This is a genomic window from Nostoc sp. (genome assembly GCF_036918015.1).
GTDB lineage: Bacteria > Cyanobacteriota > Cyanobacteriia > Cyanobacteriales > Nostocaceae > Nostoc.
The window spans coordinates 1-57,671 of record NZ_JBALEO010000063.1; the positions used below are offsets into that span (position 1 = coordinate 1).

Sequence of the window (57,671 nt, forward strand, 5' to 3'; positions counted from 1 at the left end):
CAAGCTGAGAACATCGAGAGCCGTGTGCAGTGAAAGTTGCACGCACGGATCTAACTGAGAGGTGCGGGGAATAATATCCCCCATCGACTCAACCTCTACAGAATATGGGCACTCTTCTGGAAACACAGATACAAGTATTCCCGTTTGCTTGGCTGCTTGGCGACGTGCCCTTTGATAACTTTCCTCAAGTTGCTCTGTAGAATAGCTCTTAAGACTAGGACTATCTTCTATGGCTAACTTAATTTGGGTGCGAGAATCAGTGATGTAATCGAGCCAACTATCTGAGCGAGGCTGGGGTTGATATTGCCATTTGAGCAGATGTAACAGCAAACGAGTTAGTTGACTGGCAATAGCCCGCCGTTCACTTTTGCCCAAGCCTTCAACCTCTTCAATCAGATGTTCTATATCAACTTCATGCCAGCGATGCGATCGCAATAGTTGAGCTGTCTGTTCAATCCACAAGTTAAAATCTGCTTTATAAGTTGCGCTCATAACCTTTATCGATCAGCCGCATAGCTTAGGCAAGCCAAAATATCTTTATTTTCCAATGCGTTCAAGTTCTTCTCGCAATACTCGCCGTAATGTATCTTCTAACGGTTCACGGCGCTGCTGAATGTACTCACGCAAGGCATCGTTAATCAAAGTTTGGTAATTTCCTCCACCTGCTGCGTGAACTTGGTCACGAAACCATGCTAATACTTCATCATCTAGGCGAATTGTAATTCGAGTTTTGCCTGTTGATGTTGATTCAATCGCTCCCCGCTTGCCCTGGCTAAAATCATACTCAGCTTCCATAGTTTTTAAATCTAATACAGTGTCAAAACTCCCAAATTTGGATTTTTGTCAAAAGCTTTTGCATTGTCAACATTTGCCGTTCTCGATCAGCCGCATAGCTTAGGCAAGCCAAAATATCCTCTTGTGTCAAATAAGGAAAGTCATCAAGCAGTTCCTCGTAGGTCATCCCAGAGGCAAGATAAGATAAGACATCGTATACAGTAATTCGCATTCCTCGAATACAAGGCTTACCACTTCGTTTTCCTGGTTCGATTGTAATAATGTTTTGATACTGCACAGCTATTCAACCCTCAAAAGTCTTCATCATCAACAAAAAACTCTGCATCGTCTTCCAATCGAGAATTACGCTGCCCAATACCAGCAAGTCCCCACAGAGGTTGCAGCAGCGCCATACCAATTAACCCGATAACGGCACTAAAAGCTAGCACTAAACCCATTGGTATCTGAATCGATTGAAATGTTAAGAATTTTAACGATACGGGTGTGGCATTTTGGACTGAAATAATTGCGATCGCGATTACCCAAACCGCCACAACTAGAGATGTCAAAAAAGGAGCGAAAGTTTTCATATCTTAATAAAATTTATGAGTTAATAATTCTTAACTCATAACTCCTAACTTTGAATTATTAAACTGCAAGTGTTTTTAGTTTAGCAATGGCACTCTCCAACTCTTGGGCGATTTGGGTGAGTTTTTCGGGAGTGTTGGTTTCAAGGTAAACGCGCACCAGTGGTTCTGTACCGGAAGGACGTAGTAAAACCCAGCTACCTTCTTCTAAATACAGCTTAATACCGTCTTTACGCCCCACTTCCTTGACTTTTATTCCTGCTACCTCTGTAGGTGGATTTTTGGTAAAGGAGTCGATGACGGCGGTTTTATGCGTTTCTGTGAGGTGCAAGTCTAGACGGTTGTTGTAAAGTGGGCCATCGGCTTCGGCGATCGCTTCCTTAACGAGTAGACTTAAAGGCTTACCTTCATAAGCGATCGCTTCTGCCACCAGCATATCGGCTAATATCCCGTCTTTTTCGGGAATATGCCCAAGAATACTCAAACCACCTGATTCCTCTCCACCAATTAATACAGCAGTTTCCCGCATTTTTTCGCCAATGTATTTAAAACCAACTGCTGTTTCGTAAATTTGCAGCCCATTTTTAGCAGCAAAATTATCTAGCAGGTGAGTTGTAGCGACAGTGCGGACGATCGCGCCAGTTTTACCTTTATTTTTGATTAAATGACGTGCTAGGAGTAGCAGCACAGTATTCGGAGTGAGGACGGTTCCTTGTTCATCAACGATACCAAAGCGATCGCTATCTCCATCTGTCGCCAAACCCAAATCAGCGCGATCGCGAACTACTGCTTCTACTAACTCAACTAATTGTTCTCCTTTGGGTTCTGGCATTCCACCCCCAAATAAAACATCTCTCCAATCGTGGAAACTTTCTAATTGAACGCCACTATGTTGCAAAACTTCATCTAAATAGCCGCGAGAGGTAGAATACAAAGCATCGTACTTTACCTTTAAATTAGCGCTTCTGATCTTTTCTACATCAAGTAGAGTGTAGATAAATTGTAGGTAATCTGGTTTCGGATCGAAAATTGAAATTGAACCTGATGGGTTGCTCCCAGGTAACTCATCCGATGCACCTTCTATATTTGCCACAATGGTATCAGTAATCTCTGGAGTGGCAGGCCCAGCATAATCGGGTATATATTTAATTCCACAGTAAGGTGCTGGATTATGGCTAGCAGTAAACATTAACGCCCCAGCGGAATTTAGGTGACGGGCATTGTAGGCAATTACTGGTGTAGGGCAATCCCGATCGGTAATTTTTACAGTCCAACCCAAATCTGCTAATACTTGGGCCGCTGTTTGGGCAAACTGGTCAGCTAAAAAGCGAGTATCGTAGGCAATAAGTACTGGTCTATTTTTTGTGTAGGCTGTATCCAAGTAAGTGGCGATTGCCCTTGTTACTTTTCTCACATTGGGGAAAGTAAAGTCATCGGCAATAATCCCTCGCCAGCCATCGGTACCAAATTTTATCTTGCTAGACATTTTTGCCACTTGCTCCGGTACATTATCAGTACTATAAAAGCTTCCCGCAAAGCTTGTGTGGCAGCAAGTATTCTCCGAAGTTCTTTTCTAAGAAAGCCTTAGTTTAAACTTCTCCCCACCGTATTTTCTCTCACTGTTTCTGAGCAATGTCAACCCCCGATCGACCTTTTGCCAGTTATCACCTTTGGTCTCTAGTTGCCCCAGCGATCGGGCAAGAACGCTGGCATTGCCAGATGAGACGGGGGTTTATCAAAGCGCGGCAACACGAACCACAAGTCAAAGCCCTTTTAGGGCAAGCCACTGCACCCCAGCGGATTGGCATACTCGCCCAAAAAGGCATTTATGAGTTTCATCATCACACGCATCTGTTGAAGCAAGCAGATGGTGTAGAAAGAGTTGCCCAGCTACTTAAATTAGGCAACTCAAGCGTTCAAGTCCAGCAACGCGTGCTGCAAATTTTACAAAAATATCACGATGCGCCGTTGCTTTTGGATAAAGATATTATCCAATTAACTCCAGGTGATGAAGGCTTTCCCAAACCGATAGTAGTTGAACAAGAAGATTATTGCTTTCGCTTATATGCGGCTATGGACTGCGTTTTCATTGAGTCTGATAGCACTTTACATATTTTGGATTTCAAAACTGGTAAATCAGCTTTCGACAAACGACAGGCATTAGTTTACTTATTAGCTGCTCGTTATCTTTACCCTGGACGAGAAGCTGTTGCATCATTTTATAATTTAGAAATATGTAAAAAGTCTGAGTTAATTAGCATTAATAATAGTGAATTAGAATCCTTAAAATTTGAGTTAGCGAATATTGCTCATAAACATCAGCACGATTTGCAAAAATATCAGGAAGAAAATACTAATTTTAGTAAAATATTCCCTCCTAATCCTGGCTCCCACTGCCGCTTTTGCCCATTCAATTCTATCTGTGAGTTTGCCGATTTTAAGCAGCATCAATCATATCCACTGCCCAGTTTAAGAAGTTTAAGAGTTAATAGCTAATTAGTTTATTTATTTACCTTGGTTCGATTTTCAAAAAAATCTACTAAATACTCGTATTTTTACTGGACTGATTCTCTTCTCCTATCAGACAACCTATAGGATTACTATTTGATTTTTGAACAACACGTAGGGTGTGTTATCGCGAAGCGTAACGCACCATTTTCAAGGGTTTGGTGCGTTAGACTAAAGTCATAACGCACCCTACAAATACTTAATTTTTTCAGAAATCAAACCGGATTCCTATAGATGTCAGATACATCGATTTTTCTCTTTGGTTGTAAGGAGTTAAGATTAGTGCGATTAACCGCAAATAAATCTGTATTTAGATTAGTAGGAATTTCGACGTTTATTTTACTTCCAATATTTAAGGGGATTTTACCTCAAACTGTTTATGCATTGCTGTCGTCTCTAGACGCTTGTGCTATTCAACCTGAATGTGCCGCTGCTGGCTCGGAATTAGCTCCTACTGCGAAGGCTGCAATTAGCACAACTAAAGCTCAAAATGAGCAGGTTCCAAATAAAGCTCAAGAGAGATATTGTTCTTTTTATCCACTTAATTTAGTTTGTGGGCCACAAGGTCAATCTTCAGTTCTTTATAATTACAAATTCCACCAAACAGTACATTACAGAAAGTCTGGTTCTCCCGACAAATTTGTAACTCATCATTTTCGAAGTTGGCGACCTATTCCAGGGGCAATTAGAAGTTTAGTTAATCAATATGCAGACCGTGATTTTGGTGGTGGTTATCCTCCATCTGGTGATTATGTAACCTGGATTCGTTTAAATGATGGAGATGGTAATAATCAAACTCGTGGAGTCGTTTATGAATATTCAACTGGCGACACCATGACATGGGATGATTATGCAAATTATTCTAACAATAATGTTGAGGGAGAATGGATTAGCGATGTGGTTCGTGCTGATACAGTGCCAAATAATTCGTCCCCTCGTGATAGAAAAGATTGACCTTAATAAAAGCACGATGTAGTTGTTCAATTACTAAATCTTCACCAAATTAGAGGTTGCTAGCATGAAAGAGCTTTTTACGCTTCTCCAAAAGATTAAAGAAAATCCAGCTATCTACATAGACAAACCATCAATTACTTGTCTTCATTCATTCTTAACTGGGTACATAGATAGTCTAATTACACTCGGATTTACTGACATAAACTCTTGTGGAATGGAAGGGTTTCAAGAATGGATACAAGAAAGAGCAAAAACTAATTTGACTCAATCTTGGGCTGGGATAATTCTCTCTTGCTCTGGAAGTGAACAAGCTGCTTTTAATAGATTCTTTGAAGAATTTGAGCAGTTCTTAAAGCAGAAAAATGATTCAAAAGTTAAAAAAAGTGAAGACATTTCAATGCTTAGTGAGGAGATGAGTTTTCCTCGGTTTGATATTTACAACGAGATTCCAAGTAATATAAAGAAAAGACCAGGAATGTTTTTAGGCAGAAGTTCAATTACTAGACTTGATATGCTTCTGCGAGGATATAGTCTGGCTCGAAGAGAAGTTGGCGTACCTCCAACTGAGCCAGAAAGGGAATTTGAAGGTTTTCAATCATGGGTTGAAGAAAAATATAGAATTAACTCAGGTCAATCATGGTCTAAAATAATTCTTTTCTATTCTGTAGACGAGCATGAGGCACTACACAAATTTTTTGAATTGTTTGAAGAATACTTGAACAGGAATAAGAGTTTAGAAATAGACGAAAATAGTGGTTAAGCAGAAATTATTAAAGTGCATTAGCTTACAGCATAATACACTTTAGTCCTTAAATTAAATTGGAGTAATCAATATGATGAATCTTTCTACGCTTCTCCAAAAGATTAAAGAAAATCCCGTCATGTACATAGATAAGCCATCAATTACTTGCCTTCGTTCCTTTGCCTGGGGGTATTTAAGTCAACTAAGTAATTTAGGATTAACTCCTGAAGGCGACCCAATGGAAGGATTTAATGAATGGATGCAAGAAACAGAAAAAATTAATACAACTCAATCTTGGGTTGAGATAATTCTGTTTCTTTCTAGTAGTGAAAGAGATGCTTTTTATAGTTTTTTTGAATTGTTTGAAAAGTTCATAAAGCAGAAAACCAATTCAAAAATGCAAAAAAATGAAGACATTTTAAGGCTTCGTCAGGATTTGATGTTTCCTCGGTTTGATATTTACAAGGAGATTCTAGGCGCTATAAAGAAAAGACCAGGAATGTATTTAGGAGCTAGTCCAATCACTGAACTAGATATGCGTTTGCGAGGATATAGTCTGGCTCGAAGAGAAGTTGGTGTAGCTCCAACTGAGCCAGAAAGGGAATTTGAAGGTTTTCAATCATGGGTTGAAGATAAATATGGAATTAACTCAGGTCAGTCATGGTCTAAAATAATTCTTTTCTATTCTGTAGACGAACATGAGGCACTACAGAAATTTTTTGAATTGTTTGAAGAATACTTGAATAAGAATAAGAGTTTAGAAATAGAGGAAAATAGTGGTTAAGCAGAGAGTATTAAGGTGCGTTAGCCTACGGCATAGCACACTCTAGTCCCTAAATTAAATTGGAGTAATTAATATGATGAATCTTTCTACGCTTCTCCAAAAGATTAAAGAAAATCCCGTTATGTATTTAGAGAAGCCATCAATTACTTATCTGCATTCATTCCTAATTGGATATTTAAGTACTCGAACTGAGATGGGATTAGATAGAGAAGGTTCTGGAATTGAACGTTTTCAAGAGTGGATACAAAAAAGAGAAAAAACTAATGTTTCACAATCATGGGCTCAGATACTTATATTTTCCTGTGGTAGTGATAGAAATGCTTTCTATAGTTTTTTTGAACTGTTTGAAAGGTTTTTAAATGACGAGAGTTCAAAAAAAGATGAGAATGGAAGAAGTCTTAACTATTCTAAGAATGATTTGAAAATTTATGTACGCCCTCTCTATGAGCTTCTGGGTAGTATTAAGAAAAGACCTGGAATGTACTTAGGTAATAATTCCATTACTAAGCTAGATATGCTTCTACGAGGATATAGTCTAGCTCAAAGAGAGGTTGGTATACTCCCAACTGAGCAGGAAAGAGAATTTGAAGGTTTTCAGTTATGGGTTCAAGAAAAATATGGGATTAACTCAGGTCAGTCATGGTCTAAAATAATTCTTTTTTATTCTGTAGATGAGCATGAGGCACTACAGAAATTTTTTGAATTGTTTGAAGAATACTTGAATAAGAATAAGAGTTTAGAAATAGAGGAAAATAGTGGTTAAGCAGAGAGTATTAAAGTGCGTTAGCCTACGGCATAACACACCCTACTCACTTTCTCATGGTCTTTCCCAATTCCCAATGTCCTAATTTAAAAAGGTGGTAATTCTTTAAGAATTGTGAACCGGATATGATTTATCGCTAAATCACCAATGGGGATATCTTCTTTGGTTAGCCGCGCGCCTTTGCTTGTCACAGTTTCAAAGGTGATACCTTTGCCAATTTCAATGTGATACCAGCATAAGCCCATAAAAAAGCGCGTTGGATAAGGCCCACCTTCACCTATATCATCAGGATTTGATTCCATTGGCAACCAGCCAAAATTGGGGACGTAGAATTCTAGCCAAACATGATTAAAGTCGGGTTGTAGCGGTACACCTATGAAGTCACTATGGGGAGGACATTTGTACCTGCCTACGGTGCGGCAGGGGATGCCATTTAAACGGGATAGGGCAAGTAAGACGCCGACATATTCGCCACAGGAACCAACACCCCGCTCTAAAACCGTATCTGGAGTGTCAATGTAAGGTTTAATACCGTAGGATAATTCATCGTAAACGTAGTTGCGGATGCTGTGCATTTTCCGCAGCACATTGGTTTCAGAACCAATCGCTTCTCTGGCGGCACGGCGAACAATGGTGGTATCCATTGCTAAATCGTCGTCATCCACTAAGTAACGTGTTTGTAATTCTGGGGAAAGTTCAGGAACGTCTTCTACATCTCTGGGTGTAATCCGATATTTAATCCCTCGAACTTCCAAAAGTGCTTTCCAGCCAAATATATGCCGTTCTCCTGGTGCAAGAGAATCAAATTTAAAGACTGCTACACGTTGCCCCTGTACCACTTCTTCGGTAAAGGGTATGCCAATTGGTTCAACGTGTTTCACCTTTTGACGCTCAGTTTCCGATGGTAGGGCGATGCGCCATTCGACATCGGGTAAAGAAACCTCGTCTAAGGGTGCAATTTCTTCAGCATAAGACATTTCAATCAGATAGCCGTTAGAGAGGGCATAACGCTTATCTGGTTGGTAATGATAATACAGAGGATGAATAAAAGTGCGATCGCGGAATGTTAATTCATGACTCGGATCGGCATTGGGGTTATCCCGGATATAAGGCTCCTCTGAGGCGTAGGCGACGTAAATACTTTCTTTGCCTGTTTCGGCATTTTTATGGATTGCGATGCCTGTAGGACATTCAAAGGGTGTCAGGACGCTAAATTGCAGCTCTCCCGTGGCTCTGTCCATCGCGTAAACTGATTGTTCGATGCGATCGCAAATCCATAGCATTTCTTGGTTGACTGCCAAATTCTCTATCCCAACTCCAGGGGCATAGAATCTGGTAATTTCTTTTCGCGTTTCGCGGTCAAAAACCAGAATGTAGCCTAGTCTTTGGCAACTAACATAAACTGTTGTTTCCCAAACAGCAACGCCATCAGCGGCATAAGGCAATGTTACAAAATGTTCCAGATCCAAAGCATCGAGCTTGCACAAAAAAACACTATTTTCTCGGCTCACCCACAGGGTATCATCCCACGCAGCTAAACCAGTGACATCGGTAAATTCTTCAACTTGATGGGAATTGAGAATTTTGCTGTTGTCAGAGGTGGGATCGATCTCTAGTAGATGCCCTTTGATACTGTCAATAGCAATCAGTCTATCTTTGATGAAAGTAATGCCACACAGGGCAGCAGCAGTAAGCGGTCGAATTGTTTTTTGCCCAAACATCTGGCTAACGGTCAAAGTGGGGAGTGCAAAACTCATAAAACCTTGTGGTAAGTGTAAAAAACCCTCACCTTTAGGTAGGGGAGGAAACATGACTCAAGCGGTTTTACCGCCGTCACACCAATTGCTGGATATGGAAAATCCTAGTCGAGCAATGGCTCCCCTAATTGGGGTAGATGAAGAGTGGTGAGTTAAAAGACTGCCCACAATGGGCGTTGCTCTTACCAAGTACATCTAGTGGTTTTCGATCGCCACGTTTACAGCGGGCTACTAATAATTATCGGTACAATGTGTTCCGATAAACTCTTTCGTGAGAAATAATACTATGTCAAAACGGGAGGAATTTACAAATGTTAAGAATTACATATACACTCATACAACTGGGCGATCGCCTTAATGTAACTTTAGGAGATGCAATTCCTGGCATCACTAAATTATGATCGAATTTTGTAACCATTTGCTGTGACCTACACGATGTCTGCTAATTCTCTGCCTGAAGGTGCCGCCGTTTGGCATAGTTTAGAAGTTGATAAAGCGCTAGACCTGCTTGATAGTAATGCAGACAGCGGCTTAACACCCCAAGAAATTCAACAGAGATTACAAAAATACGGCCCCAACGAACTTGAAGAAATTGCTGGCCGTAGTGCTTGGGAAATTTTGCTGGATCAGTTCAAGAACATTATGTTATTGATGCTGATTGGCGTAGCTCTCATTTCTGGGTTTTTAGACCTGATGGCTTTGCGATCGGGCAGCTTGAAGCCCGGTGAAGTGCCATTTAAAGATACGATCGCGATTTTAGCAATTGTCATCCTCAATGGCATACTCGGCTACGTCCAAGAAAGCCGCGCCGAAAAAGCCTTGGCTGCTTTGAAAAAAATGACTTCTCCCTTAGTGCGGGTGATCCGCGACACCAGACTGGTGGAGATAGCAGCTAAAGAACTAGTTCCAGGGGATGTAATGCTGCTAGAAGCTGGGATGCAGATAGCCGCAGATGGACGCTTGATCGAACAGTCTAATTTACAAGTGCGTGAGTCGGCATTGACTGGTGAAGCCGAAGCGGTGAATAAACAGGCATCACTAAAATTGCCGGAGGACACATCATTAGGCGATCGCCTCAATGTTGTCTTTCAAGGAACTGAAGTAGTCCAAGGACGTGCCAAGGTTCTGGTGACGAACACCGGCATGACTACAGAACTGGGTAAAATTGCTGCGATGTTGCAGGCGGTAGAAAGTGAACCTACGCCTTTACAGCAGCGGATGACTCAACTGGGCAATGTCCTAGTTACAGGTTCTTTAATTCTTGTGGCGATCGTCGTCGTTGGCGGTGTCATCAAGGACGGAGGTTTTAAAAATATTCAAGAACTCTTGGAAGTTTCCTTGAGTATGGCGGTTGCTGTGGTTCCAGAAGGTTTACCAGCTGTAATTACCGTCACCTTGGCACTGGGAACCCAGCGAATGGTTCGCCAAAATGCCTTGATTCGCAAATTGCCAGCAGTGGAAACGTTGGGTTCTGTAACGACCATCTGTTCTGATAAAACTGGCACCCTGACTCAAAATAAAATGGTGGTGCAATCGATTTCCACCAACAATAAAACTTTTCGCGTCAGCGGCGAAGGTTATGCTCCCACAGGAGACTTTCAGTTAAATGGTCAAAAAATTTCCCTAGAGGAGTCTCCAGAAATCTCCGCGTTATCAGTAGCCTGTGCTGTTTGTAATGATTCAGTATTGCAAAAAGAACAAGGTGAATGGGCGATTTTGGGAGATCCGACGGAGGGGGCATTACTCACCCTGGCGGGAAAAGCCGGAATCGAAAAAGACCAGTGGAACAGTAAGTTACCTCGCGTTGCGGAGTTTCCCTTTTCCTCAGAAAGGAAGCGGATGAGCGTGATTGCTAAAGTGGAGGGAATCGCCACAGGTGAAGCATCTTCGAGAGGAATTGATCCGGCGATCGCAGGTTTTCTCCAATCGGAACCTTATTTAATGTTTACCAAAGGTTCTCCAGAGTTAACCTTGGCACGTTGCACTCAGATTCATTTGGGTAATGACACGGGTACTGTAACCGAAGCACAACGCCAGCAAATTTTGGCAGAAAATGACCTGATGGCGAGTAAAGGTCTACGGGTGCTAGGTTTTGCCTACAAACCTTTGTTAGAGATTCCACCGGAAGGTTCAGATGAGACATCCGAGCAAGGCTTAGTATGGCTGGGATTGGTGGGAATGCTAGATGCGCCACGCCCAGAAGTCAGGGCAGCGGTGCAAGAGTGCCGAGAAGCGGGTATCCGCCCAGTGATGATTACTGGCGACCACCAATTAACAGCACGAGCGATCGCCACCGATTTGGGAATTGCCCAAGAAGGCGATCGCGTTCTTACAGGTCAAGAATTGCAGCGGATGACTGACCAGGAATTAGAGCAAAACGTTGACTTGGTGAGCATCTACGCCAGAGTTTCCCCAGAACACAAACTGCGAATTGTTCAAGCACTGCAACGCCGGGGTCGATTTGTGGCGATGACAGGCGATGGTGTCAACGATGCTCCAGCCCTCAAACAAGCCGACATCGGGATTGCAATGGGTATTACTGGCACTGATGTCAGTAAAGAAGCCAGCGACATGGTGTTACTTGATGACAACTTCGCCACTATTGTCAGCGCCACCAAGGAAGGTAGAGTTGTTTATACCAACATCCGCCGCTTTATTAAATACATCCTGGGCAGTAACATTGGTGAAGTTCTGACAATTGCAGCCGCACCTTTAATCGGTTTGGGAGGCGTTCCCCTGACTCCCCTACAAATTTTGTGGATGAACTTGGTGACAGACGGTTTACCAGCCTTGGCATTAGCTGTGGAACCTCCAGAACCGGATGTCATGCAACGTCCGCCTTTTAGTCCCCGCGAAAGTATTTTCGCTAGGGGATTGGGTTCTTATATGATTCGCATTGGGATAATATTTGCCATTATCAGCATTGCCTTGATGTGGTGGGCTTATCAGCATACCCATGCTGCTGGGTATCAAGGCGATCCCGAAACTTGGAAAACAATGGTATTTACTACCTTGTGTATTGCCCAAATGGGTCATGCGATCGCCATTCGCTCCAACAACCGACTGACCATTGAGATGAATCCCTTCTCCAATATCTTTGTACTAGCGGCTGTTGTCGTCACCACGATTTTGCAGCTGATGCTAGTTTATGTCCCACCCCTGCGAGATTTCTTTGGTACTCACTACTTGAATATGCAAGAGTTGGGAGTTTGTATTGGTTTCAGTGCCTTAATGTTTGTCTGGATTGAAGCGGAGAAGATATTTTTGCGGATTATGGGCAAGAAGGCTGTGTAAATTGGTCATTGGGCATAAGAGGCAGAGGTGCGGAGGGGCAGAGGGGCAGAGGGGAAAAACTTACTGCAATTTCTCCCCTGCTCCTCTGCTCCCCTGCTCCCCTGCTCCCCCGCCTCCCTTGCTCCCCACTTTCCACCATGTACCTAAAAACTCTAAACCTCCGACAATTTCGCAATTATCAAGACCAGAAGGTTGAGTTTACTGCTGCCAAAACGATTTTGGTAGGTAATAACGCTCAGGGAAAGTCAAATTTGTTGGAGGCGGTGGAGTTACTGGCGACATTGCGATCGCACCGAATGACCCGCGATCGCGATTTAGTTCAAGAAGGGGAAGCCATAGCCCAAATTGATGCCACCCTTGAGCGACAAACAGGTGTTAGTGACTTGACCTTAACCCTGCGTCGCAATGGTCGCCGTAGCGTTGCTCTCAATGGTGAATCAATCCGCCGTCAAATGGATTTTCTCGGCGTTCTCAATGCAGTCCAATTTTCCAGCTTAGATTTAGAACTAGTACGCGGCGGCCCGGAAGGTCGCCGCAACTGGTTAGATACACTTTTAATTCAACTGGAACCAGTTTATGCTCACATTTTGCAGCAGTATAACCATGTGTTACGCCAGCGCAATGCCTTTCTAAAAAAAACTCAAGACTCAGCACTGGATACAGAGCAATCAGAACTAGCGGTGTGGGATGCACAGTTAGCGACCACAGGAACCAGAGTAATTAGACGACGCGATCGCGCTATCCAAAGATTAGCTCCTATTGCTACCACCTGGCACGGCAGTATTAGCGGCAGTACAGAAGTTCTACAAATCAAGTACGTGCCAAATATTCCTTTAGAGGATAACCAGCCAGAAGAAGTGCAGCAAGCTTTTTTAGCAAAAATTCAGCAGCGAGCGGTTGCTGAAATGCACCAAGGCACAACCCTTGTCGGCCCGCATCGAGACGAAATAGAATTAACTATTAACCAGACACCCGCTCGTCAATATGGTTCTCAAGGTCAACAACGAACCCTGGTTCTAGCCTTAAAATTAGCCGAATTACAATTAATTGAAGAAGTCGTCAAAGAGTCACCATTACTATTACTAGATGATGTTCTTGCCGAACTAGATTTATCCCGCCAAAATCAATTGCTTGATGCCATTCAAGACCGCTTTCAAACCCTGATTACTACCACTCACTTGGGTTCCTTTGATTCCCAATGGTTGAAGTCATCCCAAATTATTTTGGTGAAAGCAGGAGAGTTAACAATTAAAAATTAAAAATTGAAGAAGAATTCAGAAGTCAGAATTCAGGAATCAGAATTAATGAGTGGGGGATTCAGACCCACCACTCATTAAAGACCACTAAATCGGAGATTTAGTGGGGGAATTAAACCCGTTTATTCATCCGCCACTCGCACAGAATTCAATTCTGAATTCTGGCTCCTGACTCCTGAATTCTGTTCTTAAAAATTTATTTAAAGGCATTTTCATCCAGGGATTTATAACGTGCATCTGGATGCCTCTACTCTGATTTTTTGTGATGTTTTTCAAACCTTTTAAAAACATTGAGAACCAAAAAAGTCAGCATAGCACTGATTAATCCTAACTGCCATAAACCACAGCCAGCAGCAATTCCCAATGCAGACGAAACCCAAATAGCCGCTGCTGAGGTGAGTCCGTGAATTTCAAGTTGCTGTGACTCTTGGGAAGATTGGCGCACAATTTCTCCAGCACCGAGAAATCCTACACCAGATGCAATCCCTTGAATCACGCGGCTAAGTGCATCAGGACTAGCTTGCAGTCCTCCTGTTTGCATGATTATTAAGGTAAATAAGGCTGAACCTAAACTCACCAGCATATGAGTTCTTAAACCAGCTGGTTTGCGCCTAATTTGACGTTCTAAGCCGATAATTGCTCCAATCAGCAATGCAATACATAGCCGGAAGCTGATATTCAGCCAATCATTAGTTGCAAGGTAGTAAGTGTTTGCCAATGTTTAGTCTGATCTGGAGAATTCTATATATTAAGTTAAATCGTAATATTTTTATAAAAATAGTACAAAACTATTCTAATGTTTTATTAATGGAGTTTGATCCAATGGGTGTAGTGCAATAGCCTACCTCAATATTTGGAATCTATCAATTCAGGAATGGTTTTGAAACGGAGAATTAATATTTTCCATTATTAGGATTATTTTTCAACAAGATAATATTATTCTGGTTAATAAATGGAGATTTGCATTGTTAAATTGTGTCAGCGATCGCCATTTTGGCAAACTACATGAATTTTAAGTTTATCGAACAGAATTCAGGAGTCAGGAGTCAGAATTCAGCAATGAATTCTTTCCGAAAAAGCGGATGAATAATCGGCGTTTTTGCACCCCCACCAAATTGAAAATTTGGTGGTGCAACAAGACTTGCGCCGGTCTGAATCCCCGACTGATTTATTCTGACTCCTGAATTCTTCTTCAATAAATAGTTGTTTGACTATTTAAAATGACTGAGCCACAAAATTATACCTTAAATTGTTAGATTTAACCTATATACTCAATAATTAAATACGATCCGACCATGTATAAGTCGAGCAAATCAGCTATACAGCGTATTTCAAGTTACTGAAGTACACAACGATTCGTCTCAAAGCCAGGTATAAAGCCTGTTTTACTTCTGATTTCTGACTCCTGTTAGCGCAGCGGGGCGTAGCCCATTCTGAATTTTCCTCTATCCTGCTTCAAAACCCGTAACTTTGTAATTCATGCACAAGAAAACTGCTGTCAGCCCTGAGTACTTTTTATTCAGAAGTCAGTGGATTAACCTGATAACATACCAAAAAGAAATGGCTGTGGCTACAAATAGACAACTAACAAATTGAGTGAATAAACTCTACTGGCTAGACCAAATTAAAGTACAAGACCGTGTCAAAGTAGGTGACAAAGCCTTTTACTTGAGCAAAATTATCCAGCGTGGCTATCCGGTGATGCCTGGTTTTGTAGTTTCGGCAGAAATTTTGCGGCAATTTCTCGAAAATCTCAATAGTTCAGAATCATTAGTAGCTGACTTACCCCATTCTTCGCTACACCTGGATGTCACTAATTGGCGTCAACTCCAGCAGGTGGCAAGTCGCTTGCGCCAAGAAATTCTGACTGCAACTGTAACCCAGGAGTGGGTGAGTCCAATTTTCCAAGCCGCTAGAGAATGGCAAACTAGCTGTTTGATTCTTCGACCTTCTTTGGCAGTATCAACTGCTACTCCAGCTATAAACAACAATATATCGGGTCTACTGGAGTCGGTATTTTGCCAGTGCGAACCGGAAGCGATCGCACTGGCTCTAAAGCGCACCTGGAGTCAAATATTTCGGGCCCGGAGTCTATTATATTGGCAGCACTTAGGAATTAATCTGCAACAAATTAATCTCGCAGTTTTGGTGCAACCTGTTGAAAATGCGATCGCCAGTGGCTCGCTCACAACCAATGCCTCTGGGTGGGAAATTGAGGCTACTTGGGGATTAGGAATTGCGATCGCTCTTGGCGAAGTCCAGCCAGATGTTTACTACATTCAACCGGAAACTGGGGTTGTGCTTGAGCAACAACTGGGCAATAAAATGCTGGCTTATAGCGTTGATGATGCAGCGCCTAAAGTTTTTTCGCAACCCTTGCCGAACTCAGCGTTAACACCAGATCGCTCCTGTCTGATTACCTATCTACTTCCAGAAGCCCAACAAAAACAGTACTCTTTACAAGAAGAATACTTACAACAAATAATTGCTCTGGGAACTCAACTGGTAAGCGAACTAGGTAAAACCTTTACCATTAAATGGACTATCACTCAACAAACGACATCTGGCAAGCTCTACATCACACAAGTGAGTCCTTCAAAATTAATTTCCCACACACACTTCATTAAGGGACTAGGGGCAGCCGGGGGACGGGTTGCAGCCACTGCCCTGGTAATTATTAATCCGCAACAGAAACCCGAACAACTACCGAAGGGAGTCATTTTAGTAATATCAACGATTACACCTGATTGGTTGCCATTCTTACAACAAGTTGGTGGTATTATCACAGAGCAAGGGGGATTAACCAGTCACGCGGCAATTCTAGCTAGAGAATTAGGTATTACAGCAGTAGTAAACGCAACATCTGCCACAACTTTAATCCAAACTGGCGAACGATTGCTGCTTGATGGCGACAGAGGAGAAGTTTATCGCATCAAAGGAGACTCAAAGGAGGAGATGGAGAGAGGGAGAGAAGAAAATCTTCTTTCCTCACATTACCCCAACCCGAAAGCGCCTCATCCTGCTGTTACGTCTCATCTACCTATGATTGCTACCCAACTGCTGGTTAACTTGAGTCAATCCACTTTAATAGAACAAGTACAAAACCTGCCTGTGGATGGAGTGGGATTGTTGCGTTCCGAATTGATGGTACTAAATATATTAAACGGGCAACATCCCAATAGTTGGATTTTAAGCGGGCGTCAGGCAGAATTGTTAGAGCTATGGTCTGAGCAGATTATGCAATTTGCTCGTGCCTTTGCACCAAGACCAGTTTTTTATCGTTCTTTAGATTGGCGATCGCAAGATTTACCATCATTGCGTGATAGTTTAGAATCTTCGCCACAATCGATGTTAGGTGAACGCGGCACTTTTAGCTATTTACGAAATCCCGCAGTCTTTGAGTTGGAACTGAAAGCTTTGGCAAGTGTACAGGAAGCTGGCTACAGCAATGTCAACCTACTTTTGCCTTTTGTGCGGACTGTAGAAGAATTTGTCTTTTGCCGTCGCAAAGTTGAGCAAGCTTTTTTAACCGAAGTAGCGCAGTTTCAATTGTGGATGATGGCAGAAGTGCCAAGTGTACTGTTTTTATTACCAGAATATGTGAAAGCAGGTGTAGCCGGAATTTCCATTGGTACAAATGACCTGACCCAATTATTGCTAGGAGTGGATCGAGAACAAGGACAGCTAGCAAAAGTATTTAATGAACGTCATCCAGCAGTTATGAGTGCGATCGCTCAACTGATCCAAATGGCTAAAAGTGCCGGTATACCTTGTTCAATCTGCGGTCAAGCACCAGCCCTCTATCCAGAAATTATTGATAAATTAGTAGAATGGGGTATTACTTCTATTTCTGTTGAACCGGAAGCAGTCGAACGAACATATCAAGCGATCGCTCGTGCTGAACAACGTCTAATTTTAGCAGCAGCACGACGAAAACTTAATTAGTTAGAAGTAATTCAATTTTAGATTTTAGATTTTTCATGCAATCTAAAATTAAAACTACAAAGTCTAAAATTGCCAGAGTTACGTAAAATTTTAAAATGTCTTTGATGCTAAGTATTCATATCAGTAAATATGATATAGGATTACTATTTGATTTTTGAACAACACGTAGGGTGTGTTATCGCGAAGCGTAACGCACCATTTTCAAGGGTTTGGTGCGTTAGACTAAAGTCATAACGCACCCTACAAATACTTAATTTTTTTCAGAAATCAAACCGGATTCCTATAAATACTCCTGAGTGTTATGAAAGTATTAGTTACTGGCAATGAAGGAATGATTGGTTCGGTTGTTGAAAAAGTTTTGCGTGCTTACGGATGTGAAGTGATTGGCTTTGATATTGCCAATGGTCATAATATTCTAAATCCAAATGAAATTGGTTTAGCACTTCAAGGCTGCGATTCAGTGGTTCATCTTGCAGCGCTACTTGGAAACTCTGAGGATGTGCCAGATGAAATAATGGCAGTCAATCTGCTTGGAACTTGGCATATTCTTTCAGCAGCAGCAGAGGCAAAACTTAAACGTGTTGTTTTCTTCAGCAGTGTTGATGTATTGGGAATCTTTAAAGGTGAGAGAAAACCTGACTATCTTCCTTTGGATGACAATCATCCTTGTTATCCAACTACGCCTTATGCTGTTTCTAAGCACCTTGGTGAAAAAATGTGTCAATACTTTACTAATAGCACAGGTATCCCAACTATTTGTCTGCGACCACCAGGTGTTTTTGATGAAGACACTTACAATTTTATTATTTCCAATCGGCAAGCTAATCCCGATTTTGAGTGGAATCCATTTTGGGAATACGGCGCTTTTCTAGATGTGAGGGACGCGGCAGAAGCAGCGCGATACGCTTTATACTGCCCTAATCCTGGTCATGTTACCTTGCTACTATGCGCTGATGATATTTCTTCGGCGCATCGAACTAGTCAAGAAATGGCTCAATCTCTACTTCCTGAAGTGGATTGGCGCGGAGGTGATGAATATGAACATGAACCTTACAAAGCGTTGATTAACACCCAACTTGCTAAAGAAGTTCTTCAGTGGGTTCCGCGTTACAAATGGCGACCATAAAACAAGGCTTCAGCAGTACAATGCAGACCATCTAGATTCAACGATCTGATAGGACGTTATTCTCAGGTAATGGCGGTTGAAGTTCAACGTTTGCTTCTGAGTTTATTTCACCTCAACGAGGGTTGAGTTGCATCTTTCTTTTGATAGGCAATATTCATCAAGGGAATTGCTAATTAAAAGCCCAAATTTAAAAGCCTAAATCGCCACGTTTATCAAATGTTCGGCGTGTTAGAGTTTGTGCGTTCTGAATTGACGCCGATTCTACTATCTCGTTGGCTAAGACCTAAAGTTACTCGCTTCATAATCCAGTACAAACCTGCAAGTACCACAAAAGTGATAGCAATAATCACCAAGGGCTGTTTTCCCAGAATTTCTTCTACCCCTTTGGTTATTACGGCATCGGGTTGAGTAATAAAATCCCAACTGTTGAAACGCAAAAATCGCCCCCAATAAACACCAACAGCACAGAGAAAATGTGTAATCGTCTCAACGCGCCAAATCCATTGGCTCTTACCGATGCGATGTAAATAGTGACCCCAATTAATTAACGATATTACATAAGCTTCAAATCCACCGAGAATTACTAGCAAATACACAGGAATAAGTACTAAAGTAATCATCCACACCGATTGAATCGTGCGGATATCATCTATCAAGTGAATTACATCGGTTAACAAATATGGTGCATTTGGTAAGAAAGCATAGAAAACTAAGAATCCTAGCCACCAAAGCCAAGTGCCGCCGCGCCTCATGCGAAATAGCCAGACACTCAAAGCCAAAGGTATAAAAGCCAGAAACAAATTCCAAGTCATCCAACTCATATTAATTCGCAAGACTTGCACGACTCTGGCTATCAATTCTTCTTTCATAGGTGCTTTCTCGGAAGATGTTTGATTGATATAGACTCACTTTGTAGTGTTAGTGTTAACTTTAGTGATTGATCGAGTTTTTGTAGCCTCCAAGAAAATTAATTTACTCCAACATCAGACAATATTTTTGTGTCAGTTAGAAGTAAATGCATACTGATATATGCCCAAAATTTAGAGTTTTTGTGTATTTTATGCTGGAGGATGAAATTTATCAATCAATCGGCTTAAGTCACTAGTATAGCCAGAAAATCATCAGGGCAAAAGATACCACCGAAAGGTAGTCTGAGCAACAAAAACACTGCGAATAACTGATGGTGGACTTTTTTAATTGCAATGTTGCCCCTGTGCTAACTATTATATTGATTTCATTTTGCCCTGCTATGCTTCCAGAAGCACCTAAAGTTTTTGTCAAGTCAGCCTTTGCTTAAGGGCGGGCGAGACGCCATTGGTGTCAATTTAACGTGAAAACCGCTTGGTGAGAACGTTTTGCCCTCACCCCCGGCCCCTCTCCCCAAGGGAGCTACGGTGTACACACAAGTCGAATTACCCCCCTTAATCCCTTATAAAGGCAGGGCTGTTTCATTCCACAAGTGCAAGAAGTTTGTCAATATCATTAGAGAGAAATCTCTGAGCAATTGTGATGGAAGTATGACCATTTCGACGGAGTATATTAATGGCGATGCCTACGGCGGGCTACGCCTACGCTCTCAAGATGGAGAGATTTGCAGGGGCATGACCCAGATGTATTTTTGAGTCATCTTCCTTGAGAACCACGTCCTTAACCCAGTGAAGGCTATTTTCGATACTCCAATGACCGCGAATACCGTAAGCAAATTCTTTGGCTGTACAAATTAAGCTACTAATGTAACAGACGATCTGATGATATGGTTTATCGGCTCGTGTTCCAGTTCTTTGAACCCGAATTAAGGACTTAACGCCAACCCAGGATAGGTCAATTCCATTTAACTCATGAAAAACTTCTACAGTCCTTGTTGTCAGTCTATTGCGAGTTTTTTCAGTCTCAATATAACGGCTCGCAGGCTTTGTTTGTGCAGCAACGCGTTGAATATGACGATGTAGTTTTGGCTGATTGTCTTTAACGGCAATGACGTAATCGTTGCCACTGTCTATCACCTCATAGCAAGTTTTTTTTGGCAATGCAAGGAATCAAAGCTGAAGACAGCACCTTTTATATCCAAAGCGGCAATTAAATTTTGTACAACTTGGATTTCACTCTTGTCCTTGTTTTCAAATTTTTCTATTCCTAAAACCAGTCCTCGTTTACTAGCGAATACTGAGACTATGCTGACAAAATTTTGACTAGATGAATTGTAGTTTTGAACTGTTCCCTTAATACCTTTACCATCTGTGCTACACCACTCTGATTCATCTAAATCAACATAATCTAAAGCCCACTGATTAAATACTTTCACCAGTTTATCAAAGTCTACCCCCATCACCACACGTCGTATAGTTGAGTAAGAAGGAACACCATGTTTTTCTCGAAGGAATACCTTAATCAATACCCGACGATGCCGTTTGACAAAATCTCCCCATGCACGATACCCGACATACCCACTCATAGTGCCCATTATTACAAACAGTAATATTAACCATAGTGGGTGTCTTCGACCGTCAGTCGTTCTGAAATCTTCCACTTGCCGCAGTTGTTCAATCAGAGAAGCATCCATGATTTTTCTCCCCTCAACACTTGCAATTTTACCTGCTTTAGGGAATGAAACAGCCCTGCCTTTCTAAGGGGAGGGTTAGGGTGGGGTAAAACCTTGGTTAATCAGCTATTTCAGATTTGTGTGTACACCGTAGCCCCAAGGGAGAGGGGAGCTAGACATTCAATTCCCCTTCTCCCAAAGGAGAAGGGGTTAGGGGATGAGGGCGTGAGGGATTTGCAAAACGCCTGTCCGGTATAGTTTTCGGCTTAAGTTTACACCAATGGCGAGAGGCTCGTCCTACAAGAAGTAGTTGGATCTTTTTTATTGGAAAGTCCCTAACTAACGCAGTAGCACTCGACTACGAGGGCCGATCGCTTGTTTGGGTGAAGTTATTGTACAACTCTTGCCAGAATCCTGTGAACAAGCAGCTTGAGCAAGGGTTCTAGGGTTGATCTCCAGGGAATTACCGCTACTGAATTCCATATTAGGTGTAGTAGAGAGCGATGGAGAATTAGACCCAGACGTTGTAGGTGTCGAGGAAGCGCCACCATCAACTATTGGTGTAACAGTGAATGTGTTACCGCCATCAACTATTGGCGTAACAGTGAATGTGTTTCCACCATCAACTATCGTTGCAGGAGCGATCGCACTACCATCACTAACTACGGGTGCAGGAGCGATCGCACTACCATCAATTACTGATGGAGGAATGGGTGTACTACCACCGCTAATTACTGGCGGGGGAGTGGGTGTACTACCACCACTACTTACTGGTGGGGGAGTGGTTGTACTACCACTACCAGTAGTTGGTGTAGGAGTTATGAGAGTTGCTGTTGCAGGTACTTTGATTTGTATTCTTGCTAGGGGTGAGTTAGTCATTTCCAAAGATGTCACCTTTGGCGAACCTGGAAGATCCGATTTGAAATCAAAGACTGTGGGGGTGGCGCTACCATTGCGATCGCTATATCGGACTCCATATCCACTCACTTCAAAAGTGCCCTGATACTGGTTTCCAGTGTTTGGATCGGTGACAATACCAGTGTATAAGGCTTTTGTGAGATTAAATTCATCCTGAACTACTCCTTGAAATGTGGTTCCTGCCAATTGCCCTTGGTATTTATAGGGTGTCAACTCACCGCCAGAGAGAATCGGCGAAGTGAGAACGCCATTAAAGGAGACAATCGGAATGCCTTTAAAGTCAACAAAATAATGCAGACTACCATCAGCACGCGTTTTTACCTGCACATAGTCTGACTTGTATATAGGAACGTAATTAGGATTATTATTAGTACCTAAGTTCCGCGAGTAAGTCCCCGTATCGTCTGTATCAATGCGAGTAGTGCTTTGATTGAAATTGGGATTATTTCTGGGAAGTTGGATAGTACCCGATAATGTACCAGTGCTTTGAATTGTGATTTGAGCAGAAGCACTCGTTCCACTTAAACCGATGAAGACTGCGGCTAAACTGCTGCTGCTAACAAGAACACAACCCAACTGAATTGATGAATTTAATTTCATGAAAAATTTGCTCCTTTAATCACATCCAAAAAAAATACGCGTATGTTTACGCATGACTTTTCCTTGCTCCTAATGGATCGTGAAAGCATCTAATACTGAACTAATCAGTATTTAAATAGCGTATTTTCTTACATTTACATCAGTACAAAATTAAAACCGGAAACTTGCTCTTAATGTCCCAACGATTAATGCATCGTTAGCGGCATTGTGATCGGGATTGAAAATCACGAATAAGCCTGGAGTCAAGGCGATATTGTCGCTCAGTTGGGCGCGGTAAAAAACTTCTACGTGAATTGATGTGTCACTACGTCCACCTGCTGTCCCCCCATCAGAAAAGTTGGGAAAATTGAAGCCGTCAGGTAAAGTACTGGAAGTAATTTTGGGCGGTTGTCCAACGAGAACGCCCCCTAAATTCCCAGAATGCAACAAATTAGGAAAAGCCGCGAATACCATCCAGTTAGTAGTTTCTACACTTCCAGAAAGGTTAGATGGCTTGGAGGAAGTAAAGCCACCCCAACCGCCCAAATGCAAGTTAGGGTTAATTCGCCAAGCAACGGTAGCGCCAATGGCTTGGGTATCGAAAGCTGTAGGATCTGCAAAAGGTGAAATCAGTTGAGAATCGCCAATACCACCTCCCAGTAAGCCATCTGGGGAGTGGGAATAGAGATAATGTACGCCGATATCGATGTTATTTGTGGGTGCTAAACTTAACTGAGCGCCAGCAGTATATCTACCGCCAAATAGTCCGCCCTGCTTGGTGTCGCCAGGAAAATTGGGTATTTCGGCACTATAAACCCCTTGCAAACTGATGCGATCGCTAATCTGCCAGTCAAAGCCTATACCACCACTGCCGTTACCAATACTTAAAATCGGGTTCCGCTGACCAAATAGAGAAATTGCACCATCGCTAGAACCTTCTAAAGGGCTAATCCCGCGAAAGGTGTTAATCGGGTTGACTCCCGCTGTACCGACGACAATTCCCAAGTTATTCGAGGCCAGAAATCGATAAGATAAGTCACTAACAACTAGATTGTTGTCTGTATTTGACTCGAAACCCAACCGCCCCATATTGGTAGATAACAACGATGCATTAGAACCCAAATTACCAGCAGACAGTCCTGTTAACAGTAAATCTCGTCCTGTAAATGAAGTTGCTAAGGTTAGTTGGGCGCTACTTGTGAAAGTCAGATTGGTTTTTCCCTGACGTTCAGGTACGCCATCTCTCGGAAACAAATCGACATCAGGGCTATTGGTTCCCTGAACGCTAAAAATTGCTTGACCAAATAATCTGGTTGTTGTAGAAAACCGATTTCCTTGTAATTCACTAGTCTGCTTTTCCACAACTTCGACGCGCTGCTGTAATTGCTGCAACTCTGCTTTGAACTCGCCTTGCAACCTTTGCAGCGAGATTAAATCTTCATTATTAACAGTATTAATTTTATTGTTAGCGTAGGCGTAGCCCGCACTTCGGCTGCGCCCTTCGGCTACGCTCAGGACAGGCTCAGTGACCACCGCAGGCATCGCATCGTTAATCTTCTCTAAGCAAGCATTTAAACCAGCCGCAAATTCATAACGGCTGATGCTATGATTCCCCAGATAAGTCCCATCAGCGTATCCAGCAATGCAGCCATAGCGTTCTACTAAAGACTGCAAAGCACCAAAAGCCCAGTCGGAGGGTTGCACGTCCTGGAGTTGCGATACTGAGGTGACTTGAGACATTGGGTTGTCTGAGTCTGGAGGATGAGGAGATTGGGAAAATTCTTCTGTACTTTCCTGGTTCTGTACAATTTCTGTTACAGGTTGAGTATCTTTTAATTTAGGTAAGTTAGGTGAACTGATAAATTGAATTTTGTCTCTACTTTTTCTCAGTATATTCTCGTACTTGTTTTTTATAGCTGACGAGTTAGTTATATCTGGTTGCACGAATTCAGGTGGTGTAATTTCAGCAGGTGAGACAACTTGAGACAAATCATCCTGTGTTGACTGCTGCACCGGATTGTCTGGCAGAATTACGGACTTTTCTGGTAAATTGACCGCAGATATTGGCACTGTTGCCAGCACACTCGCCATCAGTAGACTCATATCACTCCTGGTATTTCATTTGACTTGCACCAATACTTCTTTTGACAGATAAAGTTGGTGTATATCAGGAAAATTTTTGAAAAAGAAGTGATAAAAGTTACCGCTGATCAAAGTGTCAAGGAAAAGCAGAGGGGCAGGGGGGCAGGGAGATGAGGGGGCAAGAAGATAAACAAAACTCCTAACTATTAACTCTTAACTCCTAACTCCTAACTCAGCACTCAGCACTCCTAACGCCCCAGATAGATTATTCTGGCTCGCTACAATACTTATTCATCTGATTCACTAATGTATCTGACTGTTTGCCAAGAGTTGTAGCTGTTGTCAGTGCTGAATCAATTTCGGTTCTAGCCTTTTGGATTTTTGCTCTCCCAGATTCTGAGGCTTGTGCTGTCTTAGTTGCACCAAGCGCCCTACCTGCCTTGGCGATCGCTTGACTAAGATTTTGAAAAATCTTCACAAAACCGCTTTGAAATTCTTTCAGCTTCGGATCTGTTAGCTTAAGTTCTCCAATGGATTTGGTCACAAAGTCTAAATCTTTAGATAACTGTATGCTAGTTATCACTTGCGTTCCTTTATTTTTATCAATTAGAGAAGTTCCAGCATTCACAACTCGAATCAATCGCTGGCACTGGGAAACTTTATTGTCGGTGCAACTAGTAACTAACAAAGCAATGCTTAGGCTCACAGGAGCAAGAACAGTATATTTATGTAAAACAGACATTAACACCCCAACGGCAATTCAACCCACAATATAGTATCCAATATTACGGGTAAATGAGGGGATTGGGCAGAGGGGCAGAGGGGCAGGGGGCAGGGAGGAAAAACTTACTGCAACTTCTCCAGGACTTACGCAAAATAATGAAAAACGAACCGCAAAGTACGCAAAGTACACAAAGGAATAAGGGTTTCAGAGAGTTATTGCGTTAGTCCTATTCTCCTCTGCTCCCCTGCTCCTCTGCTCCATGCCCAAATCACCAATCTATCGGCAAGCCCAGCTGGTCTAAAGTAGCACCATCTTGCAATAGTGGTTGAATATCGCTGTCTATTTGAATACGACCACCAGACAGCACCAAAGCGCGTTGAGTAACTCTGCCTAACCAATGTAGGTCATGGGAGGCAATTAAGATCGCTTGCACGGGTAACTTTAATAATACTTGCGCCAAATGACGCCGCCATGCTGGATCGAGACCGTTAGTTGGCTCATCCAAAATTAGAATTGTTGGTTCTAGGGCTAAAATCGAGGCTAGGGCGGCTAGGCGTCTTTGTCCACCAGAAAGTTCGTGGGCGGAACGATTGGCGTAAGCTTCTAGACCAAAATCAGCTAATAACTGGCGGGCGCGATCGCTTGCTTCTGCTGGAGACATCCCATAGTTACGTGGCCCAAAGGTAATATCTTCCAAGATGGTGGGCATAAATAGTTGGTCGTTGGCATCTTGGAAGCTAAAGCCAATTTGACGACGCACTTGGGGTAAAGTTTGCAGTTCTACGGGAATACCATTAATGGTAATTTTCCCAGATTGCGGTTGTTTTAAGCCGATCAGGTTCTCCAATAAGGTGCTTTTTCCAGATCCAGTTGCTCCCATCAATGCGACGCGATCGCCTTTGTTTAAGGTAAAAGATATTTCCTGTAATACTGGCTCCTGGCGGGAATATGCATACACTAGGTTCTCAACCTCGACTACAGCGGCATGGGGATTATCGGTTGATAATTGGGGATTAGAAGTTAATGATTTCAAAATTTACAAACTCAATATGTAAGGGAATTGAGACGCGATTAGTCGCGTCTCTACTGGGGAGTGGGTTAAATAATTCGTAATTCGTAATTCGTAATTAAGTTTTGTGACGGGGATTTAGACCCCGAACCAAAACTTGCTGGTTATTGAACCGGGGGATTTAAACCCACGGTACTCTGTTAAATTTTGTAAGAGGTTAGGGTTACGCTAGCAGCGATCGCCCAAGCTATTAATAGGGCAAAACGTTCTTTTGGTCTGAGGGTAGAATCTATGGGTAATTGTCCGTTGTAACCACGAGCTACCATTGCCGCATAGACTCGCTCTGCTCGATCTAGACTGCGGAGATATAAAGCTCCAATCATAGCAGCACTAGCATAGCGCAACCATCCCGTAGTTCCATTCAGACCGCGTAGTTGGGCGCTGCGCTGCATCCGCGTTACTTCTGAGAGCAAAATTTCCATATATTGCCCAGCCAACAACAAGTTTTCCTTTAAAGGTGCTGGTACTGGTAATGTTTTCAGGGCAATCCCGAAACTGTGGGGCGGTAAGGTTAACAAAAAACTATTCATCGTCACCAGACAAACCAGCGAACGAACTAGCAAAAAACTGGCTCGTTCCCATCCCAAGGGCAATGCTAGCAATGACAAAAAAATCAATTCTGTGCCGAGTAATCCTCCCAATTGGCGAATTGGTACGCGCAAGAAGCAAGCCCAGAAAACTGCGATCGCGCCATATACACTTAGTCCATACCAGGCATGATGCTTTAATAAAGCTGCTCCCACCACAATCACTAGAGACAGTTGCAAGCGTAGCGGTAAGGAAAGTTTAAGCATTCTTCGGTTTCACTACCTTGGCAATTCCAAAGGCAACAGCAAAGCAAACCGCAGCTCCCACCAGTCCAGCGATACTAGTGCCAATTGGCCCCAAACCCTCAATTCCATAGTCAGCTAAAGGAGTTGGCACAATTATCCGTACTTTCTCGGCTAAGTTAATGAAGCCTGTGTTTTCGGCAACTTTCTCCAGACCATCGGGCCATGCTGAGGCAAAGAGTGACAGCACTCCCGCAATCAAGAAAATGGTGACAATGGGCACTGACCAGCCGCGAAACTCCTGCTGTTCGCCTGGTAACAAATCTGGTCTGGCTTTGGCCAGATAAGTCAGCACACCCCCGGTAATCAGCCCTTCGCCAATGCCAATCAAAATATGCACACCAGTCATGGCTGGTAAAACTATCCCTACCGGTGCAGTTCCTGAGAGGGCTAATTCAATGGCACAAGCGATCGCAGCTACCACTACACTTACACCCGCTGCGATCCCAGCAGCCAAAGGTAAGCGCCCTTTAGACCCGCCAAACAACCGTTGTAAGGTTTCGGTTAAAACCCAGCCTACCCAAACCCCAATCACTCCCATGTTAAAAATATTTGCTCCCAAGGCAGTAATACCACCATCAGCAAATAACACAGCTTGAATAATTAAAACTGTGGCGATACACAACGTTCCTGCCCAAGGACTGCCCAAAACGATCGCAGCTAAGGTTCCCCCTAACAAGTGACCACTAGTACCTCCTGCTACTGGAAAATTGATCATCTGGGCAGCAAAAATGAAGGCGGTGGTTAGTCCCAATATCGGGGCACGACGAATACCAAAAGCTTCTTGCGATCGCCCGAAGGCAACAAACAGCGCTGCCGCACTCGCTAAACCAGTAGCCCCTGCCACCGGAATAGAAACAAATCCATCAGGAATATGCATGATCTACCCTGTATTTTTAGTGGTTCATTTACTCAAAACAAGCAATAAAACTACGCCATCCATCTAATTTAATAACAAACAAAATTTTTCTCTTTTTTGCAATGCCCTATCGGGGGACTTTATAGTGTTACTTTTGACATATTTTCAATCCAGTGTCTACTAAATAGTATACTTATTTAGTAGCATATTAATTTTTGTTAAGCTTATTTTTGATATTGCTAAACGTTGACAAATCTTCCAAAACGAGACTGTACATATCTAATCTCATTTGGTTCATCAAATTACTCCTAAGAACAAGTAATAAAGAAACATTAACTGCCTCTTACCTTATGGAGTAGTTCGTTTTTTCAAAAATCAAATAGGAATTTATAACTGCTTTTATGGTTAAGAAATAGCTATAACTATTTATCAAAGAAATATTTGGATTTTTCTTTGTTTTGTAGGGTTTAATTAATTCAATACTTATTGCATCAACAAATAAGTTTTTACGGGTGTAACAAGCTTATGTAATCAGCATTTGCACTTTCTTACCTTGCTGTAAAAACAGTAATGTCTAAGCATATTACCAAAATTTCCGATACTCCATATTAAAATAATATTCGCCGTGTATCATTAAAAAATTATAAAGATATGCTGAATAAACTGTATATTTGCGGACTTAGTTTACTTAAAAGTACAGGATGGTTTGCTAAAAAATACGTAATTTTTCGTATAATATCATAAAAACAAGGGGTAAGATGTAAAATTTAGATGAATTTAGGAAAATAGTGGGAATCGAAGTGCGAGAATTACTAAACTTTCAGGGCAACTAACTGTAACAAAAGGATTCCTCAACTTTTGAGTAACTAGGTTTAGTCAATAAAGTCAGCAGATGTTTGATTCTATTTTCCACGGACTTTACACACCCTCGTTTTGCAATTTGGAATATGAAAATAAACTCATCCAACTCGCTCTTAACAGTATCAACTGGCCCACTAAAGATTTCAGAGTTGCCCCCAAACCCCGTGGGTACAGATGATAATTATATTCATCTTTCTCTAGTGATTCCTACTTATAAAGAGCGTGACAACATCAAGAATGTAGTTAGCATATTGAGTCAATTACTGGATGAATCTATTGCAGGAAACTATGAACTAATAGTAGTAGATGATGATAGCCCAGACCGAACCTGGGAGATAGCGCAATCTTTGACGACAGAATACCCGCAGTTGCGAGTGATGCGACGCCAACAAGAACGGGGGCTGTCCTCAGCGGTGATTCGTGGGTGGCAAGCAGCTACGGGGAGTGTGCTAGGGGTGATTGATGGAGATTTGCAGCATCCACCAGAGGTACTAATAAAACTGTTGGATAATATTGAGCAGGGAGCAGATTTGGCAGTAGCTAGCCGTCATGTAGAAGGAGGCGGTGTTAGTAGCTGGAGTGTTGTTAGGCGTTTCTTGTCTCGTGGCGCTCAGTTGTTAGGCTTGCTGATCTTACCGGGGGTATTGGGCAGAGTTTCTGACCCGATGAGTGGTTATTTTATGGTGCGCCGGAGTGCGATCGCAGGTGCGACACTCAATCCAGTTGGATATAAAATTCTCCTAGAAGTAATTGGCCGGGGAAAAGTAGACCAAGTTGCCGAGGTTGGGTATGTATTTTGCGAACGCAAAGAGGGCGAGAGTAAGGTGACATGGAAGCAATATATAGATTACATCCACCACTTAGTGCGATTGCGGCTTTCCACAGGGAAAGTAGGACGATTGAGTAGAAAAGTAAATTTTCCAGTTGGTAGATTTGTCCGTTTTGGGTTTGTTGGCTTTAGTGGTGTGTTTGTGGATTTAACGGTGTTTCACTTGCTGCGTACTGTAATTCATTTAGGTTTAACTCGCAGTACGATTCTTTCGGCCGGAGTGGCAATCATAAATAATTTTCTATGGAATGATGTATGGACTTTTAGTGATATTTCTCAAGGGCAACGTGCTTTGCATCAACGTTTCAAGCGATTCTTGAAGTTCAGCGCGGTCTGTTTGGCAGGAGTTATATTACAAGCTCTAATAATTAATTTTCTCTATAATATCTTGGAAATAAATCAGTATTTAGCTAAGTTGATCGCGATCGCAGTTGCTACAATTTGGAATTTCTGGGTTAATTTGAAACTTAGCTGGCGCGTCACAGACGTGAAATAATCACAACGGGGGATTTGAGCTTTAGATTTTCGTTTTTAGATTTTAGAACGAACTTAAATCTCAAACGTCAAATCTACAAATCCATGAATGTGAGGCCCAGCAATGAGAGTTTTTTTTCAAGGTGCATTTTATTTTTATAAACAAATTATCTCGTTGCTACCTGCATTTGCTACCCATTTCCTGCCTCTGGCCGATAAAAACTCTGGCTCACAACGCAAGCATTGGCATAATTGGCATCGCCTTCCTCCTTTTTGGGTTAATCCCTTGCTGATCTTAATCTGGTTGATCGTCGGCATCAGCTTGCGCCTAGTCAACTTGACTGCAAAGCCTCCTTGGACTGATGAGTTTGCCACCTTGGTGTTTAGCTTGGGGAATACTTTTTTATCAGTTCCCCTCGATCGAGCGATCGCACCTGATATTCTATTACAACCACTGCAACTAAACCCGGCTGCAACTATTGGTGATGTCATTCATAACTTAGCCACACAAGATAGTCATCCACCACTGTATTTTGTGCTGGCTTACCTGTGGATGAAATTATTTCCCAGTGATGGAGGATTAGTATCGCTATTTGGTGCGCGATTGCTACCAGCGATAATTGGCGCTGCCTCCATCCCGTGTGTTTACGTATTAGGTAGAGTAGCGTTTCGTTCGCGATTAGTGGGACACTTGAGTGCTGCGATGATGGCAGTATCCCCTTATGGCGTATTTTTAGCACAAGAAGCACGTCATTACACTTTGGCAATCTTATGGGTAATTGGTTCCCTCACCTGCTTAGTAATTGCCACACGTCATATTCAAAACCGCACACCTTTACCTATATGGGTAGCACTTTTCTGGATCGGAATTAATGCTTTAGGTATTGCTACTCATTATTTTTTCACCCTTACCCTTGGCGCAGAAGTCGTAGTTTTGATTTTTCTGGCTTGGCTTCAATTGCAAACTAGCAACAAATTTTCTCTCCTCTTTTCTCCTCCCTGGCGGCGCATCTATGCCGTTGCTATAGGTACTTGTGTAGCGGGTTTAATTTGGATACCAACCTTGTTAGAGAATGAAAATCGTGGTGCTTTGACCGAGTGGATTCGAGGTTCGCGCGTTGGACTAGATTGGTTAAGCCCCATTTTTCAAGCTTTAGGAACATTGATTGCAATGATTTCCCTATTACCAGTTGAATCTTCTCAAGCTTTGGTGGTGATTCCTTCTGGAGTGGTAATGCTGACTTTCTTTATTTGGGCAGTACCAATTTTGCTGCGTGGGATTAAAATTCAACTACAGCACCCAGAAAACCGGATGATGATTCAGGTAATTGCTGGAGTAGTTATCAGTGCGATCGCAATATTCTTTATCTTTACGTACTTTTTGGGTATTGACCTCACCAGAGGTGCTAGATATAACTTTGTTTACTTTCCCGCGATCGTGGTTTTACTAGGCGCAAGTCTCGCAGTTTGTTGGCATCCTCCCCAGGAATGGATGGAAACAGAACAAGGGAAAAATGGGATAACAAGTATAGGTAAATGGGGAATAAACGGGAAAAAAGCCGTAATGTTAATTTGGTTAATGGGATTTTTCAGCGCAGTTACAGTAATCTGCAATCTCGGCTATCAAAAATATTATCGTCCTGACCTATTTGTGCAACTAATTCAACAAACATCCCCAACACCAGTATTGATTGCCACCACCCACAAAACTTATGTACACACTGGGGAAATGATGGGAGTTGCGAGGGAGATTAAACGTGCCAATTCACTCCAAAATCCTCTGTTTCTCCTGGCTCATCAAGATCGAGATCCGAATGCTTCCACCATTGCTCTGGAAAATACTTTAAAACAATTACCACGACCTTTTGACTTGTGGCTGGTAAACTTTCACGCACCCGTAGCAGAAACCGCGAAAATATGCGCTATATCTGATACTCAATCTTTGCCACCCGTAGACGGCTACGAATATGAACTTTATCATTGCCAATAAGCAGGGGAGCAGGGGAGCAGGGGAGCAGCACTTCGGCTACGCTCAGTGACCGAGGAGCAGGGGAGAATAGGACTAACGCAATAAGTCTCTGAAACCCTTATTCCTTTGTGTACTTTGCGTACTTTGCGGTTCGTTTTTCATTATTTTGCGTAAGTCCTGGAGAAGTTGCAGTAAGTTTATTCCTCCCTGCCCCCCTGCCCCTCGGTCACTGAGCGTAGCCGAAGTGCTGCCCCTCTGCCCAATCCCCAATCCCCAATGTATATGCATCTTGTGGAAGTTCCTCAAATCTCAATATCCATAGGAGACTAGAGAAAGAATAACAAAATCTATCTGATACGTTTTCAAGCAGCAAAAGCTGTAACTAGTTAAGGAGGATTTATGCGTGCAGTACTGATGGCAGGGGGTTCGGGAACGCGGCTTCGTCCGTTAACTTGCGATCTGCCGAAACCGATGGTGCCGATTCTAAATCGACCAATTGCCGAACATATTATCAATCTCCTCAAACGACATCAAATTACAGAAGTTATTGCAACATTGCATTATTTACCTGATGTCTTGCGAGACTATTTTCAAGATGGCAGCGATTTTGGCGTGCAGATGACTTATGCTGTCGAAGAAGATCAGCCTTTAGGTACAGCAGGCTGTGTGAAAAACATTGCCGAACTTCTTGATGAAACTTTTTTAGTCATTAGCGGTGATAGCATAACAGATTTTGACCTCACAGCTGCGATCGCATTTCACAAACAAAATAAGTCAAAAGCTACTTTGATTTTAACCAGGGTTCCCAACCCGATTGAATTTGGAGTGGTGATTACCGATGAAGAAGCCCGGATTCGGCGATTTTTAGAAAAACCCTCTAGTAGTGAAATTTTTTCTGATACCGTGAACACTGGTACTTACATTCTCGAACCAGAAGTTTTGGAATATTTGCCAGCAAACGTTGAATGTGACTTTTCCAAAGACTTATTCCCCTTACTACTAGCAAAAGATGAGCCAATGTATGGTTACATTGCTCAAGGTTACTGGTGTGATGTCGGTCACTTAGATGCCTATCGTGAGGCTCAGTATGATGCCTTGGATCGGAAAGTGCAATTAGATTTTGCCTACAAAGAAGTTTCCCATGAATTATGGGTAGGTCAAAATACTTACATTGACCAGACGGCTGTGATTGAAACCCCAGCAGTGATTGGTGACAATTGCCGGATTGGGGCAAGAGTCCAAATTGAGGCAGGAACCGTAATTGGGGATAATGTCACTATTGGTGCTGATGCTAATCTCAAACGTCCCATCGTGTGGAATGGGGCATTTATTGGCGAGGAAGCACATCTTTCTGCCTGTGTAATTTCCCGTGGCACTCGTGTAGACCGCCGCGCCCATGTATTAGAAGCTGCGGTTGTGGGTTCGCTTTCCACGGTGGGAGAAGAAGCCCAAATTAGCCCTGGTGTACGTGTTTGGCCCAGTAAAAAGATTGAGTCAGGGGCAGTTTTAAACATTAACTTGATTTGGGGAAACACCGCCCAACGGAATTTATTTGGGCAACGTGGTGTCCAAGGATTAGCGAATATCGACATCACCCCAGAATTCGCTGTGAAATTGGGATCTGCTTACGGTTCAACTTTGAAACCTGGTTCTAAAGTAACGGTTTCCCGTGACCAGCGTAATGTTTCTCGGATGGTGACGCGATCGCTGATTGCTGGTTTAATGTCTGTAGGTATTGATATTCAAAATCTCGATGCCACAGCTATCCCCATTGCCCGCACAGTTATACCCACAATGTCGGTAGTTGGTGGTATCCACGTCCGGGTACATCCCGACCGCCCTGACTACATTCTGATTGAATTCATGGATGCAAAGGGCATTAATATCTCCAAAGCCCTGGAAAAGAAAATTGAAGGGGCTTACTTTAAGGAGGATATGCGGCGGGCGCTAATTCATGAAATTGGCGATGTGTCTTATCCCAGCCAAGTCATGGAGCGCTATTGTACTGCTTTTGAAAAGCTTTTGCATGTGCATACACTCCGCAACAGTCGCGCCAAAGTGGTGATTGATTATGTTTATGCGGTATCGGGGGCAGTTTTACCCCAAATGTTGGATAAATTTGGCGCTGATGCAGTCGTACTGAATGCCAGTGTCAATAAAACGGCGATGTCAATCACCGATCGCGAAGGATTGCTGACTCAGTTAGGTCATGTAGTGGAGGCATTGAAAGCTAACTTTGGGGTGCAAGTATCCGCTAATGGAGAACAGCTAATTTTAGTTGATGAATCAGGCTACCCAATTCGTGGAGAAACTTTAACAGCACTGATGGTAGACATGATATTAACTGCTAACCCCAGAGGAACAGTAGTTGTACCAGTTCATGCTTCCAGTGCGATTGAACAAGTTGCCCGTCGCCATGATGGTAGAGTGATTCGCACTAAAGCCAACCCTACAGCTTTAATGGAAGCTTGCCAAAAGAATCCGAATGTGGTGTTGGGAGGTAGTGGAGATACTGGTTTTATTTTCCCGCAACTGCATCCGGGATTTGATTCCATGTTCTGCATTGCGAAGATCATTGAGATGTTGACTATCCAAGAGCGATCGCTTGCGGCTGCGCGGTCAGAATTGCCCCGTGTAATTCACAAAACTTATACAGTCCGCTGCCCGTGGACAGCTAAGGGTGCTTTGATGCGTTACTTGGTAGAAACTCACCCAGCCCAAAATCTAGAATTAATCGATGGAGTAAAAATTTGTCAACCCTACGATGACAGTTGGCTGTTAGTTTTACCAGATGCCAGCGAACCACTGGTGCATTTGTATGCAAATAGCAACGATCGCGAATGGGTAGATGAGACTGTGAGAAACTACCGCACCCGTGTTCAGTCGTTTGTAGAAAGACAACAAGAATATCAACCAACCGAAGTGTAATTCGTAATCAGGTTATACCAATTCAATTAATGATTGCAATACATCCTTGGGTAAAGACGCGACGCCAGTCGCTACAACGGGGGGAACCCCCCTTCGGGTTCACCAGTCGCCTACGGCGGGAAACCCGCCTACAGCGCTGGATTCACCGCAACGCGCTGGCTCATGAATCGCGTCTCTACAAATGGTCTATTTGTCGCATCCTTTTTTCAAATTGGTATTACTTATTGTGGGGTGGACAGGATTCTATTAGTGTCAACTTAAGCCGAAAACTTTATCAGACAGGCGTTTTGCCCTCATCCCCTAACCCCTTCTCCCAAGGGAGAAGGGGAATTGAATGTCTAGCTCCCCTTTCCCCAAGGGCTACGGTGTACACACAAGTGTTGGTGCAGTGTATCTATCCCGCCTCAGAATAAATTCCGAGTCTCATAGCGAAAGTCATCTAAAAGATGACTAAACAAGAAATTTAGTTCAGTCCACGCTTAGTGGACTTTAGCTATCAGCCCGGAACTTTAGTTCTGGGCGGGATATTTGCTCAGTGTGCTATCCCGCCTCAGAATAAATTCCGAGTCTCATAGCGAAAGTCATCTAAAAGATGACTAAACAAGAAATTTAGTTCAGTCCACGCTTAGTGGACTTTAGCTATCAGCCCGGAACTTTAGTTCTGGGCGTAATATTTCCTCAGTGTGCGACTTTCACTTGAACAGAAATATTGGGTGGGTAGGATTTTTAGATAGGTTAGTGATTTCTAGCCTGCTATCGCCGTGGGATTTTTGCTTTTAAAACTCTCCAGCTAAGGCTGCAACACACCGTTCGCAAATTAGGGGATGTTCTGCTGATTCTCCCACATGAGTAGAGTAGTTCCAACAGCGATCGCATTTTTCACCATCTGCTTTCACTACCGCAATTCCCCAATCTTCCGTCTGCGCTGTATATTCTAATCCTTGCAACCCCTCAGCAGAATCTAATAATTCCACCTGGGAAGTCAGCAATAAATACCGCAGTTCGTCAATCCCGTTACCCTTCACCGGGTTAAAGGCTTTGATAGCATCGCCTAACTGTTTGTGAGGGATATGAATCAAAGCTTTGGCTTCCAGGGAAGAACCAATGAGTTTTTCTATCCTGGCTTGTTCCAACACCTTATTAACATCGGTACGGAGTTGTCGCAGCGTTTCCCAAAATTCCGCTAAATCTGGATTACGCCATTTTTCCTCAACCTGTACCCAACCGGCTTCAAACACTGATTTGTAAGGTGTTTTGTATGGGAGATATTGCCAGATATCTTCGGCAGTGTGAGATAACACTGGTGCGATCGCTCGTGCTAAATTATCTAAAGCTATTTTCAGCACCGTTTGACAACTGCGACGGCGGAAAGCATCTTTTGCACTGATGTACAGCCTATCTTTGGCCACATCTAAATAAAAGTTGGATAAATCCACCACGCAGAAATTCTGCACTGTTTGGAAAAAGCGGAAGAATTGGAAACTTTCAAAGGCTTGGGTAACTTCTTCAAATACTTCGGTGATGCGGTGCAGCATATAACGGTCAAGTTCTGGCAATTCCTCAAAAGGAACTGTATCTTTTTCGGGGTCAAAATCATCCAAGCTACCCAACAAAAACCGCGCTGTATTGCGAATCTTACCCCTAACATCATTCATTTGCTTAATGATGTTTTTCCCAATGCGAACATCGCCGGAGTAATCAACCGATGATACCCACAATCGCAATACATCTGCACCGTAAGGCGGTTCTACTTTTTGATTTTTTCCGCCTTCAATGATTGTATTTGGGTCAACCACATTTCCTTCTGACTTACTCATCTTTCGCCCTTGTTCGTCCAAAGCGAAGCCGTGAGTTAGCACAGTTTTGTAAGGTGCAATGTCATTTACCGCTACGCTGGTAAGCAAGCTGGATTGAAACCAACCGCGATGTTGGTCGGAACCTTCCAAATATATGTCAGCAGGGTAGCGTAACTCTGGACGCTGTTGGACGACAGCCGCCCAAGATGAGCCAGAATCAAACCATACATCCATTGTGTCTGTACCCTTGCGGTAAGACTTGCCATTATTACGATAAGATTCTGGTAATAATTCCTCAACTGATAATTCCCACCAAGCATCGGAACCTTTTTCTGCGATAATTCCTTGGACGTGGTTGATAATTTCTTCATTCAGCAGTGGTTCCCCCGTCGCTTCGTCGTAGAAAACGGGAATGGGTACACCCCAAGCGCGTTGACGAGAGATACACCAATCGGAACGTTCCGCCACCATTGGCGTGATCCGATTTTCACCTTGGGCTGGAATCCATTTTACCGTGGCGATCGCCTTCAATGCTTCTTCCCGAAATCCTTCCACGGAAGCAAACCATTGTTCCGTAGCGCGGAAAATTGTTGGCTTTTTCGTCCGCCAATCATAAGGATATTTGTGGGGGTATGGTTCTTCCTTCAACAAAGAACCAGCCGCAGCCAGTGCATCAATCACCGCTTGATTCCCATCACCCAGCACATTCAACCCCGCAAATTGTCCCGCTTCTTCGGTAAAATTGCCATTGTCATCTACTGGTGCAAGGATAGGCAAACCGTAACGCTGACCAACAATGTAATCTTCTTGACCATGACCGGGAGCAGTATGCACTAATCCCGTACCCGATTCAGTAGTAATGTAATCACCGCCGACGACAATCGGACTTTCGCGGTCATATAGAGGATGACGATAAGTAGTATGTTCTAAATCATTCCCTTTGAATGTGGCTTTTACAGTTAACTCAACTCCCAAGGTTGAAGATAAACGTTCCACTAAATCAGCAGCAACGATGAGATACCGGAACCTCACCCCCTCACTCCCCCTCTCCGTTAACCCAGAGGCGGAAGAAACTTCTTCACTCCCCCTCCCTGCTTGCGGGGAGGGGGTTGGGGGGTGGGGTTCCACTTCCACCACTGCATAATTCAAATCTGCATTTACCGCCACAGCCAAATTCCCTGGAATTGTCCAAGGTGTAGTCGTCCAGATAGCCACACCCAAATCTGACTGATATTCCGCCAACAGTGGTTTTACAGTTTCCGCCAAACTTGTGATTGCAAAAGCTGCATAGATACTGCGGGAAACGTGACCTTCTGGATATTCCAACTCAGCTTCAGCCAAAGCGGTTTTAGAACTGGGACTCCAGTGAACCGGCTTTAAACCGCGATAGATGTAGCCTTTTAAGAACATCTGACCAAACACGCCAATTTGAGCTGCTTCATATTCCGGCTTTAGAGTTAGATAAGGGTTTTCCCAATCACCCCAAATACCGTAGCGTTTAAAATTATTGCGCTGGTCGTTTACCGTCGCTAGTCCAAATTCTTTCGCTTTCTGCCGCAGTTGTAAAGATGTTAAATTTTGCCGTTCTGCTGACTTCATGTTCTGCAAAACTTTTAACTCAATTGGCAATCCGTGACAATCCCAACCAGGAACGTAGCGAACTTTACGCCCTTGTAACATTTGGTAGCGGTTAATAATATCTTTGAGAATTTTATTTAAGGCATGACCAATATGGAGTGAGCCATTAGCGTAGGGAGGCCCATCGTGCAGTATAAATAATTCGCCGGGGTTACTTTCAAAGAGGCGATCGTAAATTTTATTTTCTTCCCAAAATTTTTGGATTTCCGGCTCCCGCTTGATGGCGTTTGCCCGCATATCAAAATTAGTCTTGGGTAGGTTTACAGTATCTTTGTAACTTCCTGATTCGGTCACAGTCTCATGCCTAGAATTAGGTGTGCAGGTTTTATTAATTATAGAAGATAGCCTGAAATCCAAAATTCACTATTTGAACCTGAGTTTGATAAGTATTATTTGACCTCTCCCCCAGCCCCTCTCCGCTTCGGTACGGTACACACAAGTCGAATTACTCCCCCCCCGATGCATTGGGCTACGGGTGTACACACAAATCGAATTACCCCCCTTAATCCCCCCTTATAAAGGGGGGAAACCGGAAAATCTAGTTCCCTCCCCTTTACAAGGGGAGGGTTAGGGTGGGGTAAAACCTTTCAGACTTGTGCGTACACCGTAGCCAACTCGGAAAGGGACGGTTTTGCATTGTAAAACTAGGGAGAGGTTTATAGACGATTAATCAGAAATTTTGCGGAGATTGAGAGTTAATCGGCATAAAGTAGTATACTTTTTTGGGTTCGCCTAAAGCTATCAACAAGTTTCGTCTAAAAACCAAAAATTTTGGGGTTGCTCTAATGCTTAGTCCTGTAATAACAGTCAGTATATTTCAAAAACAACCCGATCCTAAAGCATTCTCAGCAGGTGAAGTCATCTTTGAAGAAGGACAGTCTGGTGATAAGATGTACGGCATTCTGGAAGGAGAGGTAGATATAGTAGTCAATGGCAAGGTTGTAGAAACCATTGAAACGGGCGAAGTTTTTGGTGCTGGGATACTTGTAGGGGTAAAAAATAGAAATTACACAGCGATCGCAAAGGTGGATACTAAACTAGGTTTCCTTGATGAAGAGGGGTTTCTCTTTGCTGTTCAGGAAACACCTATGTTTGCGATACAGGTGATGAAAAGTTACTCAGAGCGTTTGAGTCGCTTGCAGCGTATGGTCTAAATCACCTCAGTCGGCATAAGTTTCAAAACTAATCAGAATCTGCCACTAATTTTGCCTCCTTTTTAGAAGGCCATAGATATATTCTCTCGCTTGGGGAGTTATAAGTCAGTATTCAGAGAATTCTAGATGCTGGCTTTTGACTCCTGATTTATATAAAGTGAAAGGTGCAAAATTTACCGGAGGTAGCTAATGGCGCGTAAACGATTGATTATTGAGATGGGGATGGGAATCGATCAACACGGACAAGAACCAACAGTAGCAGCATCTAGGGCAGTACGTAATGCGATCGCTCACAATGCCTTACCTGGTGTTTGGGAGGTTGCAGGTTTAAGTCACCCTAATCAAATGATTATAGAGGTTCAGGTAGCAGTGCCATACCCAGAACAAGTTAGAGAAGAAGAAGTACTCGCTGTATTACCATTTGGGCGAAAAACCCTCACCGTAGAATCTGGAGGGATGATCGTTCAAGGGCGGGCGATTCCCGAACTCAACGATAAAAATGACGAAATGTTGATTGCGATCGCTGCTGTTACAGTTCTCATCGAAGATGAGTAGCTGAGGTAATTCCTCTAGAAACAGAAACTTATAGAAAAGTTATTAAGTGATTTGATTGCCGACTTTATTTGTGCCGGCGCTATTTTTAATTGTCAAGTATATTTGCTGATTACTTTATCAAAAAGCGTCATTGCTTTATAAAAATACCTAGTTTACTTTCTCAAAATACTTAAATGCTTTCTCAAAATGACCTTTGACTTATTCAAACCCCAGTTTGCTTACTCATTTTGGTGTTTTCCGCAAGCAAAATGAGCTTTGACTTACTCAAACCCCAGTTTGCTTACTCATTTTGGTGTTTTCCGCAAGCAAAATGACCTTTTACTTATTCAAACCCCAGTTTGCTTACTCATTTTGGTGTTTTCCGCAAGCAAAACGAACTTTTACTTATTCAAACCCCAGTTTGCTTACTAATTTCAGTATTTTCCGCAAGCAAAATGACCTTTTACTTATTCAAAATGCTTGCTCATTAATAAGTCGGTGAGAATAAATCAAACTAGATTAAGTAATGTAAGAAATATTGAGATTATTTCGTAGTGTTTGCGCAGCATCTCGTAAAGCCTGCGGCATAGCTACGCTTAGGGCGTAGCCTCTCGCAGAGAAGAGAGGACTTTAGAATACTCCAAGTAAAAAAATGCCCAATTGTCATTGCGAGTGAAGCGTTCGCGCAGCGTCTCGTAGAGAAGCAATCGCAATGACTGGGATTGCTTCGCTTCGTACCCAACTCTTGGAGAGGCTGCGCCAACGGGTTCTCCAAAGGAGTACGCAATGACGGGTTTTGGATCATTTATTTTTTGGAACACTCTTAGTCCTTATTTTCTCAGCACTAAAGTGCTTACTACAAACTTTTCATTACTAGCTTAGACATTGTACTGATAGATGTGTGGTAAATTTGCTCACCTCAAACGATTTGCTCAAACCCCAAGTCTTGTTAAGTCACGATCGAGTTAGTGGGTCTGCGCTAAACTAAAAAATATTGGGATAGAAATCTCTGGCAGTAAGTTCAATAGACCACTAATCTTTACCACTGCGGCGATCATGTCTCAAGAGCATAACGAATCACTCCAAATTCAGGAAATCACCAAACTCAAACCGAAACACTTTGCTGATTTAGTCAGATCGGCACAACTGGTTTTCGACCCTACAGCCGGAGTTTCGGGAAGACATATAACAGTTGACTGGGAACAATTCGGAATTCCCCGTGATGTGGCGGACAATCTCAAATCACTTGGTCAACACTACCAGTATGCATCTCCTCACATCCCTGTTGAAGACATTTGGAGTAAATTAACTCCAGAAACTCGTATTTGGTTCGTTGAAAATAAAGATCGGTTGTGGCAGCTTGAAGAAGCTTTCCCAGCCCTTGACGAAGATTGAAGAGGATATGAGGTAGGAGGTTGTCACCTTCTGCCTCTCTATAAGGATAAGCAAAAACTGCGATGGCGTAACCGCCCGCTGGAAGCGATCGCAAGCAAATAGCAAATATTGACTACCTAGCATTTTTCCAGGTTATGGTTATACTGCTATCATTGCTGGCTCTACTGGTCAGCTAAATTTACTGAGTATTATTTTATTCGGTTAAATAATGGTAGCAAGTTAGTACAAAATAAATTGAGAGATCCTTTAGCTGGAATGTTTCAAGGTATTTTATTGTTTTCTTTTTTATTTCAGCAGTAGATATATTAATTACAACAGGCTACGAGTAATATCAAGTCTGGGTAAAGGTATGGAAACATCAGGGAGAAACCAATCTCCAATCCCCAATAACTAATAACTAATATTTGAGGAGATTTAATGTGTCTAGTCGTAAATTATCTTGGTTACTGAAACTAATAATTATTACATTGGTTACTGGTGCTAGTAGTTTAGGTATCAGCTTGCTTTTAACCACAAGTGGATTTGAGCATTTGTTGGGAATTATCAAGCCAAAAAGCGAGAGTGCTAAAGCGAGTCATAACAAGCTGATGAGTGCAGATGCACAGAATATCAGTCCAGCAACAGACCAGATGAATGAATTACCAAAGGCATTTCAGGGAACAATCGTTTATCAAGGGAAACTAAAACCGAATGAGAAAGTTATTGCCCTAACTTTTGATGATGGCCCCGGCCCCAAAAATACCGCACAGATTTTAGAAATCTTGAAGAAAAATGATGTAAAAGCCACATTCTTCATGATTGGGCAAATGGTGAAATATTTTCCCCAAGTTGCCAAGCAAGTGGCTGCTGATGGTCACGTAATTGGTAATCACACATGGCATCATTGGTATCGCCAGATGGACTTAGCTACTGCGGCTAGTGAAATCGATCGTACAGCAGAGATCATCTACAAGACTACCGGAGAGAAAACTACTTTATTTCGTCCTCCTGGCGGTTTTCTGAATAATGGACTAGCCGAATATGCCAGAAACAAGAAATACGCTGTCATGATGTGGTCAGAACAATCGGGAGATGCTGAACGCCGTTCGCCTCCAGTTACAGGGCTGGTCAAAAATGTGCTGAAATATGCAAAACCTGGTGCAATTGTACTGTTGCACGATGGGGGCGGCAACCGTTCCAAATCTGTCAAAGCTTTACCAGAAATGATCGCAGGTTTAAAAGCCGAAGGCTATAGATTTGTGACGATTCCCCAACTACTAGAAATACAAGCCCAAGAAAAAAGTGTGGAGACAGAAGTATCACCTGTGGTAAAAAATCAAGAACATCCAAACCAACAACTTAATCATCAGTGATATCCCAATACGATTCGGTTAAGGTTTTTTGATGAAAATTATTGCTCGTCAAAGACGCGATAAATCGCCGTCTCTACAATAATCAGTCCTTTGTAGAGACGGCGATTCATCGCGTCTCTTGCCTTAACCAAACAGTATTGAGTGATATCCTGTCCCGGTAATTAGTTATACCAATTTGAAAAAAGAATGCGACAAATAGACCATTTGTAGAGACGCGATTCATCGCGTCTTTAGCCAAGGATGTGTTGCAATCATTAATTGAATTAGTATTAGTTTATTGGTCAGCAATGCGATTGTGTCGATTAACAATGCCAATACAGCAATCTAAAATCGAGTTTCATACTCAACTTGAAGTTGATTGTCATCCCCCACATCAGTTGAGCCTCGCATCAGAATTTCGTCATTAACTCGATAGAGGACATTGAAACGGAAAGAGTCATCGCTAGAAAGAGCGCGTGATAAAGAGGCAGAGAAATTTCTATTGATGTTAAACACACCTTCCGCTGATAAATTAAGAATTGAAGCTCTTGATGCTTTTGATTCTTCATTGTTAGTCGCAGGGGTAGGAAATATCCGAAATTCACTGAAACCAACAGCCTGTCCGATCGCAGTGATAGTTCCTTGTAAACTACCTAAAATGGTAGAACTAGCGAAATTAGTCAGCCCTTGGCCGGCATCTGCTTGACCGAAAGAACCCAGAATTGAGCCACCCAAGAGAGCAACTATTTCTCCCTTGCTACGGCTAGGTTCGCTCGTTAGTTCTAGATTGTCACCCAATTTACTAGCTGGCCCGTTCACCCTAGCTTGAACGGTAACGCTACGTAAAGTCCCAAAGTTGTTTACAGAAACATCGCTGACTTCAGAAGACAAAGGTGATTCCAAAGTTTGAGTGTTCCTTGCTGATGCTTCCGGTACAATTGCCGTCAGTCGGACATCCAAAGTCGGGTCAAGTCCTTGGCTTGGAGTAAACCGCGCAGTTTGTTCATAGCCCCGCGCCAAGGTAAACGCAGTGGAAAATAAACTCAGTCGTCCTCCAGTTAAACGAATGACTCCTTCAGGAAGTGGTTTGGCTAATGTACCATTAATGGTCAAGTCGCCTTTGGCGTCAAAGCTCAATAGAGGCTGACTTAATGCTGCTCCTCCTGGTACAAAGCTGAGTAGAGACTGAGTTGTAACCCGAATATCTTTATCTAAAATCAACTTTAAATCTGCAAACTCTACAGGTAAATTGGGTGGAGTTGCGGCGCTAGTGCTTCCGTCTACTGTCGCTACTGGGTTAGCGCTATTCTCTGCTGTCGGTGTGACGTTAGGGTTAACCTCTTGTCTATCTAGATTTATTACCTTAGTATTAGCCTCTGCTGTAGCTGCTGATTTTTTAGCAGTAGTAGTAGAGTTGCCAATAATTACCTGACCATCACTCAGTTTAATCTCTCCACCAATTACAGGTTTTAAGGCTGTGCCGCGAATCACGACATCGCCGCCAACACCGCCTTCATACAATCCTGCAAGCTTAAAATTGAGTTTGTCTGCTATTGATACTGTCAGGGGATTGGCTGCGGCTTGTTGAGGATCAAAAATTGGCAAGATGCCTGATGCAGTTACTTGCCCTTTATTGTAATTACCTTGGATATTTTCAACGCTTACCGTAGTACCATTAAATAGCGCTGTTCCTGTGACATTCGTTAGAGGTTCAGATAAGGCTTCAGCGCGAAAGGTTGCATTATTAAGTGTGGCGTTGCCGTTGATAACTGGTTCATTTAAAGTACCTTGAACATTTAAATCTACTTTTCCTTGACCGTCTACCCAAGCGACTTGATTGTTGGTCAACAGATTTAACAGTGCCAATCCTTCATTTTGCACATTGGCGTTGATGCTGATTTGATTGCTATCCGGTTGCACTTTGGCAAAAGGCAACGGTGCAGGTACGCTACCTGTAATTGCAACTGGCTGCGTTCCTGTTACGAGTAAGGTACTATCAAAATTTAAGCGAGCTTTGTTGTAATCAAAGTTCACCTCTCCTGTTTGTACGGGTTGTTTGTTAAGGGTCGCATTCGCTAGCGCCACTTTGCCTTTGGCACTAGGATCTTGCAAACTACCTGCTAAGGTGGCATCAGCATTTACATTACCAGTGATATCTATGGGGTATTTTTCGATAAAAGGCTCTAAAAGTGATAGAGGTAGACTGGCTACATTCAATTTTCCAGATAGTTGCTCAGTTCCTAACTGTCCCGAAAACGCCACTAGTCCTCGATCAATCCCCACACTCAAAGGCGAAAGGGTGACGATACCATCGGCAAAAGTGCCTTGAGCAACAACTTGATTGATGGAATAATTACCCCATTGCCAGTTAGCACCTTGAAAATTAAAGCCGACATTCAACCCAGATTTTAAGGAGCCATTGGCTGTAATTGCTCCGTTTAAAGCACCTGTTAATTCTGCAAGGCTGGGCAAAGATGGGGTTTGTTTTTTCTCTGCCTGCTGTTCTTTAGCGATCGCTGCTGTAATATTCGAGAAATATGCTAACTGTGTTTTCAAATCTGCATTGGGCAAACTGATCGATTCAGTTGGAAGTGCTTCTGCACCAGCTAACGTTGGAGGCTGCAACCCGGTACTCAGGTCTTGAAAGTCGAAGATATTAAACGCTTGTAAAAGTCTCTGGATTTTGGCTTCGGCAAAATTAGCTTGGAATTGAAATTGCGGGTCATTCCCTGCTTGCACATTGCCACTGAGAGCGATGTTGGTATCGCCAATCCGCAATTGACCATTAGCCAAGCTAGCCGTACCATCGGCATAATTGATGCTGCCGCGAAATTCATCGGCTGCAACTCTGGCAACGCGAGGCGCTGCGATCGCAACGTCTCCCGCAATGGCATAATTATTCAGATTGACAACTAAATTACCCGATAATTGCCCCCCCAAAGGTTTCAATTGATTGTTAGGTAAAAAGCCGCCAACAAGAGCGATGGGAAACTGTTGGGCGTTGATAATCAAGTTATCTCCCTCAGTTCTACCTGTAGTAACTGCCTCATCGCGTTTAACTAAAAATGAGGTGGGACGATAATCTGCACCTAAATTAAGCGCAATCCTATCCTGCTTCCCAGCTAGTCGTAGACTTCCCCCTTGTCCCCCTTGAAAATTCACATTTCCGGTTAAAAGTGGGTCAAACGCCAAGTTACTCACATTGAAATTCCGCAGTCGGATATTCCCATTAGCTTGGGGTACATCTGGAGTTCCTGTAACTTTCCCATTAAAATCAAGTCGCCCTGCTATTGCTACGTCCCCAGGAACTTTAAAGCCAGTATTTTGTAAGTTGAAATTCTGCGCCAGTACATTTAAATCAAATCCGGCAATTTGGGGTGCGCCACTTGGGGGAGACTGAATAGCGATCGCACCATTAGCAGTAAATCCTGCGGTACTTGCGTTTTCAACTATAATCTGCTGTCCATTCCACTGAAATTTTGCGGTAACAGGTTTTGCCAGCTGCGCTACTCCTTGGGGAAGGCTGATTTGTCCCGCAGCGCGAATATCCGCAAGCTGGAAAGATTGGGTTGTGCCAGCTAACTGAATATTGCTATTCAGCCGTCCTCGCAATTGTGGTGAGAAACGGCTGAGTTGAATTTGAGAAGTTTTGACAGTTCCTTGCCAGCGTTGTTGTGCAAGTTGACCTTGAGCTGTGATTGTCCCCCCTGCGACGTTCACAACCGCATCGGGAAAGATAATATTCTCTCCCCGTTTGGTAACAACAACTCGCCCGGTAGTGGGATAGGTGGCACTAGGCGCTTGCACCCGCGCTACTGTTTGCAAATTGCTCAGAGTCCCGGAAATATCGGCATTTGCCGAGACATTCCCAATGGTGATGGAGGGTGAGGAATTGTATGCTTTGGCGATCGCATCTCCTGGTATATTTTTTGCTTGCACATTCAATGCCACCCTACCTTGAGGTGCAAGCTGAACTCGTCCGCTAGCTGTGACTTGCCCTCCCACATCTGGATTTGCTTGAACGCGAGAAATATTGACGTTTAACGGTGTACCCAGAGAGCCAGTAATTTTAGCGTTCGCAGATATACCACCAACATTAATGGGAGTTGAAATACCATAACCTTGAGCGATCGCATTTCCTGGAATACCTTGAGCTTGAATATCTACGCCTACCTGACCTTGGGGAGCAAGTTGAATTTGACCATTAGCTGTGATTTGTCCCCCGACTGGCGGCGTTACCCGAACATTGGAAATATCAAGGTTCAACGGCTGTTTGGCAAGTGAACCAGTAATTTGTGCTTTTGCTGAAACATTCCCCACTGCGATCGGTAGAGTAACGCCATAGCTGCGTGCTAGTATATCTCCTGATATTCCATCAGCTTGAGCATTAAATATTACCCCATCTTTGGCTCCTAGATTAGCTTGACCGCCGCCTGTAATTTGACCACCTGCTGCGGGGACTATTCTCAAATTGGAGACAGTAAGTTGAGATGCAGTTTGAGATGCATTCAAGCGGAAATCAGTATTGATAGTTTTAAATTGAACGCGATCGACTTGAATCGGTTTGGTGTTACTTACTGTACCGCTGACGACTGGTTGTTGAAGTGCGCCTAGTATTTTAATATTTGCTTGAATTTCGCCACTAGCTGGGACTGACGAATTTACTTTCAGGGTATCTAAGATATTTTTCGCAGTAACAGGTTTTATCTGAGCAGAAACATTAAAACCTGTTTGGGTATTAATTGTTCCATTAGCTACAATAGGAACTTTGCCAAAGTTCGTACTCAGATTATATAAAGTAACTGTCTGACCCTGAAATAGAAATTTCCCATTAAAATTAGAAATCGGCTGAGGAAGATTTTGAATTTTAGCGGTGACTTGATTAGCTGTAGCTGTTCCCGTAATTGCGATGTCTGATAGTTTGGGTGGAATCTGCACCCCTAAGTCAGCATTTAAATATCCTGCTTGCAGCGCGATCGGTAACTGAATTAATCGAGTGATATCAGATGCTAGTAAATTTTGTGCTGAAAGCTGAAGGTTAGTTTGTTGAGCTTTGAGTTGGGTTTCGCCAACAATTTTAACAGCGCCTCCCCTAGTGAGTTGAGTATTGAAGTCATAACCAATCCTTTGATTTTGATCGGAAAATCGGGCAATACCACCAACTCGATCTAATATTACTGAGCCTTTGGGTTTAGTGGGTGCAGCGAATGGCATCAGTTCTATATTGCCATCTTGAATTTGAAGTGACTGCAACTCAGTTTGAATAAAGCCTTGTCCCTCTCCAGCCTTAACTTGGGCTGTCACCCAACGCCCATCTTTATCCTGTTGAACATAGACGTTGGGTTGAACTAAGGTGACATTTAATGCCAGTTTTCGGCTAAGAAGGAGTTGCAACGGCGAGAACTGCACCTCCAAAGCTTTTGCTACCACCCGATCTGCATCGCTGGAAGTTGCTGGTATCGATAGAGAGCTAAATCTCAGACTAGAAAGCGAAAAACGTTCAACGTTCCCAACTTTGACTGGACGCCCCAGTAATTGCTCAAGATTTTGCTGTACTAACGGTGCTAAATCTTTGTATACATAGTTTCTAGCCCACCAAGCACCAACGATAATTCCAACTAGTAAAACCCCACCCAGAGCCAAACTGGTACGTCCTAAAAGCAGGAGCCACAGACGACGATTAGATGGTTCCTGATTGTTTTCTGAATTTGGCGATCGCGTCATGATTGTTACTACTACCAGTACTTTTTTCTGGAGTGAGGCGAGAGACAGGTTAGTTGCAATTGTATTAGCAAGTTACAAGCTATGGTTTCACAATATCAGGACTTACGCAACAACTTTGTGGCAAGCTGCTTGTATTTTTTAGGAGAGGCTGTGTCAATAAGACGCATTTGCGGTGTGTTTATGTTATCTCATAATTTCGCGTAATTCCTGAGTTGATTTCGATTAATAATTTATCACCAGACATTAGTTTTGTTAGTTTTTAAATTTGGAAACTTTGCTGGTATTAGAAAGATTATTTAGAATTTTATGTGCGTCTTAAAAAGAAGCGGTATAGGGTTTCCTAATCACATGAGGTACATCATAGTCCCCTCCTCGCTTGCGGGGAGGGGGTTGGGGGTGGGGTTCTTACACCTCACTTAACCGAGAACCCCTATATGGATATTATCTTTCAGAAATTAGGTAACATTTTATGATTAAATTACTTTGCGATCGCACCTGTATATACGACTCTAGTTATAAAATTTAATCTTTGTAAAATCTAACTTAGTATAGATGACGATGGTAAGTAATCTTAGATTTGCAAGTAATCTAGAGTGGAAAGTCACTTCTTGAAGCTAGATTTAGACCCCCAAATAACGCGATGCGAATGTCTACCACACACTAGTTGAACTCACTTAGAAAATATTCGTGAATAAAACTTAGGTTTACACCAAGTTCTCAAAAAATTTTATTCAGTAATTCATCAAGTCAAATTTGAGATTCCGACTGTGCTATTAGACATCAACACGCCAGAAATATATCAAGAATAACTAAATACCAATAATTCCCGACTTCTCTAAAAAGTCGGGAATCTGAGCTTTTCGATTCCTCTTTCGCAAACCCAATTAATCATCACTTGGATCGTCAATCATTTCTGGTACTAAAGCTGGGTTACTTTTACGTTCTGCTGGTGATTGCTCCCGAATAACATCGTCTATTCTCGCAGGGTGTTTGATTTTGTCCAGTACCTCTGGACTTAATTGTGGCGCATCACCATCTGGATTAGACTTTTCAGCCTGACTAGGAACTGTTTCCTTATTCATAATTATTTCCCTAAACCCTAAACTTATACGCCAAGCTTAAGTTCTTTGATGGTCGGGTACACACTATCTTGGGACTTAATTTCACATAGCGGCGGGAAGAAAGGCGATCGCTAAAGTAACGATTAACTAAGTTTGCCCCACGTTTTGGTTTGCGATCGGTATTGGCCAACTAGGAATTTAGCGGTGGGTTCAATGCCCAATCCCTTTGAATCCTACTCCTTTGTTTGTGGATTGTGATTTTTGGCTAACCAAAAGAGCAATGTCATGAAATCTTAATACTGTTACTATTGCTTAACGTGTAAATCACTAAAAATGTTATGAAATCATGACAAGCAGATCCCAGAAGGGCTGATAAATTCGTGAAACAGCTAAAAAACCTACCTCTGACCCCTTGATCCCTAGATATGCTTAGTGGTTAATATTGACTTAACAAATAAAAATCCTCCGATCCCAAAGAAATGCTAATTTTGGCACAATAAGGAATTGAAAGGGTGTTGGCTCAATTTAAAAACAGATTAAAAAACTTAAAAACTGGGCAAAACCAGGAGTCAGGATAAGAAATTCATCTGGAATGGATGAGATTTTACATAGCATTCTTTAACCAGGGGAAATCATTTACCGCTTAAACTACTGGAGGCCAAATTAATGGCAAAAGAACGCCCGCCACTAGAGGAGATGACCTTACGCCAACTACGCAAAGTTGCTAGCGAATATAGCATCTCTCGCTATAGCCGAATGCGTAAATCACAACTACTCGCATCAATACAAGAAGTCCAGCGTAGCAGAACCTTACTCAGTCCATCTCGTTCATTGGAGGCACAAGAAACCGTGGAAGCTGCAAAGTTTGAATTAGGTCAGGAAGATCGTACTGGTGGATCTTTAGCTGATGTTGATGAAGGACTGGCAGATTTGCCCTCTGGCTATGGTGAAAGCCGGATTGTACTCTTACCGCGCGATCCTCAATGGGCTTACACTTACTGGGATATTCCCAATGAACACAAAGAGGAACTGCGTCGGCAAGGCGGACAACAACTGGCACTACGGATTTATGATGTCACCGACATCAATATCGAATACCAAAGCCCACATAGCATTCAAGAATATCCCGCTGATGAACTAGCTAGAGAATGGTATCTACCAGTTCCAGTTAGCGATCGCGATTATACGATTGATATTGGCTATCGTGCTGCTGATGGTCGTTGGTTAGTACTAGCTCGTTCTAGTAGAGTACACATTCCTCCCGTCTATCCTTCTGACTGGATTGAGGATGTCTTCATCACTGTAAATTTTGAAGAAGATTTACGTGGCAAAACTCAGTACGAACTAGTTCCTCCCGCCAAGAAGGTTGCAGCTACCGCCAATGGCAATGTTGGTAATGTTGGTAATGCTGTAAATGGCAACCCCATCTACGACGAAATATTTGGTTTAGCAGAATCTGCCGAATCACTACGGGTTGCTGGTTCTATCTTCGGCTCACAACAAGGTGCAGCGCGTCCTGAACAAGCTATTAGCTCCTACATTTTCCCATCGGGTGTAGGTCTGTGGGCAACTCCTACCGTGTCTGGCTTAACCGCTTCCGGTTCAGGTGTTGGCTTCTCGGCTTCTGCCGTACCAGTGCGTCCGCGCCAGTTCTGGTTAATTGCCGATGCTGAGTTGATAGTCTACGGTGCAACCGAACCCGATGCGACTGTAACCATTGGTGGCCGTCCAATTAAGCTAAATCCAGATGGAACATTCCGCTTCCAGATGTCCTTCCAGGATGGTTTAATTGACTACCCAATTTTGGCTGTAGCTGCTGATGGGGAGCAAACCCGCTCAATTCAGATGAAATTTAATCGTGAGACACCATCTCGGAATACTAACACCAAAGAAGAAGCTGTTGTAGAATGGTTCTCTTAAGTTTTGGCTCTGAGATTGATTCCAGACTGAAATTTTAAATTATTCCCCGCTATAGTAATTCTGTAGCGGTTTTTTTTGTATTATTATGCCTACAAAAAAATTATTTTTGTTATTTATCTTGATAATCAGTGCAAGCGTATTATCAGGTTGTCAAAAGATTGAAGCAAATTTAGTCCCAAAAGCGTCTAAAAGTTGCCCTGGCAAAGATGCCAAGTTCAGTATTGATTTTTTTAAAACCAATAATCAAGGTAAAAAAAATCCTAAAGGTATTAACAATGTAATTATTTTTAATCCCAAATCAGCCGAATTAGATTTCAAAGTTAATGTTGGTCTATCTCATAAACTCTACGCCAAAGATAGTAGAGGTAAACTACGTAAAGAATATGTAGCAAAACAGTTTCATGAACTCATCGCTGATGAAAATGCCAAGTTAAACGGACAGCTACCCATTGCTGCAATTAATGCCGACTATATAGATACTGAAGATAAACCCCAAGGCTTAAATATTTCTCGTGGCGTAGAGTATTCAGGAGCATTTAAAAATAAACGTTCTTCCTTTGGGATATCAGGAGGTACACCCCAGCAGCGACGGGCTACTATTCAAGCTGGCAGAAGAACGAACGATATTCTCAATTATAATTTAGTGGGCGGTAATGGCAGATTCTATCGTCAGGGTAAGTTTAAAGATATTTGTCAAGATTTGGGAGAATTTGCTTGTAAAAATGCAACTAATCGCTCTCTGGCAGCTATTACTAATCAAGGCTATGTAATCTTATTAGTTAATGACTTGAAAGCTAATTCCGAGATTGAATTATCTCAACTTAATCAAGAGTTACTGCCAGATATGTTTGATAATGTCTTAGAGGGTATTGCTAGCAATAACTGTTTAGGTAAGATTCAAGAAGGGATTTTATTTGATGGCGGTATGTCTCCAGGATTGTATTACAACCAGAAAACTTATGTAGAAAACCTTGGGCCGATTGGTTCAGTTTTTTTGATTTACAAAAAATAAAATAGTTATAATTCCCAGAGTTATTGCACCCCTCTCCGATGCTTTTGCCTACGGTATACACACAAGTCAAATTACCCCCCTTAATCCCCCCGATGCATTGGCGGGAAACTAGAAATACTGTTCCCTCCCCTTAGAAAGGGGAGGGTTAGGGTGGGGTAAAACCTTGATTTCTCAGCTACTTCAGACTTGTGTATACACGTAGGATACTTTGGCGGGGTGGGGCGATTCGGGTTTAATAAGTCATTAAGCTGACTTGATATCATTGGTTATTTACAAATGACCAATAACTAATGACTAATTCACGAGTTAATACCTATTTACGACTTTGTGATTCATCTTGATTTTTAGTTTTTTGATGAGAAAAACGAATTCCTACAAAGATATCGTAAATAAACTCTAAAAAGTCTTTCTTTTGCAATAACCCTGAAGTTTGATAACAGCCTTTTTCATCTAATAAAGGCTTCATCAGATAGTATGTATACTGATATTTGTACCAAGGAATACAAGTCCATAAATGATGAATTAAATGGTAGTTCTGACCTAAAATTAGGATGTTAAGAATTGGGCTAGGATATACACGAGCATTTTTCCAGCGATCGCGTTCAACAAAGGGACGATGGGGCAAATAATCAAAAAACAAGCCCAGTATTAATCCCACTATACCAGAAGGTACAACCCAAAAATTGAGAACGTACATTAAAAAATGATACTGAACTGAGATATAAACAATTGCAACAACAATTGAGCGGCTAATTAGCCATTCCCATAGTTCATATTTGCGCCACAGTCGGCGTCGAAAGAAAAACACCTCGTGGGACAAGAATCGAAATGCAATCATCCACAGCGGGCCACCTGTAGAAACAAAATGATCTGGGTCATCTTTAGGATCGTTGACATGAGCATGATGCTGCAAATGTACTCGTGTAAACACTGGGAAAACAAACCCTAGCATCAGGGCGCTACCATGCCCTAATATGGCATTAATGACTCGATTGCGGTGGGCAGATTGGTGACAAGCATCATGAATTACTGTTCCAGAACAATGCAAAGCAATAACATTAAAACTAAAACACAGCCAGTCTGGCCATTGCCAAAGCCAGTAACCACAATGAGATGACACCAGTACTGTCACCGATGCAAAAAACAGTAGTAGTGTAGGATTGAGATCGCCAGGAGGCGCTAACAATTCTTTTGGTGGAGCTTTCAGCAGTTTTTGTGCTTCTGAATTTACTGTTCTTACTTCTGTATCTACTACGTCTTTAAAGATGACTTCCAAGTTGTTGCCATTTAGCTTTTTATAGTCATCAACGGCTGGGTCGATGATGATTAGGCTTTTGTCCGGGATGTCAAAAAAATTAGGATCTAAAGAGGTCATAATTTTCCTGGTCTTGATTCGTTGATAAAATGGGTTTGAAATCCCAAACTCAGCCAGCACAGAATAGATTTCTTGCCCCGATTAGAGAGATGAAAAGATTGAAAATTTAGCCAATACTCTTCTCTATTCAAATTAGGTATGGACTGTAAGAGATAGGGAATAGAAAAAATTTTGAATTCCTTGCTACACTACACACATAAACAAAATATTTGATTTTTCATTTCGGGAGTTGCTCCTGTTATTCATAATGCCAGCGACAACAGCATACATAGATTTTGGTTTGATATCGACATTTATCGATTTGCCCACTCAATGTTTTTTGCGATGTGCTGAAATTGTGCTTTGTTATTGATTTTGTGAAAAACAATTTTCAACAATATAAAGAATACAGTTATTTGAACGATCAATGCAAGAGTTTTATCGGAATTTAGCTGTATAATAAAAATATTTTAGACACAGATATCATACTTCTAACAAAAATATATATTTTATTTGCGTAAATAAAATTTCATCCCTTTTTCAGGATGATGCAATAAGTATATATACTAGCGATCGCTTATCCCATTTCGATTTCGTGCAGTTGCTGTATTCTTCTTTTAAGCAAAACTCCATCGCTGGAGTGTACTGGTAGCCAAAATCAACCATGACACTTCTTTGTGGAGCATACCACTTCCTACTCTGATTCTGAGTTCGAGGCTACCAAAAATATCAAATTTCTATACTTAACAACAAAGATTTTGCTATGCGTCAATTATTACTAGTTTTTTCCAGTATACTAACTCTCAGCAGTTTAAATACTCCTGCTATGACAATAGCAGGTGCAACGCCGGATTTATCTGAGATGCGCTTAGTTCAAAAGTTAAACTGCAATAATCCTCAAACTCAAGCAGCAATTAATGAATGTACGAAGTTATCTTATCAGAATGCAGATAAAAAGCTGAATCAAGTTTATCAACAATTGATATCTACATTAGAAAGGCCTAGAAAACAGAAATTGATTGCTGGACAACAAGGATGGATCAAGTTTCGAGATACCAATTGTGAGTTTGAAAGAAGCAGATATGAGGGCGGAAGTATTGCTTCTAGCATTTATTTTGGTTGTTTGGAAGATACCACAAAACTGCGTACCCAACAATTACAAGAATATCTGAAAACTGACCCTTAAGCTGAAAGCAGGCTAGAAGAAGCTTTTAGAGATTAGACTTGTTGCATGAATTTAAAGCCCTCACCCTAAATCCCTCTCCCAAGTTTGGGAGAGGGACTTTGAAATTTGCATTTGTGTAAGAGGTTTATTGAGTCAGAGACTCAATGAATGCATTCCCAGTCGGAGACTGGGAACGAGGAAAGTTCAAGCTAGGTTTTATTAACTACTAGTTGTCGTATCATGTCCGTATAATTAGTTATGATTTCCACAGTCATTGCACCCCACCCCCAGCCCCTCCCCGCCTGCGGGGAGGGGAGACAAAGCATAGCTTTGGCGGGGTGGGGTTCTTCAGGTTTAATAAGTAATCTAGCGGACATGATATCACTGGGAACTAGAGTAATTATCTTTTTCTGAGATTAACGCAAACCTAAAATTTCGGAAATCGCCGTTACAATATCCAAATAAAAGTTGCCTTTCACTGCCCGAAACAACTCAAATTTAGAGTCAGGCGCACCAAAAAATGGTCTGAGAAACCATCCTAACTGCATACCAACAAAGGCATAAAGCAATAACCAGGATCTTAAAATAGTGGTGCGAGTTTTTTTACCAACTTCATCTTGTTGAGAAAGTAATTGCATTCCTTCATACAGGAACTTCACGCCAAATACGCCTGTAATGCCAAAAATAAATACATTCAGCAGTTTAAAAAATTGATAAGAATCGGGTGTAGTGATTAGAAAAAATAGCGTAACTGGTGCCAAGCTAAATAAAAGTACGCTAATCACTGATACAGATGTGAGTAATACAACGAAATGCTGTAGAATACTGCTCCGAGAACCAAACAAAACATTAAAAAAGAATAACGTCGGGAAACAAATAATCAGTGTGATTAAATAGAATACCGGAAGCTTAATAGCACCCGATAATGCCTGTCCCCAACTGTGGGATGCACCGATAATTGCTCCATAAAGGGCAAAGAATATAGAACTAGTTACGAACAGAGAACTGATTTTATTTTGTAATCGCACTCCCTGACGAATTTCTTCTAAGAATGACTGGCGATCGCGCAGTAAATTTACTAAAACATTAAATTGTTGAATTCCGCGATTTTGCTTTTTTAGCATGATTTTATAGGTTGTATATTTTGTGGAATTGCTAATGAATAATTAACGGAATCCAAAGAGATAGCTAAGAGATTTAATCACGCTTAAATAGAAATTACCTTCTCTTTCGCGGAATAGTTCAAACACAGAACCAGGTGTGCCAAAAAACGGTCTGAGAGTCCATCCTAACTGACTGCCTACGAAAGCGTAAAGAAATAGCCAAAATTGCAAAATTTTCTGGCGGGTTTTACTACTTTCATCATCTTGTTCTAAAACTAAACTCGTGGCTTGATATAAAGACGAAATACCAATAAATCCAGTGATGGCAAAGATAAAGACATTTAACAGAATTAAAAATTGGTAATTATTGGTGGTAATTAAGAAAAACAGCGTGATTGGGGCAAAGCTAAATAAAAGTACGCTGGTGACTGAAACCGCAGTTAAGACTAATGCTAAATGCTGGGCAAAACTCCGTTTGGAACCAAAAATAATGTTCGCAAAGAACAACGTCGGGATACAAATCAAAAGTGTGATTAAATAAAGGGCTGGGAGTTTAATGGCGGAAGATAAAGCTTGCATCCAGCTATGATATGCACCAATGATTCCGCCATAAGCAGCGATAAATAATGAACTGCAAACCAGCAGCGAAATGATTTTATTTGGTAATCTCGTACCTTGGCGAATTTCCTCTAGAAATCCTTGGCGATCGCGCAGGAATCCAATCAGCACTGCAAAGTATTTGATTCCTGATGATTTCCGTTCCATCATGTTATCCTCACACCGATATTATTCTAAGTTTCATCTGAGTAATCACCGCCAGAACCATACTTCCAAGCATCGATTAAACGATGCCAATAATATTGTTGTTCTTTTGGTTGATTCTTAATCCATGTTTCTAGCATTGGACTTAGCGAAAACAAGGCAGTGTATACACCTAAATTACTGTAATGTAACATCCAATCTAGCAAACTTGCCAAACCTACTTGCGGAATTATCTTGGCAACTATTCCAGGATGATATAAGCCAGTTTTTAACAGTGTTTGCGTCAGTGCCGAAAACTGCACTATATCTTGTAAAAATGGTTTTAGCACTGGTGTACCCAACTGTTGCATTTCCTGAAATACTGCTGAGAGTAATTGGTTAATTTGATTTGGGGCAATTTTTTGATTTACACCAACACTCATCGCCCTTTGAAACAACCAAGTAACAGTCAAACTTGGCTGATAAGGTTGCAGCAGTGTTAACGCTTTTGCAGATAATTGTTCTGTTTCTAGTGCTTCGGAAATGCCATAAGTTAAACGCTTCAGGTGACGCACCATTGCCCCAAAACCAC

41 protein-coding genes and 1 pseudogene (1 of these 42 running past the window's edge) are annotated in these 57,671 nt (G+C 42.3%); 20 read left to right on the forward strand and 22 right to left on the reverse strand.

What is annotated here, in order from left to right; translation table 11 throughout:
- The 5 genes from V7K61_RS15065 to V7K61_RS15085 form a co-directional block, all read right to left on the reverse strand.
- A partial coding sequence (locus V7K61_RS15065) for a DUF29 domain-containing protein (protein ID WP_335054211.1) occupies positions 1-492 on the reverse strand: 492 nt, incomplete at its 3' end.
- A 45-nt stretch (positions 493-537) separates the two neighbouring features.
- On the reverse strand, positions 538-795 hold the full coding sequence (locus tag V7K61_RS15070; RefSeq protein WP_292741036.1) for a BrnA antitoxin family protein: 258 nt from the start codon (positions 793-795) through the stop codon (positions 538-540).
- 22 nt (positions 796-817) lie between these two features.
- Entirely contained in the window at positions 818-1,072 is a 255-nt protein-coding gene (locus V7K61_RS15075) for a DUF433 domain-containing protein (RefSeq protein ID WP_335054214.1), read from the reverse strand.
- A 13-nt stretch (positions 1,073-1,085) separates the two neighbouring features.
- Positions 1,086-1,364, reverse strand: coding sequence for a LapA family protein (locus V7K61_RS15080; protein WP_335054216.1), 279 nt, complete (start codon positions 1,362-1,364; stop codon positions 1,086-1,088).
- A 58-nt stretch (positions 1,365-1,422) separates the two neighbouring features.
- On the reverse strand, positions 1,423-2,847 hold the full coding sequence (locus V7K61_RS15085) for a phosphoglucomutase/phosphomannomutase family protein (protein ID WP_335054218.1): 1,425 nt from the start codon (positions 2,845-2,847) through the stop codon (positions 1,423-1,425).
- Positions 2,848-2,993: 146 nt separating this feature from the next.
- Here V7K61_RS15085 and V7K61_RS15090 point away from each other — a divergent pair, with 146 nt between their 5' ends.
- The 5 genes from V7K61_RS15090 (at position 2,994) to V7K61_RS15110 (ending at position 7,112) form a co-directional block, all read left to right on the forward strand.
- On the forward strand, positions 2,994-3,857 hold the full coding sequence (locus tag V7K61_RS15090; RefSeq protein WP_335054220.1) for a PD-(D/E)XK nuclease family protein: 864 nt from the start codon (positions 2,994-2,996) through the stop codon (positions 3,855-3,857).
- A 246-nt stretch (positions 3,858-4,103) separates the two neighbouring features.
- Positions 4,104-4,823: a hypothetical protein gene (locus V7K61_RS15095; RefSeq protein WP_335054222.1), complete on the forward strand. Its 720-nt coding sequence runs from the start codon at positions 4,104-4,106 to the stop codon at positions 4,821-4,823.
- Between the two features lie 64 nt (positions 4,824-4,887).
- Positions 4,888-5,583, forward strand: a complete 696-nt coding sequence (locus V7K61_RS15100; protein ID WP_335054224.1) for a hypothetical protein — start codon at positions 4,888-4,890, stop codon at positions 5,581-5,583.
- Positions 5,584-5,656: 73 nt separating this feature from the next.
- Positions 5,657-6,349: a hypothetical protein gene (locus V7K61_RS15105; RefSeq protein WP_335054225.1), complete on the forward strand. Its 693-nt coding sequence runs from the start codon at positions 5,657-5,659 to the stop codon at positions 6,347-6,349.
- Between the two features lie 73 nt (positions 6,350-6,422).
- Positions 6,423-7,112, forward strand: coding sequence for a hypothetical protein (locus tag V7K61_RS15110; protein ID WP_335054227.1), 690 nt, complete (start codon positions 6,423-6,425; stop codon positions 7,110-7,112).
- Positions 7,113-7,198: 86 nt separating this feature from the next.
- On the opposite strand, the gene V7K61_RS15115 is transcribed toward V7K61_RS15110, so the two are convergent.
- A complete protein-coding gene (locus V7K61_RS15115; protein WP_335054229.1) occupies positions 7,199-8,869 on the reverse strand; it encodes a transglutaminase family protein in 1,671 nt (556 codons plus the stop codon).
- Between the two features lie 435 nt (positions 8,870-9,304).
- On the opposite strand from V7K61_RS15115, the gene V7K61_RS15120 reads away from it, so the two are divergent.
- Positions 9,305-12,163: a cation-translocating P-type ATPase gene (locus V7K61_RS15120; protein WP_335054231.1), complete on the forward strand. Its 2,859-nt coding sequence runs from the start codon at positions 9,305-9,307 to the stop codon at positions 12,161-12,163.
- A gap of 137 nt (positions 12,164-12,300) precedes the next feature.
- Positions 12,301-13,422 (forward strand): DNA replication/repair protein RecF, encoded by a 1,122-nt coding sequence (gene recF / locus V7K61_RS15125; RefSeq protein ID WP_335054233.1) that lies wholly within the window; start codon positions 12,301-12,303, stop codon positions 13,420-13,422.
- 244 nt (positions 13,423-13,666) lie between these two features.
- On the opposite strand, the gene V7K61_RS15130 is transcribed toward recF, so the two are convergent.
- On the reverse strand, positions 13,667-14,137 hold the full coding sequence (locus tag V7K61_RS15130) for an MgtC/SapB family protein (protein ID WP_335054235.1): 471 nt from the start codon (positions 14,135-14,137) through the stop codon (positions 13,667-13,669).
- 878 nt (positions 14,138-15,015) lie between these two features.
- Here V7K61_RS15130 and V7K61_RS15135 point away from each other — a divergent pair.
- Both V7K61_RS15135 and V7K61_RS15140 read left to right on the forward strand, forming a co-directional pair.
- Entirely contained in the window at positions 15,016-17,364 is a 2,349-nt protein-coding gene (locus V7K61_RS15135) for a putative PEP-binding protein (protein ID WP_335054237.1), read from the forward strand.
- A gap of 301 nt (positions 17,365-17,665) precedes the next feature.
- A complete protein-coding gene (locus tag V7K61_RS15140; RefSeq protein ID WP_335054239.1) occupies positions 17,666-18,490 on the forward strand; it encodes an NAD-dependent epimerase/dehydratase family protein in 825 nt (274 codons plus the stop codon).
- 212 nt (positions 18,491-18,702) lie between these two features.
- Here V7K61_RS15140 and V7K61_RS15145 read toward each other — a convergent pair whose 3' ends face one another.
- The 8 genes and pseudogenes from V7K61_RS15145 to V7K61_RS15185 form a co-directional block, all read right to left on the reverse strand.
- Positions 18,703-19,359 carry a DUF1361 domain-containing protein gene (locus tag V7K61_RS15145; RefSeq protein WP_335054241.1) on the reverse strand — a complete coding sequence of 219 codons (657 nt, stop codon included), beginning with the start codon at positions 19,357-19,359 and terminating at the stop codon, positions 18,703-18,705.
- A gap of 699 nt (positions 19,360-20,058) precedes the next feature.
- Positions 20,059-21,020, reverse strand: a pseudogene (locus V7K61_RS34125) (ISAs1 family transposase); the annotation flags it as partial.
- A 348-nt stretch (positions 21,021-21,368) separates the two neighbouring features.
- Entirely contained in the window at positions 21,369-22,547 is a 1,179-nt protein-coding gene (locus V7K61_RS15160; RefSeq protein WP_335054247.1) for a hypothetical protein, read from the reverse strand.
- A 150-nt stretch (positions 22,548-22,697) separates the two neighbouring features.
- Positions 22,698-24,629, reverse strand: coding sequence for an iron uptake porin (locus V7K61_RS15165; RefSeq protein ID WP_335054249.1), 1,932 nt, complete (start codon positions 24,627-24,629; stop codon positions 22,698-22,700).
- Positions 24,630-24,873: 244 nt separating this feature from the next.
- On the reverse strand, positions 24,874-25,350 hold the full coding sequence (locus tag V7K61_RS15170; protein WP_335054251.1) for a hypothetical protein: 477 nt from the start codon (positions 25,348-25,350) through the stop codon (positions 24,874-24,876).
- A 250-nt stretch (positions 25,351-25,600) separates the two neighbouring features.
- On the reverse strand, positions 25,601-26,365 hold the full coding sequence (locus V7K61_RS15175) for an energy-coupling factor ABC transporter ATP-binding protein (RefSeq protein WP_335054253.1): 765 nt from the start codon (positions 26,363-26,365) through the stop codon (positions 25,601-25,603).
- Between the two features lie 176 nt (positions 26,366-26,541).
- Complete coding sequence (locus tag V7K61_RS15180) at positions 26,542-27,195, reverse strand: energy-coupling factor transporter transmembrane component T family protein (protein WP_335054255.1); 654 nt, start codon at positions 27,193-27,195, stop codon at positions 26,542-26,544.
- Entirely contained in the window at positions 27,188-28,111 is a 924-nt protein-coding gene (locus tag V7K61_RS15185; RefSeq protein ID WP_335054256.1) for an energy-coupling factor ABC transporter permease, read from the reverse strand. Before V7K61_RS15185 ends, V7K61_RS15180 begins: the two co-directional genes overlap by 8 nt.
- 926 nt (positions 28,112-29,037) lie before the next feature.
- Between V7K61_RS15185 and V7K61_RS15190 the strand changes: the two genes are divergently transcribed.
- The 4 genes from V7K61_RS15190 (at position 29,038) to V7K61_RS15205 (ending at position 35,564) form a co-directional block, all read left to right on the forward strand.
- Positions 29,038-30,276, forward strand: a complete 1,239-nt coding sequence (locus V7K61_RS15190) for a glycosyltransferase (protein WP_335054258.1) — start codon at positions 29,038-29,040, stop codon at positions 30,274-30,276.
- Positions 30,277-30,378: 102 nt separating this feature from the next.
- Positions 30,379-32,244 (forward strand): glycosyltransferase family 39 protein, encoded by a 1,866-nt coding sequence (locus tag V7K61_RS15195; RefSeq protein ID WP_335054260.1) that lies wholly within the window; start codon positions 30,379-30,381, stop codon positions 32,242-32,244.
- A gap of 378 nt (positions 32,245-32,622) precedes the next feature.
- Positions 32,623-35,151, forward strand: a complete 2,529-nt coding sequence (locus tag V7K61_RS15200) for a mannose-1-phosphate guanyltransferase (RefSeq protein ID WP_335054262.1) — start codon at positions 32,623-32,625, stop codon at positions 35,149-35,151.
- Between the two features lie 29 nt (positions 35,152-35,180).
- Complete coding sequence (locus V7K61_RS15205) at positions 35,181-35,564, forward strand: hypothetical protein (RefSeq protein WP_335054264.1); 384 nt, start codon at positions 35,181-35,183, stop codon at positions 35,562-35,564.
- Positions 35,565-35,927: 363 nt separating this feature from the next.
- Here the strand turns inward: V7K61_RS15205 and ileS are convergent, their stop codons facing one another.
- Positions 35,928-38,879 carry an isoleucine--tRNA ligase gene (ileS, locus tag V7K61_RS15210; RefSeq protein WP_335054266.1) on the reverse strand — a complete coding sequence of 984 codons (2,952 nt, stop codon included), beginning with the start codon at positions 38,877-38,879 and terminating at the stop codon, positions 35,928-35,930.
- A 491-nt stretch (positions 38,880-39,370) separates the two neighbouring features.
- Between ileS and V7K61_RS15215 the strand changes: the two genes are divergently transcribed.
- The 4 genes from V7K61_RS15215 (at position 39,371) to V7K61_RS15230 (ending at position 43,020) form a co-directional block, all read left to right on the forward strand.
- Complete coding sequence (locus V7K61_RS15215; RefSeq protein ID WP_335054268.1) at positions 39,371-39,739, forward strand: Crp/Fnr family transcriptional regulator; 369 nt, start codon at positions 39,371-39,373, stop codon at positions 39,737-39,739.
- Between the two features lie 189 nt (positions 39,740-39,928).
- Complete coding sequence (locus V7K61_RS15220; RefSeq protein ID WP_099101269.1) at positions 39,929-40,294, forward strand: Lin0512 family protein; 366 nt, start codon at positions 39,929-39,931, stop codon at positions 40,292-40,294.
- 1,035 nt (positions 40,295-41,329) lie between these two features.
- Positions 41,330-41,668, forward strand: a complete 339-nt coding sequence (locus V7K61_RS15225; RefSeq protein ID WP_094347761.1) for a hypothetical protein — start codon at positions 41,330-41,332, stop codon at positions 41,666-41,668.
- Positions 41,669-42,087: 419 nt separating this feature from the next.
- Positions 42,088-43,020 (forward strand): polysaccharide deacetylase family protein, encoded by a 933-nt coding sequence (locus tag V7K61_RS15230; protein WP_335054270.1) that lies wholly within the window; start codon positions 42,088-42,090, stop codon positions 43,018-43,020.
- A 324-nt stretch (positions 43,021-43,344) separates the two neighbouring features.
- On the opposite strand, the gene V7K61_RS15235 is transcribed toward V7K61_RS15230, so the two are convergent.
- Positions 43,345-48,723, reverse strand: a complete 5,379-nt coding sequence (locus tag V7K61_RS15235; protein ID WP_335054272.1) for a translocation/assembly module TamB domain-containing protein — start codon at positions 48,721-48,723, stop codon at positions 43,345-43,347.
- An 884-nt stretch (positions 48,724-49,607) separates the two neighbouring features.
- On the reverse strand, positions 49,608-49,805 hold the full coding sequence (locus V7K61_RS15240; protein WP_335054274.1) for a hypothetical protein: 198 nt from the start codon (positions 49,803-49,805) through the stop codon (positions 49,608-49,610).
- 645 nt (positions 49,806-50,450) lie between these two features.
- Here V7K61_RS15240 and V7K61_RS15245 point away from each other — a divergent pair.
- Positions 50,451-51,704 carry a DUF4912 domain-containing protein gene (locus V7K61_RS15245; protein WP_335054276.1) on the forward strand — a complete coding sequence of 418 codons (1,254 nt, stop codon included), beginning with the start codon at positions 50,451-50,453 and terminating at the stop codon, positions 51,702-51,704.
- 85 nt (positions 51,705-51,789) lie between these two features.
- The gene (locus V7K61_RS15250; RefSeq protein ID WP_335054278.1) at positions 51,790-52,716 is read left to right on the forward strand and encodes a phosphodiester glycosidase family protein; all 927 of its coding nucleotides are present in this window, start codon (positions 51,790-51,792) and stop codon (positions 52,714-52,716) included.
- A gap of 313 nt (positions 52,717-53,029) precedes the next feature.
- On the opposite strand, the gene crtR is transcribed toward V7K61_RS15250, so the two are convergent.
- Positions 53,030-54,091, reverse strand: coding sequence for a beta-carotene hydroxylase (gene crtR, locus V7K61_RS15255; RefSeq protein WP_335054280.1), 1,062 nt, complete (start codon positions 54,089-54,091; stop codon positions 53,030-53,032).
- Between the two features lie 742 nt (positions 54,092-54,833).
- Between crtR and V7K61_RS15260 the strand changes: the two genes are divergently transcribed.
- Positions 54,834-55,256, forward strand: coding sequence for a lysozyme inhibitor LprI family protein (locus tag V7K61_RS15260; RefSeq protein ID WP_335054282.1), 423 nt, complete (start codon positions 54,834-54,836; stop codon positions 55,254-55,256).
- Positions 55,257-55,651: 395 nt separating this feature from the next.
- Here V7K61_RS15260 and V7K61_RS15265 read toward each other — a convergent pair whose 3' ends face one another.
- The 3 genes in view from V7K61_RS15265 to V7K61_RS15275 are tightly spaced (at most 42 nt apart) and all read right to left on the reverse strand, a layout consistent with a single transcriptional unit that may run on beyond the window.
- On the reverse strand, positions 55,652-56,359 hold the full coding sequence (locus V7K61_RS15265; protein WP_335054284.1) for an actin-binding WH2 domain-containing protein: 708 nt from the start codon (positions 56,357-56,359) through the stop codon (positions 55,652-55,654).
- Positions 56,360-56,401: 42 nt separating this feature from the next.
- Positions 56,402-57,106, reverse strand: a complete 705-nt coding sequence (locus V7K61_RS15270; protein ID WP_335054287.1) for an actin-binding WH2 domain-containing protein — start codon at positions 57,104-57,106, stop codon at positions 56,402-56,404.
- A gap of 23 nt (positions 57,107-57,129) precedes the next feature.
- On the reverse strand, positions 57,130-57,671 hold the 3' portion of the coding sequence (locus V7K61_RS15275; RefSeq protein WP_335054289.1) for an FAD-binding oxidoreductase. The gene runs 1,006 nt beyond the window's last position; only the last 542 of its 1,548 coding nucleotides appear in the window; the start codon falls outside the window, past its right edge — the gene reads right to left on this strand; its stop codon occupies positions 57,130-57,132.

Coding starts and splice junctions, on each gene's coding strand:
- V7K61_RS15070 (WP_292741036.1), bottom strand. CDS start 795: ATGGAAGCTGAGTATGATTTTAGCCAGGGCAAGCGGGGAGCGATTGAA.
- V7K61_RS15080 (WP_335054216.1), bottom strand. CDS start 1,364: ATGAAAACTTTCGCTCCTTTTTTGACATCTCTAGTTGTGGCGGTTTGG.
- V7K61_RS15085 (WP_335054218.1), bottom strand. CDS start 2,847: ATGTCTAGCAAGATAAAATTTGGTACCGATGGCTGGCGAGGGATTATT.
- V7K61_RS15090 (WP_335054220.1), top strand. CDS start 2,994: ATGTCAACCCCCGATCGACCTTTTGCCAGTTATCACCTTTGGTCTCTA.
- V7K61_RS15095 (WP_335054222.1), top strand. CDS start 4,104: ATGTCAGATACATCGATTTTTCTCTTTGGTTGTAAGGAGTTAAGATTA.
- V7K61_RS15100 (WP_335054224.1), top strand. CDS start 4,888: ATGAAAGAGCTTTTTACGCTTCTCCAAAAGATTAAAGAAAATCCAGCT.
- V7K61_RS15105 (WP_335054225.1), top strand. CDS start 5,657: ATGATGAATCTTTCTACGCTTCTCCAAAAGATTAAAGAAAATCCCGTC.
- V7K61_RS15110 (WP_335054227.1), top strand. CDS start 6,423: ATGATGAATCTTTCTACGCTTCTCCAAAAGATTAAAGAAAATCCCGTT.
- V7K61_RS15115 (WP_335054229.1), bottom strand. CDS start 8,869: ATGAGTTTTGCACTCCCCACTTTGACCGTTAGCCAGATGTTTGGGCAA.
- V7K61_RS15120 (WP_335054231.1), top strand. CDS start 9,305: ATGTCTGCTAATTCTCTGCCTGAAGGTGCCGCCGTTTGGCATAGTTTA.
- recF (WP_335054233.1), top strand. CDS start 12,301: ATGTACCTAAAAACTCTAAACCTCCGACAATTTCGCAATTATCAAGAC.
- V7K61_RS15140 (WP_335054239.1), top strand. CDS start 17,666: ATGAAAGTATTAGTTACTGGCAATGAAGGAATGATTGGTTCGGTTGTT.
- V7K61_RS15145 (WP_335054241.1), bottom strand. CDS start 19,359: ATGAAAGAAGAATTGATAGCCAGAGTCGTGCAAGTCTTGCGAATTAAT.
- V7K61_RS15160 (WP_335054247.1), bottom strand. CDS start 22,547: ATGAAATTAAATTCATCAATTCAGTTGGGTTGTGTTCTTGTTAGCAGC.
- V7K61_RS15165 (WP_335054249.1), bottom strand. CDS start 24,629: ATGAGTCTACTGATGGCGAGTGTGCTGGCAACAGTGCCAATATCTGCG.
- V7K61_RS15170 (WP_335054251.1), bottom strand. CDS start 25,350: ATGTCTGTTTTACATAAATATACTGTTCTTGCTCCTGTGAGCCTAAGC.
- V7K61_RS15180 (WP_335054255.1), bottom strand. CDS start 27,195: ATGCTTAAACTTTCCTTACCGCTACGCTTGCAACTGTCTCTAGTGATT.
- V7K61_RS15185 (WP_335054256.1), bottom strand. CDS start 28,111: ATGCATATTCCTGATGGATTTGTTTCTATTCCGGTGGCAGGGGCTACT.
- V7K61_RS15190 (WP_335054258.1), top strand. CDS start 29,038: ATGAAAATAAACTCATCCAACTCGCTCTTAACAGTATCAACTGGCCCA.
- V7K61_RS15195 (WP_335054260.1), top strand. CDS start 30,379: ATGAGAGTTTTTTTTCAAGGTGCATTTTATTTTTATAAACAAATTATC.
- V7K61_RS15200 (WP_335054262.1), top strand. CDS start 32,623: ATGCGTGCAGTACTGATGGCAGGGGGTTCGGGAACGCGGCTTCGTCCG.
- V7K61_RS15205 (WP_335054264.1), top strand. CDS start 35,181: ATGATTGCAATACATCCTTGGGTAAAGACGCGACGCCAGTCGCTACAA.
- V7K61_RS15215 (WP_335054268.1), top strand. CDS start 39,371: ATGCTTAGTCCTGTAATAACAGTCAGTATATTTCAAAAACAACCCGAT.
- V7K61_RS15220 (WP_099101269.1), top strand. CDS start 39,929: ATGGCGCGTAAACGATTGATTATTGAGATGGGGATGGGAATCGATCAA.
- V7K61_RS15225 (WP_094347761.1), top strand. CDS start 41,330: ATGTCTCAAGAGCATAACGAATCACTCCAAATTCAGGAAATCACCAAA.
- V7K61_RS15235 (WP_335054272.1), bottom strand. CDS start 48,723: ATGACGCGATCGCCAAATTCAGAAAACAATCAGGAACCATCTAATCGT.
- V7K61_RS15240 (WP_335054274.1), bottom strand. CDS start 49,805: ATGAATAAGGAAACAGTTCCTAGTCAGGCTGAAAAGTCTAATCCAGAT.
- V7K61_RS15245 (WP_335054276.1), top strand. CDS start 50,451: ATGGCAAAAGAACGCCCGCCACTAGAGGAGATGACCTTACGCCAACTA.
- V7K61_RS15250 (WP_335054278.1), top strand. CDS start 51,790: ATGCCTACAAAAAAATTATTTTTGTTATTTATCTTGATAATCAGTGCA.
- crtR (WP_335054280.1), bottom strand. CDS start 54,091: ATGACCTCTTTAGATCCTAATTTTTTTGACATCCCGGACAAAAGCCTA.
- V7K61_RS15260 (WP_335054282.1), top strand. CDS start 54,834: ATGCGTCAATTATTACTAGTTTTTTCCAGTATACTAACTCTCAGCAGT.
- V7K61_RS15265 (WP_335054284.1), bottom strand. CDS start 56,359: ATGCTAAAAAAGCAAAATCGCGGAATTCAACAATTTAATGTTTTAGTA.
- V7K61_RS15270 (WP_335054287.1), bottom strand. CDS start 57,106: ATGATGGAACGGAAATCATCAGGAATCAAATACTTTGCAGTGCTGATT.